Here is a 57671-nt window from a genome sequence, read left to right as displayed (position 1 = left end):
CGGCGGCGTGGACCACGGCGCGCAGCCGCGGCGCGGACGCCAGGACCTCCGCGGTGAGCTCCGGAGCGCCCCAGCAGGTCAGCAGGACGTCGGCCTCGGCGAGCGCGGCCGCCACGTCCGCCGCCGGGGCGGCCAGGTCGTGGGCGACCAGTTGCGGGTCCGTGCGGAAGAGCGCGGCGAGACGCGCGCGGTGGCGGTCGGCGAGGAGCCGGTCGGCGACGCCGGGCCCCATCGCGAGCAGCAGCGAGGGGCGACGGTCAGTGGCCTGGTCCATCGGGACCCCCTCTACTGCGGACCGTACTTACGGCCTGCTCGCGAGCTGACGCCCCCGAGCAGGCCGCGCGGCGCCAGCTTCACCATCCCCATCAGCGCCTTGTACCGCGGGTCGGGGATGGACAAGGACTTCCCCTTGGCCAGGTCCGCCAGCGCCGACGCCACCAGCTTGTCGGCGTCCAGCCACATCCAGCCCGGAATGTTGTCCGTGCCCATCCCGGCCCGCTGGTGGAACTCGGTCCGAACGAAACCGGGGCACAGCGCCATCAGGCGTACGCCCGAGCCTGCCAGGTCACGGGCAGCGCCCTGGGTGAACTGCACGACCCAGGCCTTCGACGCCCCGTAGGTGCCACGTGGCATGAACGCGGCGACCGATGCCACGTTCACCACGCCGCCCCGGCCGCGCTCGCGCATCGACTCCGCCGCCGCCGACGTCAGCCGCAGCACCGCCTCGCAGTGCACCTTCAGCATCGTCAGCTCGTCGGCCATGGAGACTTCCAGGAAGCGTCCCTTGTTCCCGAAACCAGCGTTGTTGATCAGCAGGTCGACGGGGTGCGTGCGGTCCGCGAGCCGTGTCTCGACCGCAGTGAGCCCGTCCTCCTCGGACAGATCCGCGGTCAGCACCTCCGCCTCGATGCCGTGTCGGTCGTGCAGTTCGGTGGCCTGTTCCTGCAGCCGCTTGGTGTCGCGGGCCACCAGCGCGAGGTTGTGGCCTTCGGCCGCCAGTCGCCGCGCGAAGGCGGCGCCGATGCCCGCGGTCGCTCCCGTGATCAGTGCAGTCGTCATAGGCGCACGTTAATGCCCCGCGGGTGAGGGCGGCATACGCACCGTCCCCGCCTGCAAGCCACGGGTGCCGTCGCCGGACCTGATCGATTGGGCGAGTGGCGGAACGGCAGTTCCCGGGTGAATCCGGCGCCGGCCGTGGACACTTCGGCGTCCGAGTGGGGCGGGAGCGCCCCGGCGACCAGGTGGCTTCCCTCATGCCGTCCCGGCGACCGCCCCCGGCTCGGCAGGCCCGCACTTGGCGACATACTCGCGAGCGTTCTTCAGCAGTTCGGCGTGGAGCGCCTCGCCGGCGGCGAGCACCTGGGGCAGCAGCACGCGCTCGGTGGTCTCGGCCCGGAACGCCATCGCCACCGTCACGTCGTGGTCCGGCCGGTGCACGATCTCCACGGGGTCGCCCGCACGGATCTCGCCCGGTTCGATCACCCGCAGATACGCGCCGCAGGCACCGTTCTGCGTGAAGCGTTTCACCCAGCCCTTCTCGCCGAGCCGGCCCGCGAACACCCGGCACGGAATACGGCCGCAGGTCACCTCGAGCACCAGCGAGTCGCCCACACGCCAGCGCTCACCGACCTTCGCGCCGGTGACGTCGATTCCGCTCGTCGTGAGGTTCTCCCCGAACGTGCCGTTGGTGAGCGGGCGGCCCAACTCCCGCTCCCAGGCGTCGAGATCCTCACGTGCGAAGGCGTACACGGCCTGGTCCGTCCCGCCGTGGTGGCGCAGGTCGCAGACCGCGTCACCGGACAGTCCGCTTCCGCCCTCGCCCTTGGGGCCGGGGTCGGTCACCCGGACGGGCCCGTCGACCGGACGCTTGTCGATCCCGGTCGTGCCGCTCTGCGCATCGGTGTACGCGACGGCTGTGGGCCGCCCCACGTTCACGGTCAGAAGCTTCATGCCCGGAACGCTAACCGAGGCACCTCAAAGAGACCACTCGATAATCGCCGCCGCCCCCAAGAGTCCCTTATGCTGGGCGCTGTGATCGAAGCCCGCCACCTCCGCGTCCTGCGTGCCGTCGCCGCCACCGGCTCGTTCTCCGCGGCCGCCCGCGAACTGGGCTGCACCCAGCCGGCCGTCAGCCAGCAGATGAAGGCGCTCGAGAGCTCCGCGGGCACGCCGCTCCTCATCCGTACCGGCCGGGAAATGCGCCTGACCCAGGCCGGCGAGGCGCTCGTACGGCACGCGTCCGGCATCCTCGCCGGGCTGACGGCGGCCGAGGAGGAGGTCGCGGCCATCGCGGGGCTGAGGGCCGGGCGGGTCCGCCTCGTGTCCTTCCCCAGCGGCAGTTCCACGCTGGTGCCGACCGCCCTCGCGGCGCTGCGTGCCGCACATCCGGGCACCCGCGTCTCCCTGGTCGACGCCGAGCCGCCGCGCTCGGTCGAGATGCTGCGTGAGGGCGACTGCGACGTGGCGCTCGCGTTCCGCTACGGCACACCTGGCGCGGAGGCGGAATGGGACGACCTGGTTGTCAGGCCGCTTCTCACCGACCGGCTCGTGGGTCTGGTGCCGGAGGGGCACCGGCTCGCCGCGTCGGATGCCGTCGCCATCGGCGACCTGGCGGAGGAGTCGTGGATCGCGGGCTGCCCGCGCTGCCGCCGGCAACTGGTGGACGTCTGCGCGGAGGCGGGCTTCAGCCCGCGCATCGACTTCGCGACCGACGACTACCCTGCGGTGGTCGGCCTGGTCGGTGCGGGCCTCGGCGTCGCCGTGCTGCCCGAGCTGGCGCTGGAGTCGGTGCTGCCCAAGGGGGCTCGTGCGGTGGCGGTGGAGCCGGCCGTCCACCGTGAGATCGTCGCGCTCACGCTGCCCGACCTGGCGCAGGTCCCGGCGGTCGCGGCGACGCTGACCGAACTGTCCCGCGCGGCCTCCCGCTGACCGAGCCGGCGCAGATGTCCCGCAGCCTCCCACCGGCGCAGGGCGCGGCCGTGACCGTCAAAGACCCCCGGCCGTATGGGGCCGGGGGCCGAAGCAGGTGCGCATCATGGGGTCCACCGGGCAGAAGGGGGCAAGGGCAGCGAAGCAATGGCGGTGCAGGAACGTTTCTTCCTTAAGTGTTTCGGTGTGCAGGTCAGTTCCCCGCAGCGCCACCCGCGCTGGTGGCCGGGATCAGCCGATGACGTGCCCGTCCCATGAGCTCCTCGCGCTCGTCCTCCGTCAGCCCGCCCCAGACGCCGTAGGGCTCTCGCACGGCCAGTGCATGTGCCGCGCACTCCGCCCGTACCGGGCACCTCATGCAGACCTCCTTCGCCGAGTTCTCACGCGCACTGCGTGCTGCGCCTCGTTCGCCTTCCGGGTGGAAGAAGAGCGAGCTGTCGACCCCACGGCATGCCGCGAGGAGCTGCCAGTCCCACAGATCGGCGTTGGGCCCGGGAAGGCGAGAGAAATCTGCCATGGCGCATATCCCCTTGAAACCGTGGTGGGTGGATAGAGGACCAGGTCGGAACCGGGCGGGGCGCCGACCGGGCGTGCGCCGGATCCGGCACCACGCTCCGTGCCAACGACCGTACATCTGCTGTGTAAGTAGATGTAAATATGACTCATTGCGAATCTAGCCACAGACACCGGAAAAAGGGAAGAAAAGCCGCTGAATGGGGCAGGGCCCGCTTGTGAACGGTCCGAGTGCACTGTCGGCGAACCCTGAAACCTTCACGCCGCCCCCGGATGCCCCTCGTATCCCGCCCGGTGGGTCATCACGCGTATCGATCGAGCCCCTCACGCAGCGTGTGGAAGAGCTCCGTCCGACCCGTAACTCTTTCGAGTGACCGTCGTTGAAAGGTCCGAGGCGGTTGAAATAACAAGCTCTCGGGCACATGTCCGACAGCGTTCAACCGCACAGGTGAAGAAACGTACCCAGCCTGGAGGCTCAAGGTGACGCGCATCAGCTGCGGAGGGCGGCCATGACATCCGTCCTCGTCTGCGACGACTCCCCGCTTGCCCGAGAGGCGCTCCGCCGCGCGGTCGCGACCGTGCCCGGCGTCGAGCGCGTGACGACCGCGGCCAACGGCGAGGAAGTCCTCCGCCGCTGGGGTGCGGATCGTTCGGACCTGATTCTGATGGACGTACGCATGCCCGGACTGGGCGGCGTCGAGACCGTGCGCCGGCTGCTCTCCGCCGACCCCGGCGCGCGGATCATCATGTTGACCGTCGCCGAGGACCTCGACGGCGTCGCCCTCGCGGTCGCCGCCGGCGCCCGCGGCTATCTGCACAAGGACGCCTCGCGCGCCGAGCTGCGCGCGACCGTCACCCAGGCGCTCGCCGACCCCACCTGGCGGCTCGCGCCGCGCAGGCTCCGCTCGGCGGAGATGGGCGCCGCGCCGACGCTCACCGCGCGTGAGATCCAGGTCCTCGAAGGTATGAGCCACGGCCGGTCCAACGCGGAGATCGGCCGGGAGCTCTTCCTCTCCGAGGACACCGTGAAGACGCACGCCAGGCGGCTGTTCAAGAAGCTCGGCGCCTCGGACCGGGCGCATGCGGTGGCGCTCGGATTCCGCTGGGGTCTGGTCCGCTGAACACGGTGAGAATGAAGCGGCACGGGGGTGACGGATGCCCGAGGGCATCCGTTTCCCGCGCGATGCCGCATCCTTGAGGTGTGGAGTTCCTCGGGGACAAGTCGGTCGAGCGGGAGGGGAGGGCGCAGGAGATGAGTTCCGGCGCGCCTGCTCATAACGCTTCGGTGCACAACACGGGGCGCGGTGTCACGGGCGACCGGCGGCCAGGGCACCATGGACCGATGCGCGACGACGAGGCGGTGACCGCCCAGGGTGCCATCGGTGCACTCGTTCACCGTGCCGTCGACGGCGACGAGCAGGCGACGCACGACCTGCTGGCGCACGTCCATCCGCTCGCGCTGCGTTTCTGCCGCTCGCGGCTGAACCGGCTGCCGGGCGACGCGCGTCACTTCGTCGAGGACCTCGCTCAGGAAGTCTGTGTAGCGGTGCTGATGGCGCTGCCGCGCTACAAGGACATGGGACGGCCCTTCGAGGCCTTCGTGTTCGCGATCGCCTCCCACAAGGTCGCCGATCTCCAGCGGGCGGCCATGCGCCATCCCGGATCGACGGCCGTGCCGTCGGACGAGATGCCCGAGCGGCCGGACGACTCGCTCGGCCCGGAGGAGCGCGCGCTGCTCAGCGACGACGCGGAGTGGGCCAAGAAGCTGCTCGCCAATCTGCCGGAGAACCAGCGGGAGCTGCTGGTGCTCAGGGTCGCCGTCGGGCTCACCGCGGAGGAGACCGGGCAGATGCTCGGCATGTCGCCGGGAGCCGTGCGCGTCGCACAGCACCGCGCTCTCAGCAGGCTGCGGGCGCTGGCCGGGCAGTGAACCGGGTCGCGGTCGCATGCGTATGACCATCGTGCGAACGTACAAAGCTGCTCGTCGATCTTGATCGTGGAATGAGACGGCTGCTTGGGCCGTTAGCATGGACATCCGCACGGATCAAGGCCATTTGGGGAAGGTGTCATGACCAACGTCGACGGAGTGCCCGAGAAATTCGCGACACTCGGGCTGACCTACGACGATGTGCTGCTGCTGCCGGGTGCGTCGGAAGTGCTTCCGAACGCGGTCGACACCTCGTCCCGTGTTTCCAGGAACGTACGGGTGAACATCCCGCTGCTCTCGGCGGCGATGGACAAGGTCACCGAGTCCCGCATGGCGATCGCGATGGCGCGCCAGGGCGGCGTGGGCGTGCTGCATCGCAATCTGTCCATCGAGGATCAGGTCAATCAGGTCGACCTGGTCAAGCGTTCCGAGTCCGGCATGGTCACGGATCCGATCACGGTGCACCCCGACGCCACGCTTGCCGATGCCGACGCCCTGTGCGCCAAGTTCCGCATCAGCGGTGTGCCGGTGACCGACGCCACGGGCAAGCTGCTCGGTATCGTCACCAACCGTGACATGGCCTTCGAGTCGGTCCGCACGCGCCAGGTGCGCGAAGTCATGACCCCGATGCCGCTGGTCACGGGCAAGGTCGGCATCTCCGGTGTGGACGCCATGGAGCTGCTCCGCCGCCACAAGATCGAGAAGCTTCCGCTGGTCGACGACGCGGGCATCCTCAAGGGCCTCATCACGGTCAAGGACTTCGTCAAGGCCGAGCAGTACCCGAACGCGGCGAAGGACGGCGAGGGCCGTCTGCTCGTCGGTGCCGCCGTCGGCGCGAGCCCGGAGGCGCTGGAGCGTGCCCAGGCTCTGGCCGGTGCGGGCGTCGACTTCCTGATCGTCGACACCTCGCACGGGCACAACAGCAACGCCCTCAACTGGATGGCGAAGATCAAGTCGAGCGTAAGCGTCGATGTCATCGGCGGCAATGTGGCGACGCGGGACGGCGCCCAGGCCCTGATCGACGCGGGTGTGGACGGCGTCAAGGTCGGCGTCGGACCCGGTTCCATCTGCACCACCCGTGTGGTCGCCGGCATCGGAGTCCCGCAGGTCACCGCGATCTACGAGGCAGCGCTGGCATGCCGCGAGGCGGGTGTCCCGGTGATCGGCGACGGGGGCCTGCAGTACTCCGGAGACATCGGCAAGGCGCTGGCCGCCGGTGCCGACACGGTCATGCTCGGCAGCCTCCTCGCGGGTTGCGAGGAGTCCCCGGGCGAGCTGCTCTTCATCAACGGCAAGCAGTTCAAGTCGTACCGCGGCATGGGCTCGCTCGGCGCGATGCAGTCCCGCGGCCAGGGCCGTTCGTACTCCAAGGACCGCTACTTCCAGGCCGAGGTGGCCTCCGACGACAAGCTCGTCCCCGAGGGCATCGAGGGCCAGGTGCCCTACCGCGGTCCGCTCTCGGCCGTGCTGCACCAGCTCGTCGGCGGCCTGCGCCAGACCATGGGCTATGTCGGGGCGGCCTCCGTCGACGAGATGGAGAGCAAGGGCCGGTTCGTGCGCATCACCTCGGCGGGCCTCAAGGAGAGCCACCCGCACGACATCCAGATGACGGTCGAGGCGCCGAACTACAGCAGAAAGTAGGCGCAGGCTCGGCGAGGGGCGGCCCCAGGGGTTCTGGGGCCGCCCCTCCCATGTGTGTCGGGGATACTGGGACCGCAGACGTAGAGGGAAAGGCCACACATCGTGACTGAGATCGAGATCGGGCGCGGCAAGCGCGGCCGCCGGGCGTACGCGTTCGATGACATCGCCGTCGTACCGAGCCGGCGCACGCGGGACCCGAAGGAGGTCTCGATCGCCTGGCAGATCGACGCCTACCGTTTCGAGCTGCCGTTCCTCGCCGCGCCGATGGACTCGGTGGTCTCCCCGCAGACCGCCATCCGCATCGGCGAGATGGGCGGCCTCGGCGTACTGAACCTCGAGGGTCTGTGGACCCGGTACGAGGACCCGCAGCCGCTGCTGGACGAGATCGCCGAGATGGACGAGGCGAACGCCACGCGCCGGCTGCAGGAGATCTACTCCGCTCCCATCAAGGAGGAGCTGATCGGGCAGCGCATCAAGGAGGTGCGCGACTCCGGTGTCATCACCGCCGCCGCGCTCTCCCCGCAGCGCACCGCCCAGTTCTCCAAGGCGGTCGTCGACGCCGGCGTCGACATCTTCGTCATCCGCGGCACGACCGTCTCCGCCGAGCACGTGTCGGGCGCCGCCGAGCCGCTGAACCTCAAGCAGTTCATCTACGAGCTCGACGTGCCGGTCATCGTGGGCGGCTGCGCGACCTACACGGCCGCCCTGCACCTGATGCGCACCGGCGCGGCCGGTGTCCTGGTGGGCTTCGGCGGCGGCGCCGCGCACACCACGCGCAACGTGCTGGGCATCCAGGTCCCGATGGCGACCGCCGTCGCCGATGTGGCCGCGGCCCGTCGCGACTACATGGACGAGTCCGGCGGCCGTTACGTCCACGTCATCGCCGACGGCGGTGTGGGCTGGTCCGGCGACCTGCCGAAGGCGATCGCGTGCGGCGCGGACGCCGTGATGATGGGCTCCCCGCTGGCGCGTGCGACCGACGCGCCGGGCAAGGGCCGCCACTGGGGCATGGAGGCGGTCCACGAGGACGTGCCGCGCGGCAAGCTCGTCGACCTGGGCATCGTGGGCACCACCGAGGAGGTCCTCGCCGGGCCGTCGCACAGCCCCGACGGTTCGATGAACTTCTTCGGCGCGCTGCGCCGGGCGATGGCGACGACGGGCTACAGCGAGCTCAAGGAGTTCCAGCGCGTCGAGGTGACGGTGGCGGATTCGCAACACAGCCGCTGACGACGTCGTGCGCGGCTGGACCGCGCGAACGGGAAAGGCCCGGCACCCTATGCGCCGGGCCTTTCCCTGTCTGCTGCGGGCGTCAGGAGTTGGCCTTCCTGGCGCCGGCGAACGCGGTGACCGCGGCGATGACGAGGAAGACGTACGTCATGCCGTCCGCCGCTTCCTTCCACACGTCCGTCAGGTCGCCGAAGTGCTGGAAGAAGATCTCGCCGAACGAGCTGCCGATGTCACTGAGGATCATCGCGATACCGACCAGCTGGCCGAGGTACACGGCGCCGATGCCGAGGACGGCGCTGACGACGGGCAGGACCGGGTTCGGGCCGCCGACCTTTGCTGCGGCGAAGCCGATGAGGAAACCGACACCGATGGCCGCGTAGCCGATCTCCCGCTCGATGGAACCGGCGATGGCGCCGTACACGCCGGCGCTGACCAGGGCCGCGACGACGGCGGCGACGATGCCGAGGCCGACGTTGTTGCGCACCGGCGCGGGCGGCGGGGCGGGCGCGTACTGCTCGCCACCGGCGAACGGGTTGCCGGACGGAGGCGTGACGGGCTGGCTCATGGTGAATGTCCCCCTGGGAATCGAGCGCCTCGCACGAGCGTGCGGGCGGCGGTCCCGGAGACTAGCAGTCAGGTCCGGCAGAGCGACATTCGGTTGTGCGACCGTTGCGCGGGCGGCAGCGGGCGCCTGAGAGGGGATCAGAGGCGGTGTGCCGCGCCGGCCGGGGTCGCCCCCCTTGTGTCGAGCAGGAGTTGGGCCTTGACCGCCAGGCCCTGGAGGTCGTACGTGCGGTGGTGCTGCACCAGCACCGTCAGGTCCGCGGCGGCGGCGGCCTCGTAGAGCGATTCGGCCCGCGGGACCGGGACTTGGTCCACGCGCCAGTCGGGGATGTAGGGATCGTGGTAGCTGACGGACGCGCCCAGGTCCGTCAGGCGGCGGGCGAGCTCGGTCGCCGGTGAGCCCTGCAGGTCGGCAAGGTCCGGCTTGTAGGTGACGCCCAGGAGCAGCACGCGGGCGCCTCGAGCCGATTTGCCGTGCTCGTTGAGGAGGGTGGCGCAGCGCCGGACCACGTACTGGGGCATGCGGGCGTTGATCTCCTGGGCGAGGCCGACCATGCGCAGGGGGCGGCCGGGGGCGTCTCCGGGGTCCAGAGGAGCGCCGTGGCCGCCGACGCCCGGGCCGGGACGGAAGGCCTGGAAGCCGAAGGGCTTCGTCTCCGCGCAGCGGATGACGTCCCACAGGTCGACGCCCAGGTCGTGGCAGAGCACCGACATCTCGTTGACCAGGGCGATGTTGACGTGCCGGAAGTTCGTCTCCAGGACCTTGACGGTCTCGGCCTCGCGCAGGCCGCGCGCGCGGACGACCTTGTCGGTGAGGCGGGCGTAGAACGCGGCGGCGGATTCCGTGCAGGCGGGGGTGAGGCCGCCGATGACCTTGGGTGTGTTGGCGTACCCGTGCGTGCGGCGGCCCGGATCGGTGCGGCTGGGGGAGTAGGCGAGGTGGAAGTCCCGGCCGGCGCGCAGACCGGAGCCCTCCTCGAGCAGCGGGCGCAGGAAGTCCTCGGTGGTGCCGGGCTCGACGGCCGACTCCAGCAGGACGGTGGTGTGGGGACGCAGGCGGGACGCGAGGGCGCGCGCGGCGCCGGCGAGGGGGGTCAGGTCCGGCGTGCCGTCCGTGCCGAGGGGGGTGGGGGCACAGATGACCGCCGTGCGTACCCGGCCGAGCTCGACCGGATCGGTGACGGTACGGAAGCCGCCGGAGAGCATGCGCCGGATGTCGGCGGGTGTCACTCCCGCGGCGGGCTCTGCGAGCTGGCGTGGGTCGGGGTCGTAGCCGATGGTTTCGATGCCGGAGGCCACGGCGGCCTGGGCGAGCGGCAGACCGAGGTGTCCGAGTCCGATGACGGCGAGATCTGCGGGCATGGCGGTGGCCGTCCTTCCCATAGCCGAAGGGGACAGTGGACGCAAGCCCTGTGGGCGGAACGGGCAGGCGCAATGTCAGACTAGGCGTAAATATGAACGTTATGTCGCATTGTGGGCTTGTGGTCGACCGAGTGTTATCCACAGGCAGTGGCTGAAGTCGGCGAGTGCGGACAGAATCAAAGGTGTGAGTTCGATGTTGTGACCGACCGCAGGGGGCCCACGGGGCGACGGGAGGCAACGGTGAGGACAGCGACACTGGGACCCGGAGAGCGCGCGGAGGCGCTCGCCGGGATGGCCGAGCGTGAATTGGACGTGCTCGTGGTGGGCGCCGGCGTCGTCGGAGCGGGCACCGCGCTCGACGCGGCGACCCGCGGCCTGTCGACCGGCCTGGTCGAGGCGCGCGACTGGGCGTCCGGCACGTCGAGCAGGTCCAGCAAGCTCATCCACGGCGGACTGCGGTATCTGGAGATGCTCGACTTCGGCCTGGTCAGAGAGGCTCTCAAGGAGCGCGGACTGCTGCTGGAGCGGCTGGCACCGCATCTGGTCAAACCGGTGCCGTTCCTCTACCCGCTGCAGCACAAGGGCTGGGAGCGGTTGTACGCGGGCTCGGGCGTCGCGTTGTACGACGCGATGTCGGTGTCCTCCGGCCACGGGCGGGGGCTGCCCATGCACCGGCATCTCTCGCGGCGGCGGGCCTTGCAGGTGGCGCCCGCGCTGAAGAAGGACGCCCTCGTCGGCGCCCTGCAGTACTACGACGCACAAATGGACGACGCCCGCTATGTGACGACCCTGGTGCGCACGGCCGCGAGCTACGGCGCCCAAGTAGCCAGCCGCGCCCGGGTGGTCGGCTTCCTCCGGGAGGGCGAGAGGGTCGCCGGCGCCCGGGTGCTCGACGTCGAAGGCGGCGGTGAGTACGAGATCCGGGCCCGCCAGGTCGTCAACGCCACAGGGGTGTGGACGGACGACACCCAGGCGCTCGTCGGGGAGCGCGGACAGTTCCACGTGCGGGCGTCCAAGGGCATCCACCTCGTGGTGCCCAAGGACCGCATCCACTCCACGACCGGGCTGATCCTGCGGACTGAGAAGTCCGTGCTGTTCGTCATTCCCTGGGGGCGGCACTGGATCGTCGGCACGACGGACACCGGCTGGGACCTCGACAAGGCGCACCCCGCCGCCTCCAGCGCCGACATCGACTACCTGCTGGAGCACGTCAATTCGGTGCTCGCCGTGCCGCTCACCCGGGACGACGTCCAGGGGGTGTACGCGGGGCTGAGGCCGCTGCTCGCGGGCGAGTCGGACGCGACGAGCAAGCTGTCCCGGGAACACACGGTGGCGCACGTCGTGCCGGGGCTCGTGGTCGTGGCCGGCGGGAAGTACACGACGTACCGCGTGATGGCGAAGGACGCCGTGGACGCAGCGGTGCACGGCCTCGACCAGCGGGTGGCCGCATGCGTCACGGAGGACACTCCGCTGCTCGGCGCGGAGGGCTACCGCGCCCTGTGGAACGCCAGAGCAAGGATCGCGGCGCGCACGGGCCTTCATGTGGTGCGCGTCGAGCACCTGCTGAACCGCTACGGCGCGATGACCGAGGAACTGCTCGACCTCATCGCGGGCGACCCGACGCTCGGCGAGCCGATCGGCGGCGCGGACGACTATCTGCGGGCCGAAATCGTCTACGCCGCGTCGCACGAGGGCGCCCGCCACCTCGACGACGTGCTGACGCGGCGCACCCGCATCTCGATCGAGACGTTCGACCGGGGGGCGCGCAGCGCCCGTGAGTGCGCCGAGTTGATGGCTCCGGTGCTCGGCTGGGAGAAGGCCCAGATCGAGAAGGAGGTCGAGCACTACGAGAAGCGGGTGGAGGCGGAGCGTGAGTCGCAGCGGCAGCCCGACGACTTGACGGCGGACGCGGCGAGGCTGGGAGCGCCTGAGATCGTGCCGCTCTGATCGGTCCCGTCGTTCCGTCTTCGGGGGATCCGGTCCAGGTTCCGGTCTTGGGACACGGGACGTGGCCCGGCTGCGTCGAACCCTGATGCGGCGCAAGCCGGGCTGAAGCGTGGGCTGTTGACGGGAGGGGACACGCCCCCGACCAGCGCAGGGGAGGGCCTCACGGCGAGTAGTGGCATGGTGGGTGCCGCATCGGTGTGAGCCCCGATGCTCCACAGGGTGGACCCGGGCGACATACCGGTCCCGGAGTGAGGGACAATGGGCGCTCTGCCAGGGCGGGTTACCGCATCGCGCGGAAAGCGGCAGGCGCGGGCGAAGATCAGGGATCGCAGAGGGGACGCATGTCGGAGGCTGAGCAGTCGCGGGAGCCCCAGCGGGGGGCCGGCTTCGCCGGCGAGAGTGCGGGCTCTGCCGCGGGCGCGGCGGACTCGAAGTCCGCCGATGCCGACGCGGCCCCCGAGGCCGTGGGCGAGGACGCTCACGCCGGCGACGACAAGGACACCGGGACCGTGGCCGACGTGGACGCCGGAGCCGGTGGCACCACGCGCGGCCCCACGAAGGCGCAGGGCAGCGGCACGACGCAGGACGCGGCCGACTCGAAGAGGGCCGAGAACGACGCCGGTGCCGGAAGCAAGCCCGAGGGTGGGTCCGTGACGGGCGCTCAGGGCGACGGGCCTGGTCAGGAGTCCGCCGACGCAGACGCCGACGGGCCTGGTCAGGAGTCCGCCGACGCCGACGGGAGCGCGGATTCCACCGAGGACGCGAAGGCCGAAAGCCAGGCAGCGGCAGGCGCGAAGAGCAGTGACACCGGTGCCCCGGGCGAGGCAGGGGCGGCCGCCTCTGCCGAGAAGCCTGCTGCCGGCGCGGTGGGCGCCGAGGGCGCTGCAGGTGCTGCAGGCATGGGCGTCAAGGCCGCGACGGGTGACGCCGGGCAGGGCGGGAAGCCCGGAGCAACCGGAGCGGACTCCGGCACGGCGGGCCGGGCGGCCGCTGCGAAGCCCGGTGAGGGTACGAAGACGCGGAGCGCCGCGGGGTCCGGGGCCTCGGGGACGACGACGGGCCTCAAGGGCAGCGGCGCCGGACCCGCGGAAGGGCGGCTGCTCGCCGGGCGTTACCGGCTGGGCGGCGTCCTCGGACGTGGCGGCATGGGCACGGTGTGGCGAGCCGTCGACGAGACGCTCGGCCGCACGGTCGCCGTCAAGGAGCTGCGCTTCCCCAACAGCATCGACGAGGACGAGAAGCGCCGGCTCATCACGCGCACCCTCCGCGAGGCCAAGGCCATCGCCCGCATCCGCAACAACAGCGCCGTGACCGTCTACGACGTCGTCGACGAGGACGACCGCCCGTGGATCGTCATGGAGCTCGTCGAGGGCAAGTCCCTTGCCGAGGCCGTACGCGAGGACGGCACACTCACGCCCCGCCGGGCCGCCGAGGTCGGCCTGGCGATCCTGGACGTGCTGCGCTCCGCGCACCGCCAGGGCATCCTGCACCGTGACGTGAAGCCGTCCAACGTGCTCATCGGCCGTGACGGCCGCGTCGTGCTCACCGACTTCGGCATCGCGCAGGTCGAGGGCGACCCCTCGATCACGTCGACCGGCATGCTCGTCGGCGCACCGTCGTACATCTCTCCCGAGCGCGCCCGCGGCAACAAGCCGGGCCCGGCCGCCGACCTCTGGTCCCTCGGCGGCCTGCTCTACGCGAGCGTCGAGGGCTGCCCGCCGTACGACAAGGGGTCGGCGATCGCGACGCTGACCGCCGTGATGACCGAGCCGCTCGACCCGCCCAAGAACGCGGGCCCGCTGGAGGAGGTCATCTACGGCCTGCTCGCCAAGGACCCGGCCCAGCGGCTCGACGACGCCGGTGCGCGCGCCCTGCTCACCCAGGTGGTGAACGCGCCGGAGCCGGCCGCGGAGCCCGAGCCGTCGCCGGAGGCGACCCGCATCATCGGGCTTCCTTCCGTGCCGCCGGTGCCGCCTGCGGCACCGGCGGCACCGGCGGCACGGAAGGACCCGGCCGCTGACCGGGTGCGTGGCGCGCTGCGTTCCGTGCGCAACGCGGCCGCCGCGGCAAAGGCGGAGCCGAAGCCGGCGCCCGCTGCTGACAGCTCCGTCCGGCGGACCGCGCCGGTGCGGGCGCCGCTCACCGATGTGGTGCCCCGCCGCACGCTGATCATCATCGCCGTCGTCGCCGCGCTGGCCGTGCTGTCCACCGTCCTCGTCCTCGCCCTCGGTGACGGCGACGACGCCGGCAACCAGAGCAAGGGCGACAAGGCCGCTTCCGCAGGCGCCACCGCCGGCGGCGGAGAGGACAAGGCCACCGGCGGTGCCGGCAGCGACGCGGGCCCGGACAGCGGTGACGACCCCGGCAAGGACCAGGGCAAGGACGACGGCAAGGACGACCAGGGCGGCGGCAGCACGGGCACGCCGGGTGATCAGCCGTCCGGGAAGCCCAAGGGCGATGACGCCGGCGGGGCCGCCCTTCCGGCCGGCTACGTGATGGTCTCCAACGACCGTTGGCACTTCACCATGGCGATGCCCGAGGACTTCAAGCTCACGGGCGTGGCGGGCCAGAACTCGGGCGGGAAGTTCAGCGTCGACGGTGGGGTCCCGCGCGTGCAGGTCGACTTCAACAGCAGTCCCAAGGACGACGCGGCGGCGGCCTGGTCGGCGGCCGTCGCCGGTGTGAGCGCCACGAGCAACGGCTACAAGCACCTCGGCATCGGAAAGGTCGAGTACAAGGGCTATCCGACCGTCGCCGACTGGCAGTTCGAGCGCAACGAGAGCGGCCAGCGGGTACGTGTCCTCAACAGGGGCTTCAAGGTCGACGCCAGGCGCGGCTACTCGATCATGGTCACGTGCAAGGCGAGCGAGTGGAACGGCGCGGAGTGCGAGACGCTGCGCAAGACGGCGTTCGCCACGTTCAGCCCCAAGGATTGACCGAGGACACGTATCGTGAGAACTCGCGGACGGTACGCAGCCGCAAGGGGCCGTTGAGCGACCGGATTTGACGGCTTCCTGCTCAGTTCGGGGACCGGCCGGGGGACAGCGCGCTTGTGGGGAGGCGTCGTGGACGACTATGCGGGACGGGTGCTCGCCGACCGCTACCGCCTGCCCTTGCCGCCGTCCGACGCGTTCGAACTGGCCGAGACCCGCGCCTTTGACACCTACAGCGGGCACGAAGTGCTGGTGCGCCAGGTGCCGTTGCCGGAGGTCGTGGAAGCCGAGGTGCTCGACGCCGACGACCTCGCCGGCGCCGCGGTGTCCTATCGGACCTCGGGAAGCAGAGGCGGCACGACACGACGGCCCACGGACCCGACGGTGCGCAGAGCCGTTGAGGCGGCTCAGGCGGCCGCGCAGATCCCCGACCATCCGCGGTTGGACCAGGTCTTCGACGTTTTCGCGGAGGACGGTTCGCTCTGGATAGTGAGTGAACGGGTCGCCGCCCGGCCGCTCGCGGCGCTTCTCGCGGAGAAGCCGCTCAGCCCCTACCGGGCGGCCGAGATCGCCTCCGATGTCCTCACCGCCCTGCGCGTCCTGCACGCGCACGGCTGGACGCACCGCAACATCACCGTGCGGACGGTGCTCGTCTGCGAGGACGGGCGTGTGGTGCTCACCGGCCTGGCGTCGGGCGCGGCGGAGGAGGCGCTGTGTGGGTACGCGCCCGTGCCCGGGCTTGAGGCGGAGTTGGAACAGCCCGAGCCCGGCCTCGGCCTGGATGGGGAGCCGGACGACGGGACCACCCGGCCGGAACTGCCCCGGCAGGCAGGCGGCGCGCCTGATGTGCGCGCCGCACGCGCCGGGGCGATCGCGGCGTACCGCGCGGGCGCGCGGGCAGGAGCACGGGTCAACGAGGACCGGTCGCACGAGGACGGCACCGAGCACGACGACCGTCCGGTGCAGAGCGGCCTCGACCCGGACTGGTGGGCCCACCGGCCGGAGGAGAGGCGAGGCGGGCTGCTCGGGCTCGGCGGGGGCCGCGAGGAGGACGACGACCCGAACTTCGACCCACTGGGCCCCGGCGCCCTCACCGACGACACCGGGGACTTCGGCCGCGGTGGCCGTGACGGTGACGCCGGGTTCGGCGGGGACGCGTACGGCGGTGGCCGTGACGGTGACGCCGGGTTCGGCGGGGACGCGTACGCAGGCGGCCGGTATGCCGACGACCAGGACGGCGGGACCCGGTTCGGCGGGGATGCGTACGCCGGCGGCCGGTTCGACGGCGAGCGGGACGTTGACGCCGGGTACCGCGGGAGCGCGCGACGCGGCGAGGGGTACGGGGTGCGCCGGTACCGCGAAGGCCCCGTCGAGGGCGACGAGTACGGCGATGACAACGATCGTGAGGGCTCACAGCGCGGGGACGAGAACGGGACGGACGAGGCGGACGGGCCCAACCGGGTGCGGCTCGCCGGGGCCTGGCAGGACGCACCCTTCGGCGGCCGTGAAGGCCCCGGTTCGCTGCCCGTCGGCGGTGGCGGCGGCGGACCTCGCGGCATCGCCGGGCGCCCGCCGCTCCCCGGTGCCCGCCGCCACGATCCGTATCGCGACGACCCCTACGGCGTGCGCCAGGCGGAGACCGGCCGCGGCCGTGCAGTCCCGCCCGCGCTGCCCGTCGCCCGTGCGGACAGCGGCCAGGGCAGCCGGGGCAGCCAGGCCGGTCACGGCACCGGCATCGGCGGCGGGCCCCCCGGCGGCCCGCGCCCCGCGCTGCCCCCGGCCCGCACGGGCGGTACCGCGGGCAGCAGTTGGGACCGCGGCGGGGACGCCCTGCGCGCCGACGCCCAGCGCCTCCCCGCACAGGCGGCCGGCAGCGCATCGGCCGGCCGTTGGGAAGAGGTCGTCGCGGGCGGCAGCGCCCCCGCCTACCGGGGACCGGCCACGCCGCTGGCCGCCGAGCGCGCACGCCAGGCGCGGATCACCGTCGTCGGGGCCGTGACGGAACGGTGGGCGCCCGAGCAGGCGGGCCCGGTCCACGAGAATTGGCAGCTCGCCGCGCCCGTCGGCCCGGCGACGGACCTGTGGGCTCTGGGCGCGCTGCTCTACCGCGCCGTACAGGGGCACGCTCCCTATCCGGAGGAGAGCGCCGCCGAGCTCGTCCAGCTCGTGTGCGCGGAGCCGCCCGCGTTCGCCGAGGAGTGCGGCCCCCTGCGCCCCGTCGTCGAGTCGCTGCTGCGTCAGGATCCCACCGAGCGCCCGGACTTCGAGGAGCTGCGCGGCTGGCTGCGTTCTCTTGTGCGTTCGGCGCCCGAGCCCGAGGCCGGTATGGATGTTGTGCCGCTGCCGCCCGGCTCGGTGGACGGTTCACGGCTCCCGATCGTGCGCCGCAGGGGTGAGCTCGTGCGCAGGCGCCGCGGGGGCGGGTCGGACGCGGCTCACGGACGTCACCGCCACAAGAAGGCCAAGGGCCGGGACCGGCAGAGGGCCGTGGTCGACCTGCCCGGGGAGGCGGACCGGCGGACCGGGCGGCAGGCACCCCGGCAGTCGTTCGACCACTCGTACGAGGAGTCGTACGAGCCGTCCTACAGGCGGTCGTACGGCGACCAGGGCAGGCGCAAGCCGCGCGCGCTCGGCCGCACCCTCCTGGTGCTGATCCTGCTCGCGCTGGTGGCCGCCATCGCCTACGCGGTGCTGTTCATGCCGAAGGCCGACGATCAACAGGGGCCGCGTGAAGGCCAGAACGCGGGCGCGCAGCAGTCGGAGTCGGGGGCGGAGTCGGAGTCGGAGTCGGCACCGAGTCCGGGCCGTACGGGCGGCGGTCAGCCTCCGGGACCCGCGCCCAGCGGCACCCCGGGATCCCAGCAGCCCCAGACCTCCGCCCCGGCGGGCGATCTGCCGGAGGGTTATGTCCTCCGCAAGGATCCGGAGGGCTTCGAGGTCGTCGTCGACAAGGCCTGGCAGCGCCGCCCGATCAATGACGCAGGTCAAGTCCGCTACACAGGTGACGATTTCACTCTCATCATCGTGCCGGGGCGGGACACGGTGCAGGCGAACGGCGACGATCCGCTCGCCTATCAGCGCGACAAGGAGCCGGAGCTCCAGCCCTTCCGTGACTCGTCATGGGCCACCGCGAGCGGGCTGCGCCGGATCGACGTCGGCCGCCAGTCCATGGCCGAGGGGCAGTTCACCTGGCAGGACAGCAACGGCCGTGATGTGTATGTGCGTAACCTCGCGCTCGCCGTCGACGGCGCGTACCACGTCGTCCAGGTGATCGGCCCGGAAGCACAGCGTGACAATGTGACCGAGATCTTCGAGCAGGCCACGGCCAGTTACCGGGCCACCCGCTGAGTGCGCGGTCGCGCACGGAACGCGCATCACAGTGCGGTCACTTGAGGCGTCCGAGGTTCCGTGTCCGTACATCCCCTCCGTAACCTGGCATTCCAAGAAACGGGACGGGGTACGTGGAACACACTCACAGCACAGGCGCCGGTCTGCTGCTCGCCGGGCGCTACCGGCTGGGCGAGACCATCGGACGCGGAGGCATGGGCAAGGTATGGCGCGCCCATGACGAGGTGTTGCACAGAGTAGTCGCCATCAAGGAGTTGACGGCGGGTCTGTACGTTTCAGAGGCGGACCGGATCGTCCTGCACGCCCGTACCCAGAAGGAGGCGCGGGCGGCCGCGCGGATCAGCCATCCTGGTGTCGTCACCGTCCACGATGTGCTCGAGCACGACGCACGCCCCTGGATCGTCATGCAGTACGTCGACGGGCCGTCACTCGCGGACGCCGCCAAGGAGCCTGGCGGGATCGACGAGACGGAAGCTGCCCGGATCGGGCTGCACATCCTCCGCGCGCTGAGCGCCGCGCACGCCGCCGGCGTGCTGCACCGCGACATCAAGCCCGCCAACGTGCTGCTCGGCAAGGACGGCCGCGCGCTGATCACGGACTTCGGGATCGCGGCCATCGAGGGGGACGCGACGATCACCCGGACCGGGGAGATCGTCGGTTCGATCGACTACCTCGCGCCGGAGCGCGTGCGCGGCCACGACCCCGGGCCCGCGTCCGATCTGTGGTCGCTGGGCGCGACGCTGTACGCCGCGGTGGAGGGGGAGTCGCCGTTCCGGCGCTCGTCGCCGCTGTCGACCATGCAGGCAGTGGTCGACGAGGAACCGCCCGCGCCGAAGCGGGCCGGCCGGCTCGGACCCGTGATCATGGCTCTGCTGCGCAAGGATCCCGCCGCCCGGCCCTCGGCGGTCGAGGCGGAGCGGATGCTGACGGACGCCATGGAGGGGCGCGCACCGGCCGCCACGGAACGGATCCGCGTGCCGGCGCAGCGGATGCCGCGGCCGGTCGCCGGGCCGGGGTCCGGTACGGCACCGGCGCCGGCCGCACCCCGCCGTGCCGGCCGTCTGCGCAGGGCATTGGCCGTCGTGCTGCTCGCGGCTGTGGTCGGCGGCGGTGCGGGCCTGGCCATGCAGTACGCGAACGGTGGCGACCGCGCGGGGACGGAGACCGGTGGGGCGCAGTCGGGCGGCACACAGGCCGGCGAGCCGGGGGGCGCCTCGGGTCTCCCGAAGGGCTGGGAGCGCGTCGTCGACCCGGAGGGCTTCAGTCTCTGGGTCCCGGAGGGCTGGCGGCGCCAGATGGACGGCAATCAGATCGACTACACGCCGGACAACGGCCGTCATCGCATCCGTATCAGCATCGATCCGGCGCCCGACCACGAAAACCCTTACATGCACATGCTCGACATGCAGAAGAGCCTCGAGACGCGGCTGCCCGAGTACCGCCGCGTGCAACTGCATCCCAACACCTTCCGGGGCCAGACGAACTCCGCGCTCTGGGAGTTCACCTGGACGGAGAGCAAGGAGCACCCCGGGCCCCGGCGGGCGATCGACCAGATGTACTACGAGGACGACGGCACGGAGTACGCCCTCTACATGTCGGGCCCCGCGGCGGACTGGACCAAGACCCGCGAGCAGTTCGACATCATGCTGCGCGGATGGCGGCCCGTGCAGCAGTGACCCGTGCCTCCGGGGATCCGCCCAGGATTCAGCCATCGCGCGACCACGAATCCGTTCATCCGGCCCTGAAAGCCGGTGGGACCCAGGCATAGCCCCTGATCAGGGCTTATGTGCCAGCAATCACTGGCACGGTCGTGTGCGGATGGTGAAAAGCTGTTACCGACGGGTATCCAAACGGCCGATCGGGGCCTACTCTCCACCCCATGACGGACTCGCAGGCCACCACGGCCGCCCTCGGCACCAACCCGACCGCCGCCGCCCCGGCGGGCGCGCGCACCGCCGCCGACGTGGTGACCCCTGAAGTGGTCGCCCAGCTGACCAAGGGTGTCGTCGGCTCCGGCCGTACGGCCAACCACACGCCGTTCACCGGTGAGCAGCTGGCCGAGCTCCCCGAGTCCACCCCGCAGGACGTCGCCACCGCCTTCGAACGCGCCCGCGCAGCCCAGGCGGTGTGGGCCGCCACACCCGTCCGTGCCCGTGCGGCCGTCCTGCTGCGCTTCCACGACCTGATCCTGGAGCGCCAGGCCGAGGTCCTCGACCTGATACAGCTGGAGACCGGCAAGGCCCGGCTGCACGCGCACGAGGAGGTGCAGGCGGTCGCCGTCGCCGCGCGCCACTACGGGCGCAAGGCGCCCGCGTATCTGAAGCCGAAGCGGCACACCGGTGTGGTGCCCGTGCTCACCAAGACGACCGAGCTGCGCCACCCGCGTGGCGTCGTCGGCCAGATCGCACCCTGGAACTACCCGCTGGAGCTGTCCGTCGGCGACGCGCTGCCCGCCTTCGTCACCGGCAACGCCGTCGTGATGAAGCCCGACACCGAGACCGCGCTCACCGCGCTGTGGGCACGTGACCTGCTCATCGAGGCCGGCCTGCCCGCCGAGGTCTTCCAGGTCGTCATCGGCGACGGCCCCGTCGTGGGCCCCGAGGTCGTCAAGCACGCCGACTACGTCTCCTTCACCGGATCCACCCGCACCGGCCGCGAGGTCGCCAAGGGCGCCGCGGCCCGCCTGGTCGGCGTCTCCCTCGAACTCGGCGGAAAGAACGCCATGCTGGTGCTGCACGACGCGGACGTGGAGAAGGCCGCCGCGGGGGCCGTCCGGGCGTGCTTCTCCTCCGCGGGTCAGCTGTGCATCTCCATCGAGCGGCTGTACGTGCACGAGTCGATCGCCGACGACTTCGTCGCCCGCTTCGCCGCCCGTACCAAGGCGATGCGTCTCGGCAACTCCCTCGCGTACGGGGCGGACATGGGCTCCCTCGTCGGAGAGCGCCAGCTCGAGACCGTCACCCGCCACGTCGAGGAGGCCGTCGCCAAGGGCGCCAAGCTGGTCGCGGGCGGAGTCGCCCGGCCCGACATCGGCCCGCTCTTCTACGAGCCCACCATCCTCGACGGTGTCGAGGCGCCGATGGCGGTGTGCACGGAGGAGACCTTCGGCCCCGTCGTCTCCATCTACCGCTTCACGGACGAGGACGACGTCGTCGCACAGGCCAACGCCACGCCCTACGGCCTCAACTCCAGCGTCTGGACCAAGGACGCGAAGCGCGGCCACGCCGTCGCCGCCGCGCTGCGCACCGGGACGGTCAACATCAACGAGGGTTATGCACCCGCGTACGGCAGCGTCCAGTCGCCGATGGGCGGCATGAAGGACTCCGGACTCAGCCGGCGCCACGGCTCCGAGGGCATACTCAAGTACACGGAGGCGCAGACCGTGGCGCAGCAGCGACTGCTGCCGCTGGCCCCGTCGTTCGGCATGGACGACGAGAGGTACGCGGCCCTCATGAGCGTCAGCCTCAAGGCGATGAAGGCCCTCCGCCTGCGCTGACCCGCCCGCCCGCGACCGCACCCGCACGCCCGAACAGTTCACGAGGAGAGCCATGTCCGAGGTACCCCCTGCCCGAAATCAGGAAGAGGCCGGCGACGACTCGTACGACTACGACGTGATCGTCGTCGGCTCGGGCTTCGGCGGCTCCGTCTCCGCTCTCCGGCTGACCGAGAAGGGCTACCGGGTCGGCGTGCTCGAGGCCGGCCGGCGCTTCACCCGCGAGTCCCTGCCGAAGAATTCCTGGGACCTGCGCAACTACCTCTGGGCACCCGCCCTCGGCCTGTTCGGCATCCAGCGCATCCATCTGCTCGGCAATGTGATGGTGCTGGCCGGAGCGGGCGTCGGCGGCGGGTCGCTCAACTACGCCAACACCCTCTATGTGCCGCCCGCGCCGTTCTTCAACGACCCGCAGTGGAAGGGCATCACGGACTGGCAGGACGAGCTGAAGCCCTACTACGACCAGGCCCGGCGCATGCTCGGGGTGCGGCTCAACCCGACGATGACACCGTCCGACGTGCATCTGAAGGCGACCGCGGAGGCGATGGGCGTCGGCGACAGCTTCCACATGGCGCCGGTCGGAGTGTTCTTCGGCGACGGTGAGGACGCCGGCGGAACGGTGACGGCGAGGCCCGGCGAGGAGGTCGCCGACCCCTACTTCGGCGGAGCCGGCCCTTCCCGCAAGGCGTGCAGCGAGTGCGGGGAGTGCATGACGGGCTGCCGGCACGGTGCGAAGAACACCCTCAACGAGAACTACCTCTACCTGGCCGAGAAGGCTGGCGCGGTCGTCCACCCCATGACGTCCGTCGTCGCCGTCACCGAGGACTCCCGGGGCGGCTTCGAGATCCTTACCCTGCCCAGCGACAACAGGCGGAAGGGCAAGGGCCGCACGTTCACCGCCCGCCGGGTCGTCGTCGCCGCGGGAACGTACGGCACCCAGACGCTGTTGCACCGGATGAAGGACGGCGGCCTGCTGCCGCGCCTCTCGTCGCGGCTCGGCGAGCTGACCCGGACCAACTCCGAAGCCCTCGTCGGCGCCCAGACCGACAACCGGCGGTACCGCAAGCGGCACGGCGCGGAGCGGGTCGACTTCACACGCGGCGTCGCGATCACCTCGTCGATCCACCCGGACGCGAACACCCACATCGAACCGGTCCGCTACGGCAGGGGATCGAACGCGATGGGCGGCATGACCGTCCTCCAGGTGCCCTACCGGGTGAAGGGCCGGGTCGTCGGCTGGCTCGGCAACATGGCACGGCACCCGTGGCGCGCGGTGCGCGCACTGTCGAACCGGCGCTGGTCCGAGCGGACCATCATCGGTCTGGTCATGCAGTCCCTGGACAACTCGCTGACCACTTACCGCAAGCCGAAGGGCATCGGCAAGGGCCTGCTCACCGCCCGCCAGGGCCACGGCGCCCCGAACCCCAACCAGATCCCCGAGGCCACCCGTGCCGCGTCGCTGCTCGCCGAGGAGATCAACGGCTTCGCGGGCAGCAACATCGGCGAGCTGATGGGTACTCCGCTCACCGCGCACTTCCTGGGCGGCTGCCCGATCGGCGCCACGGAGGCGGACGGTGTCATCGACCCGTACCACCGGCTCTACGGCCACCCCGGTATCTCGGTGGTGGACGGCTCGGCGGTCTCCGCGAACCTCGGAGTCAATCCGTCGCTGACCATCACCGCCCAGGCGGAACGTGCCATGTCCTTCTGGCCCAACAACGGCGAGCAGGACCCGCGCCCGGCGCAGGGCACGGCCTACGAACGCCTGACCCCGGTGGCGCCCAAGTCACCGGCGGTCCCGGCGGACGCTTTCGGCGCGCTGAAGCTGCCGTTCCTGGGCATGCCGGCGCTCCCGCCGAAGAAGTGACCCTGCTCCGGACGCACGAAGGCCGCTGCACCCCCCTCCGAGTGCAGCGGCCCTTGTGGTTTCAGGAGCCTGGCCTGAGCGTGAACGTCAGGCGTCAGGCATCAGCCGTTACGCGGTGGCGTCACCACGGCGGCGCTTCATGGCGAAGACCACACCGGCGCCGGCGAGGACGGCGATACCGCCGACCGCGCCGATGACGGGCAGGCTCGAGTCGGAACCGGTCTCGGCGAGGTTGCCGGTGACCGGGAGCTCCTTGACGCCGCCCTGCGGCTTCGGGCCGGGGCCCTTGTCGCCCGGCTTGCCCTCGCCCGGCTTGGCCTCGCCCGGGTTCTCGTTCGGGGATCCCGGCTTCAGGACGGTGAAATCGGCCCAGGCGCCCGCGCTCTCGGCGATGCACTCCTGACCCTCGACGTCACCCAGGTAGCCGCCGGTACCGAAGGAGTAGCTGGCAGCAGCCGGCGCGTCCTTGGCGATGTTGATGCGGAGGTCGATCTTCACGAAGTCCTTGGACTTCATCGTCTCGACGCCCCAGAAATAGTCCCCGGCCCAGTTCTCGTCGCCGATCCGCTCCCACTGGTTGGTGCCGGGAAGGCGGAACTGCAGCTCGACATACTTGCTGAGCCACTTGTCCTCGTCGAGTTCGTCGTTCTCGACCTCGGCGTAGAAGGCGACGTCCTTGAGGTCTGCCTTCGAGTTGTTGGTGATGGTGAGGTTGAAGTCCTCCCAGCCGCTGCCGGCGACGATCTTGCCCGGCAGGCCGGAGAGCTCGAGGCCGAGTGCCTTCTCTTCGAAGTTCTCGTCCAGCTCCTCGCAGTACGGCGGGAACTCCTCGTCGGGGGTCTCGGTGTCGGGGGTCTCGGTGTCGGGGGTCTCCGTGTCCGGGATCTCGGTGTCGGGCGTCTCCGTGTCCGGGGTCTCCTCGTCCGGGGTCTCCTCGTCGGGGGTCTCCTCGTCGGGGGTCTCCGTGTCCGGGATCTCGGTGTCGGGCGTCTCGGTGTCCGGGGTCTCGCTGTCCGGGGTCTCGGTGTCGGGGGTCTCCGTGTCCGGAGTCTCACCCTTCGGGTCTTCGGTGCCCGGCGTGTCGGGGCCCGTCTCGGTCGTGAGCGGGGTGGTGCTGGTCGTCGCGTAGGCAGCCGGCGCCGCCAGGAACGTGGCGGGTGCGATGACGGCCGTCGCAGCAGCGAGGGCCATGGCGCGGCGAAGCTTCATTGAGACCTCAGTGAAGTCTGGGCACCGCGGGAAGCGGCACGAAGGCTGATTCGGACCCCCCCGGGCACCACCTGGGCGCGAACACGTGAGGTCGTTGTTACGCATGCATGACCTGCGACCACGGTGATTGGTTGCACGCGAACTCACAGGATGTTTATGTGACCTGCACCACGCCCCACGCCCATGGCCGGAACAAGGCCTGCGACTTCGACAGGATCAAGGTGACCGGCCAGGGCAACGGTCTCGTCTTCGACGGGCACACCGTCGACGTGCTCGTCGGCGGCTCGGGGTGCTCGTCGTGGTGGCCCGTCTCCGCCGCCCCGTCCGACCCCGCTTCCGTGTCGCGAAGGGCCCCGTGGACATCGCGTCCGCGGGGCCCTTCCGGTCGGCACCGGCGTCAGGGCAGCGCCGGTGCCGGGGCGCGGTGCCGGGGGCTTGCGCCGCGTCGGGGAGGTGTCGACGGCTCCGGGGTACGGGTGGCGCCCGATGGGCATTCGGCCTTCGGCGATGTGGGTGTGCAGAGGGGACCTGCTCGTGCTGCATCTGTGCCGGCCGGGCTGTCTCTCACCGGATGCGGTCGGCTCCGGGCGTCCCCGGAGCCGACCGCCTTTGGGTGACCGGGCTGCTGTCCCCTGCCGACCGGTCACGCGCGCTGGGGCGAGGTCCCACGACGCACCTGCAGTACGTCACACGCTCCAGCGGAGCCACGCGTGGTTTCCTTCAAGGCCCGCCCCTGGCTGGCACGGACAACCGGACCAACGAAGACCGATCGGGTGCGTCACGCGCCGTACGGGTGAGGATGGGCCCGAACGCAGATACGCAGGGGTACGCCGCCCGCGCGGTCCGAGCCCGGCCGTGGTCCGGTCCCGGTCCCGGCCCGGGCCCCGGCTCTGTTCAGATCCGGCCCCGGCACAGCTCCAGCATCGTCATCGCGAGCGCCGTCCCCGGTTTGCCGAGCGCGTTCCTGTAGTGGCCCAGCACCTCCATCTCGCGTGCCAGGTTCACCCGGCGGCCACCGGAGGAGATCCGGGCCTCCTGGATGACGGCGGAAACGGCCATCCGTTCCTGGATCAGGCCGATGATGCGGTCGTCGAGCGCGTCGATGCGCTCGCGAGCGCCGGTGATCACGTTCGCGGCCTCGTCGGTGCGGGCCCCGGTCTTCTCGGTGGTGGTGCGTGCGGTCTCGGTGATGCTCATCTCTTGGGCTCCTCGGTCGGTGGGGCCCCGGATCGGCACGGCCCGGAGAACGACAGAGCGCCCCGGGCCTTTTCGGCCCGGGGCGCCTGGGAAGTCGCTGTTCAGCAGATCAAGCAGCGCGACCATGGCAGCCGGACGGGCCGGTGCCATAGGTAAAGACGAAGGTCAGCTGCTTGTGCATGCGAGCAGTATGGACCGGATGCGGTCGAGGGAGCCAATCCCGGTTCGGATGGTGAGATGAAAAGGGCCTACCGGCGCGCCGGTAGAATCGACACAGCAGACCCCTTTCTCCCCGCCGGAAGGCCGCCCCAGTGCCAGCAGCACCCTCTGCCGCCCCCGACGTCGTACTCGTTGTCGACTTCGGTGCGCAGTACGCCCAGCTCATCGCCCGCCGCGTCCGTGAGGCCCGGGTCTACAGCGAGATCGTCCCGTCCACCATGCCGGTGGCGGAGATGCTGGCCAAGAACCCGAAGGCGATCATCCTCTCCGGCGGCCCCTCGTCGGTGTACGCGGAGGGCGCGCCGCGCCTGGACCGCGCGATCTTCGAGGCCGGCGTCCCGGTCTTCGGCATGTGCTACGGCTTCCAGCTGATGGCGACGACGCTCGGCGGCACGGTCGACAACACCGGCGCCCGGGAGTACGGCCGCACGCCGCTCCATGTCTCCAAGAGCAGCTCGACGCTTTTCGAGGGCACCCCGGCCGAGCAGCCGGTGTGGATGTCGCACGGCGACGCCTGCTCCGCCGCTCCCGAGGGCTTCACGGTCACCGCGTCCACCGATGTCGTGCCGGTCGCCGCCTTCGAGAACGACGAGAAGAAGCTGTACGGCGTGCAGCACCACCCCGAGGTGATGCACTCCACCTACGGCCAGCAGGTCCTCGAGCACTTCCTCTACCGCGGCGCCGGCATCGAGCCGAACTGGACCACGGGCAACGTCATCGACGAGCAGGTCGAGGCCATCCGTGCGCAGGTCGGCACCAAGCGCGCCGTCTGCGGTCTGTCCGGTGGCGTGGACTCCGCGGTCGCCGCGGCCCTCGTGCAGAAGGCCATCGGCTCCCAGCTCACCTGTGTGTACGTTGACCACGGTCTGATGCGCAAGGGCGAGACGGAGCAGGTCGAGAAGGACTTCGTGGCCGCCACGGGCGTCCAGCTCAAGGTCGTCGACGCGCAGGAGCGGTTCCTCGACGCGCTCGCCGGGGTCAGTGACCCCGAGGAGAAGCGGAAGATCATCGGACGCGAGTTCATCCGCGTCTTCGAGCAGGCGCAGGCCGAGATCGTGGCCGAGGCCGAGCACGGCGAGGACGTCGCGTTCCTCGTCCAGGGCACGCTCTACCCGGACGTCGTCGAGTCCGGCGGCGGCACCGGCACCGCCAACATCAAGTCGCACCACAATGTGGGCGGCCTGCCCGAGGACCTCGAGTTCGAGCTCGTCGAGCCGCTGCGCAAGCTGTTCAAGGACGAGGTCCGCATGGTCGGCCAGGAGCTCGGCCTGCCGGACGAGATCGTCCAGCGCCAGCCGTTCCCGGGCCCGGGCCTCGGCATCCGCATCGTCGGCGAGGTCACGCGCGAGCGCCTCGACCTGCTGCGCGAGGCGGACGCGATCGCCCGCGAGGAGCTCACGGCGGCCGGTCTCGACCGCGACATCTGGCAGTGCCCGGTGGTGCTGCTCGCCGACGTCCGCAGCGTCGGCGTCCAGGGCGACGGCCGCACCTACGGCCACCCGATCGTGCTGCGCCCCGTCTCGTCGGAGGACGCCATGACGGCGGACTGGACACGGATGCCGTACGACGTGCTGGCGAAGATCTCGACCCGGATCACCAACGAGGTCGCGGACGTGAACCGCGTGGTCCTCGATGTGACGAGCAAGCCCCCGGGCACCATCGAGTGGGAGTAGCAGTCCCGCTCCCTCGACTGCCGAGGCCGCCGCTCACCGTTGTGGGCGGCGGCCTCGGCATGTGTCTGGTCAGTTGAAGGGGCCGGCGTTACCTTCCGGCCATGACCGAGACGCCACCGCCGCAGACGCCCCGGACACCCGAGCCCGTCCCCGTCGAGCAGTTGCGGTTCGCGATGCCGCCCCAGCATGAAACCGTGGTCGAAGAGCGGGCGTACCGCAAGGAGCGACTGGCCGGGGCGCTGCGGCTGTTCGGGCGGTTCGGACACGAGGACGGGGTGTCCGGGCACATCACCGTGCGGGCCCCCGAGTTCGTCGACTGCTTGTGGGTCAATCCGTTCGGGGTTCCGTTCTCGCAGGTGTCCGCCGGTGATCTGGTCCTCGCCAACGCAAAGGGGCAGGTCGTCGTCGGGCGCCACCACGTCAACCAGGCGGCGTTCACGGTCCATGCCCGGGTGCATCTCGCCCGGCCCGATGTGGTCGCCGTCGCGCACACCCACTCCGTGCACGGGCGGGCGCTCGCGGCGCTCGGCGAGCTGATCGAGCCCATCACCCAGGAGGCGTGCGCCTTCTACGAGGACCACACGCTGGTCGACGCGTACACGGGTGTGGCCGTGGACGAGGACGAGGGGCGGCGGATCGCCGAGGCGCTCGGCGCGTACAAGGCCGTCGTACTGCTGGGCCACGGGCTGCTGACGGTCGGCGACTCGGTCGATGCCGCCGCATGGTGGTTCCTCTCCATGGAGCGCTGCGCCCAGGTGCAGCTCGCGGCGCGGGCCGCCGGAAAGCCCGTGGTCATCGGCCATCGGGCGGCGCTGGCCACGCGCGCACAGATCGGCGGCGATCTCGCCGCGTGGATCAACTACCAGCCCCTGTGGCGGCAGATCAGCCGGGAGGAGCCGGAGCTGCTGCGGTGAGCGAGGGCAGGGGAGCGTCAATACGGTGACATCGTGAATCACCCTCCCTGGCCTCGGCCATCGGGGTGGCGGCGGTTTGCGTACGGCACAATTCCCATGCATCACACGGCGATTGGTCCGGTGCGATGCAGGGAGAGGTGGCGTTCGGTCGTGGCGGTGCAGGAAGCGGGACGGTGCGACGAGTGCGCGCACGGCGCGCGCGACAGCCATCGGCGAGCGGTGGCCGAATTCATCTCCCTGCGGGACGAGTTGGCCGCCGGCCACGGCCTGCCCGCGCAGGTCGCCCACTCGCCGGGCGCCTCACGCCAATGGGTGTCCGACGAACTGACACAGTCCGCCCGTGCCGTCTCCGACCGGGGCCGTGCGGCGGTCACGGTCCGGCTGCGCAGCCTGCGGCTCCGTTCCGTGGTCGTCATCTGGGCCTGCTTCGGTGTGCTCGCCCTCGGCCAGATCGTGACCGCCATGGGGGCGGGCTGGACCGGCGCCCGGACGGCCGGTCTCCTGGCGGTACTGGTCGCCGCCTGGCTGCTGACCGGCGCGGCCCACGCCCATCGGGCGAAGGGCGGCCTGCTCGCTCCGCTGACCGGCGAGGACAACCGGCTCTCCACCTCCCGCGCCGTGGCCGCCGGCTGGATGCTGTTCGTGTGCTGCGCGGTCCTGGTTCTGACGCTGCAGCAGGCGTGGGACTCCGCGTCCGCAGACCGTGACCGGCTCTTGGAGGGGATGGCCATCGGCCGGGGCTGCGGTCTGCTGTTCGTCGTCGCGCTCGTCTGCGCGGTCGCCGTGACGGCGCGCCGGGTCGTCGCGGTACGCGTACAGGGCCGGCGGCTGCAGAAGGTGCGGGCGGACCGGCCCCGCCCTCGCGACCTGGTCTGCGACGACGACGGCCGCGCCGCCTTCGCCGATGTGCAGTACCTGCTGGTGAGCGCGGCGGCCGTGACGTTCGGGCTGGTACGACTCGCCCGCAGCCCGGGGCAGTTGCCCGATCTGCCCTGGGGCGTCGCGCTGCTGGTGGCGGTGTCCGCGGCGACCTACCTGGCGGCGAAGTACGCGGAGGGCGGCCGGCCCGTCGTGATGTCCGTGGTGCGGGCCCGTGAAGCCGGCGACCTGGACGGCCCGATCCGCACCGGCGACGACATCGAGATCCGCGGCACCGGCTTCGTCCCGCCCGGCGCCGGTACGCCGGACCGGCTGACCCGCGTGGTCGTACGCATCGGGGCGGTACATGTGCACGTGCCGCTGATCCCCGTACCGGGCGGCTTCGCCAACCCGACCGACACGGTGCTCACGGTGCCGGTCCCCGTGGAGGTGGAGCCCGGGCCGGTCGATGTGCAGGTGGTGACGGCCGCGGGCGTGGAGAGCAACCGCTGCCTCATCGAGGTGACCGACTGACCCTCCGCCGACGCCACGCGCACCTCCCGTGCTTCTTGTGCCCCGCGTGTCACAGTGTGTGTCGCCAACCTGGTGAGCGGCACGGCTACGTCGTACGTATGGTCGTCTGACGGGTCAACCTGAAAGCGGGACCAGCGATGACACACACGCATCGGGCGACAGCGGCATACGGGACGTTCGACGACGGGCCGCGCGGATGGAAGGAGCAGGCCCGGCGATACGCGCTGCTGCCGCTGCGCCTCTTCCTCGGCGTCACCTTCATCTACGCGGGCATCGACAAACTCACGGACAGCGCCTTCATGTCGGCCGGCGGCACCGGCTCCGTCGGTGAGCTGATGAACGCCGTGCGCGACTCGTCCGCCGTGCCCGCCCTCGTCGACCTGGCGCTGAACAACCCGGAGGGCTTCGGCTACGCCATCGCCTTCGGCGAACTGGCGGTCGGCATCGGCATCCTCGTCGGGCTGCTCGCGCGGCTCGCCGCCCTCGGCGGGGCGTTGATCTCGCTGAGTCTGTGGCTGACCGTGAGCTGGCAGACCGATCCGTACTACTACGGAAACGACCTCGCCTATCTGATGGCCTGGCTGCCGCTGGTGCTGGCCGGTGCCTCCGTGTTCTCCCTCGACGCACTGATCGCGGCACGGCGACGGACCGCGTAGTGCAGAGCGGCCACCACACCGGCCACGAACAGGCCGCCGAAGACGACCGGGAACGCCAGCCACCACGGGGTGCGCCAGGCGTTCGCGGCGTCGCCGCCGTAGAGCAGGGCCGCGGTCAGCACGCACAGCCCGGCGATCAGCCGCGCGGGGCGGAACTCGTGCCGGCACTCGCGGCCCGTCCCACCGCCCGGGCGGGCCCCCGGCTCATGACGCTGCACGGGTGACCTCCACCTGTCCGATGCCGACTTCCAGAACCAGCTCCACCGTGCCCCCCGGCTGCACGCCCGCGGGCGGGGCCAGCGTGCTCCTGCGGTCCTGGCTCGGGCCGACGTCGATGTCCTCCGCCGTGTCCGAGGGGAGGCGGATGTCACCGATGCCCACCTCGGCGCTGACCTCCACCCGCGCGTCCTCGGGCACCACAACCTTGAGCTGACCCGCACCGAGCTCGGCCCGTGTCGTCACCGTCGTACCCACGGGGACGGCGACGGCCGACAGGTCCAGCGTGCCGGCGCCGGTGCCCAGTTCGTAGAGCGGCTCGACGGCCGTGACCGCGGCAGGCCGCCACGTCGTCTCGCCCCAGCTCGTGCCGATGTCCTTCGGCAGCGCGGAGGCAGCCGCCAGCATCCCGGCGGTGACGAGCGTGAGCAGGATCGTGCCGAAGCCCGTGCGCCCCAGCAGGGCGCTGACCAGCAGACCGAGGCCGAACACCGCCAGCGCGGCGACCAGCCCGATCTGCAGGGCCGTGCCCAGCGGCTGACCCTCCCAGCTGAGCCCGGTGCCCAGTCCGCCCGCGAGCAGCGCGAGCAGGAAGACCGGGCCGCCGATGCCCCGCGGGCCCCGGCTCTGCCGCGGCACCGGTCCCCTGGCCGGGGCGGTCGGCGCAGCGGCTTCCGCCACCGCAGAGGCCGGACCCCACAGATACCCGGTCGGCACGGGGCCCGTGGTGCCGTCCTTGACGATCGGGTCGCGCCACCAGGACGGGCTCTCCGGAACGGGCGGCGCCTTCGTTTCCGGCGGGGCCTCCGCCACCGCGTGCGCCGTGGCGGTGTCCATCGGGGCGCCCTCCGTCGACGCCACCAGGCGGCGCTGGGACCATACGGCGGCACCGGCGACCGTCAGCGACAGCAGCGCCGCGAAGAACAGCGTCCCGCCGTTGCCCAGCATGGAGAGGAAGATGCCGCAGCCGATCAGCGCGAGGAGGACCGCGGTCAGCGACGCGCCGTCGACCCGTCCGGAGAGCAGACGGCGGAACTCGGTCTCCCCGTCGTCCTCCGACGGGATCAGCAGCCAGGCGAACCCGTAGAAGATCAGGCCGATGCCGCCGGTCACGGAGAGGACGCCGATGGCGATCCGGAAGATCACCGGGTCCACGTCGCAGTAGCGGCCCAGACCGCCGCACACACCGGCGACCACCTTGTGCCGGGGCGAGCGGCGCAGCGGCGGCACCTCGGACGGCGTGCCGCCGCCCGGCACGGCGCCCGCCGCGTCCGCCTGCGGGCGCGCGTGGGTCCGCGCGTCGGCGTGCGGCTCCCCGGGTGGGGTGGTCGGCTCAGTCATGTCTCCATGGTGACGGGCGGCGCGGCGTGAGGGCACCCGCCCCGACCCTGGCCGTTCCCTGATATCCGGTGTCAGGGTCGGTTTGAGGGACGACCCTGATACCGCGCCGGCCCCCCGCGTGTGACGATCGGGGCATGCCAGTCGCCACGCCCGGAACCACCGGCACCTCCCGCGCCCCGCTGCCGGAGGAGCCGGCTCTGCGCAGGCTGTATCGCAGCGCCGACGGCCGGATGCTCGGCGGTGTGGCGCGCGGCCTGGCCGGGCATCTGGGCCTGCCCGTCGTCTGGGTGCGCCTCGTCTTCCTCGGACTGCTCCTGGTCGACGGCCTGGGCGCAGTGCTCTACGCGGTCTTCTGGATCGTCGTGCCGCTCGGCGTCGGCGGCCGGGCCGCCGAACCGCGCTCCGTGTTCGCGACCACGTCCGACGGCCGCCGACGGCTGCGCAAGCCCGACAAGGGCCAGCTCTTCGCGCTCGTCGCGCTGCTCTTCGGCGCCGCGGTCTTCGTCGGCAACGTCGACATGCACGGCAGCAACCGCTACGTGTGGCCGACGCTGCTCATCGGCGCCGGTGTGGTCCTGGTCTGGCGGCAGGCGGACAACGCCCGGCGCGCCCGTTGGACCGACGTCGGCCGTCGGCGCCGGCTGCTCCAGCTGGCGCGCGCCCTGGCGGGCGTCGCGCTCGTCGGGATGGGCCTGACCGTCTTCATGGTGGTCCGCGGCTCGGCGGCCCAGCTGGGGAACATCCTGACCGCCGCGGTCGCCGTCATCGCCGGTGTCGCCCTCCTCGCCGGCCCGTGGCTGGTGCGGATGACGCAGGACCTCTCCGAGGAGCGGACCATGCGCATCCGGGCCCAGGAGCGTGCGGAGGTCGCCGCCCATGTCCACGACTCCGTACTGCACACCCTCACCCTGATCCAGCGGAACGCCGACGACGCCGGCGAAGTGCGCAGGCTCGCCCGCGCGCAGGAGCGCGAACTGCGAAACTGGCTCTACAAGCCGGAGGGCACCGGCAAGGACGAGGAAGAGGAACCCGACACCCTCGCCGAGGCGGTCAAGAAGGCGGCCGCCGAGGTCGAGGACAAGCACGGCGTCCCGCTCGAGGTCGTCGTCGTCGGCGACTGCCCGCTCGACGAGAAGCTGAGCGCACAGATGCAGGCCGCGCGCGAGGCGATGGTCAACGCCGCCAAGTACGGTGGCGCGGGCGGGGCGGTGCAGGTGTACGCGGAGGTCGAGGGCCGTACGGTCTTCGTCTCCGTGCGGGACCGGGGGCCGGGTTTCGACCCGGACGCGGTACCGGAGGACCGGATGGGCGTCAGAGAATCGATCATCGGCCGTATGCAGCGCAACGGCGGGACGGCGCGGCTGCGCTCGGTGCCCGGGGAGGGTACGGAAGTGGAGCTGGAGATGGAGAGGGCGGACGGATGACCGAGACTGCCGGAGTGAGCCCGGAACGGCGGGTGCGGGTCGTGCTCGTCGACGACCACCGGATGTTCCGCACGGGCGTGCAGGCCGAGATCGGCCAGACGGAGCGCACGGGTGTCGAGGTCGTCGGCGAGGCCGCCGATGTCGACCAGGCCGTCACCGTGATCACCGCGACCCGGCCGGAGGTCGTCCTGCTCGACGTGCATCTGCCCGGCGGGGGCGGAGTCGAGGTGCTGCGCCGCTGCGCCTCGCTGATGGCGGCGGCGGAGAACCCGGTGCGGTTCCTGGCGCTGTCGGTCTCCGACGCCGCGGAGGACGTGATCGGCGTGATCCGGGGCGGCGCCCGCGGCTATGTCACCAAGACCATCACGGGCACCGACCTTGTCGACTCGATCTTCCGCGTGCAGGACGGCGACGCGGTGTTCTCGCCGCGGCTGGCCGGCTTCGTGCTGGACGCGTTCGCCTCGACGGACGCACCGCCGGTCGACGAGGACCTGGACCGGCTCACCCAGCGCGAGCGCGAGGTGCTGCGGCTCATCGCGCGCGGATACGCCTACAAGGAGATCGCCAAGCAGCTGTTCATCTCGGTGAAGACCGTCGAGTCGCATGTCTCCGCGGTGCTGCGGAAGCTGCAGCTGTCCAACCGGCACGAGCTGACCCGGTGGGCGACGGCCCGCCGTCTGGTGTGACGGGCCGCGGTCGGATGTGACGGGGCGTCAGTCGCCCTACGGCAACGGCACGGGCATGTCGGTCTTGTCGCCGACGCGCGTGTGGCCGACGCCGGCGCAGATGCGCTCGGTGTCCGGGTCTCCGGGCCCCGGCCAGACGGTACGGCACCGGGTTTCGGACCGCGTCCTGGGCCGCTACGCGGGGCGGGTCGCCCCCGCGAACGGCATCTGGTCGATCGGTGCGACGCGGACCGGGGCGCCGGGGCGCGGAGCGTGGATCATCTGGCCGCCGCCGATGTAGAGGCCGACATGCGAGACGCCCGAGTAGAAGAACACCAGGTCACCCGGCGCGAGTTGGGCGCGCGAGACGCGTCGGCCCGCGTTGATCTGCGTGTAGGTCGTGCGGGGCAGGGAGACGCCCGCGGAGCGCCAGGCGGCCTGGGTCAGGCCCGAGCAGTCGAAGGCGCCGGGGCCCGTCGCCCCCCATACGTACGGCTTGCCGAGCGCTTGGTAGGCGTAGGCGACGGCCTGGGCGGCCCGGCTGCCCGGCGCCTGCAGCGGGCCGCGAGGTGTGCTCGAGCGGCCGGCGCGCGCGGGGGCGTCCGCCCCGCCGCCGTGGTGGGCGGCGCGCTGCTCGGCCGTCAGCCCGGACAGCAGGCGCTCGGCGGCCGAGAGCTTCTCCCGGACGGTGGCCTTGTGGCGGGCCAGTTCGGCCCGGCGTGCTTCCAGCGCGGTCATCCGTTCGCCGGCCTGTGTCTTCAGCCGTGCGAGCTCCATCAGCTGCCGGTGCACGCCGGCGATCGCCGACGCGTGGCGTGCGCCGACGCGTTCGGTGCGGGCCGCGCGGTCCAGGTACTCGTCCGGGTCCGAGGTGAGTGCCAGCTGCAGGCCGGGGTCCAGGCCGCCGCCCCGGTACTGGGCGGTGGCGATGGAACCGAGGGCGTTGCGGGAGGTGTTCAGCCGCTCGGTCCTGCGGGCGGACTCGTCGCGCAGCGAGTCCAGCGACCGGCGGGCGCTCTCCACCTGCTCCTTGGTGCCGTTGTACTTCTCGGTCGCGGCCTCCGCCTCCTGGTACAGCCTGTCGACCCGGGCCTTGATCTGTGCGGCGGTGGGACGGGGCTCGGCATGCCCTGTGCCGCCGAACGCGGTCGTGGTCGCCGCTCCGGCGAGCGCGAATGTGGCCGCAGTACGGACGGCCGGCCCGGTGAGCGGATGCTGCCTGGATTTGCGGTGCGCTGCCACGAGGGCTTCCACGTCCTTCCGTCGGCCGGCCGCCATCCCCTGAGGGTTCGTCCCTTCGGTCCCTGCGGGGCGGTCCCGGTCGCTGCGGATCGGGTCCCTTCGGGTCCGGCGGCGGGCCGCACAGGGGAGCGGTCCGCCGCCGGATCCTCGGCGGTGGCGGCCGAGTGCCGTCCGGCTGCACGACGGCTGGTGGGGAGTCGGCCACCTGGAGCAGGACGCTAAACCCGGCGGTCACGGGGGCGGGAGGGAAGGTCTGCAAACTTCCGAAGATGGACGTTCGGGATCGGTTCCTGAGCGCCGTGCCGGCGACGCGGGCCCGCATTCCGGTACTCCGCCGACCGATACGACCGAACCCGCCCACCTGCCCGACAGCCAGTGGTATCGCGGCGGTTAGAGTCCCGCCATGGACGTACTCATCAATGTCTTCGTGGCACTGCACATCATCGGCATCGCCTCCCTCCTGGGCGGGTTCCTGACCCAGACGAAGGCGATGCGCGACGGCACGGCCCGCTTCAACGCGCCGATGCTGCACGGCGCGCTGACCATGCTGATCACGGGTGTGGCGCTGGTGGGTCTGAACCAGGCGGACGACCAGAGCGTGAACAACCTCAAGATCGGCATCAAGCTGGCGGTGCTGGTGGTGATCCTCGGCCTGGTGTACGTGAAGCGGGACGAGGAGAGGGTCGACAAGGCGCTGTTCGGCGCGGTCGGTGGTCTGACGGTGGTCGACATCTTCATCGCCACGCTCTGGACCTGAGCGGAACCGCTGCTCCGACCTGAGCGGCGGGTCCGGTCCGGACCCGCATGACGAGGTCCGGGCCGACGCGGCTGACGCACGGATGCCCGGGCGGCTCGGCCGCCCGGGCATCCGTGCGTCAGGTCGTCCCCTGTCCGCGCCCCGTCAGGCGGGACGGACGCTGCCGTAGATCGGCATGTAGTAGATCGACTCCTCGCGGACGTTCGCGCCCGGCTTGGGGGCGTGGATCATCTTGCCGTCGCCGATGTAGATGCCGACGTGGCTGATGTCGTCGTAGAAGAAGACCAGATCGCCGGGGAGCAGACCGGCCGTCTCCACGCGGGAGCCCACCTTCACCTGGTCCCAGGTGGTGCGCGGCAGGTCCACCCCGGCGGCCTTCCACGCGGCCTGGGTGAGGCCGGAGCAGTCGTACGAGCTGGGTCCCGTCGCGCCCCAGACGTACGGCTTGCCGATCTGGTTGCGGGCGAACGCGAGGACCTTGTCGGCCTTGGCCGCATACGTGCCGTCGTCCGTGCCGGTACCGGTACCGGTGTCACGGTCGGGGGTGGTCTCGCTCTCCTGTCGCTGTCGCTCTGCCTCCGCCTCCGCTTCGGCGCGGGCGGCCGCCTCCGCCTTGGCCTTCGCCTCGGCCTTGCGGCGCGCCTCCTCTTCCTTCTTCCGCTCGATCGCGGCGAGCCGTGCCTTCTCCTCGGCCGTCAGCTTCGACAACAGCGTGCGCGCCTCGGCGAGCTTGGTCTGCACGGTCTTCTTGCTGGTGCGCAGGGACTCCTGGGAGTCCGTGAGGGACTCGAGGCGCTTCGTCGCCTCCGCGCGCTGCTCGGCAGCCGCCGCCCGCTCGGTCTCGTATTCGGTGACGGCCCTGCGCTGCTGGTCCGTCATCCGGTCCATCAGCTGCGTCTGGTCGAAGTACGCCTGCGGGCTGTCCGCGAACATCAGCGCGGCGGTGGGCGTGACTGCGCCGGTCCGGTACTGGGCGGCCGCGTAGTTGCCGAGGGCGCGGCGGGACTCGTTCAGCTTCTCGGTGCGCTTGGCCGCGTCGTCGAGCAACTGGTCCACCTCGGCGCGTTTCTCCGCCGTGGCTTCCTTGGCCTTGTTGAACTCCTGGGTGGCGCTGCCCGCCTGCCGGTACAGGTCGTCGACCTTCTTCTGCACCTCTTCGATGCTGGGCTTCGGATCGGAGGGTGCGGCGGTCGCGCTCTGCGTGGAGAGCAGAGTCACACCGGCGAGTGCTGCCGTCGTGAAGCCGACGGCGGGGGAGGTCTTTGCGGTTCGGCTGCGGGGCTTGCGATGCGACGCCAAGGCCGGCATCTCCTTCTTCCGTGGACCGCCTACCGGGTTAGCTGTCGGGTTCGGGCGGAGCGGAAGACGCCCTACGGACCGAGTGGTGCGCGGTCCGATTCACCCCGGTTGTGCATGGTGGGTCCCCGGTTCCGAACTCCTTTGGCAGGAGCCCGGATTCGGCGCAGGCTGCCCGTTCGGCGTGGTTCGCCAGGAGGGGTACGGGCCGCCTGGTCGAGCACGCTAGCCAACTCGTGTGTGTGCTGTGAAGGTTGATGTTCGATATGTCCGATACATTTTCGTGACCTTTTTCGGCGGGTGGCCGCCGGCCGGGGTGCCGATGGCAGGGCGGATGCGTCCCGTCACGTACCGTGTCCCGCTCGTGCCCCTGCTCGTGTCCTGCTCGTGTCCCGATGCGGCCACGTGCTGTCGGTCCGGCCGCCTAGACTCGTTAAGCGATGAGCAGCCTCTTTGACGACAGCTTCCTGGCGGACCTCCAGCCCGACGGGGACGAGCAACCGCCGCCGCCCGAGGAATCGGCTCCGGAGCAGCTTCCGGACGACCTCTTCCAGGGCGCGTTCGACGTGCCTCCGGCCCGCGACGGGTACTACCGCGACGGCGCCCCGCGCCCTGTCGTGGACCCCGCCGCCCTGCTCGAGGGGCTGAACGAACAGCAGCGTGCGGCCGTCGTGCACACAGGGTCACCGCTGCTCATCGTGGCCGGTGCCGGCTCCGGCAAGACCCGGGTCCTCACCCATCGCATCGCGCATCTGCTGGGCACGCGGCATGTCCACCCCGGCCAGATACTGGCGATCACCTTCACCAACAAGGCCGCCGGCGAGATGAAGGAGCGCGTCGAGCAGCTGGTCGGCCCGCGTGCCAATGCGATGTGGGTCCTGACCTTCCACAGCGCCTGCGTCCGGATCCTGCGCCGCGAGTCGAAGAAGCTGGGCTTCACGTCGTCGTTCTCGATCTACGACGCGGCGGACTCCAAGCGGTTGATGTCGCTGGTCTGCCGCGATCTGGACCTCGACCCGAAGAAGTTCCCGCCGAAGTCCTTCAGTGCCAAGATCTCGAACCTGAAGAACGAGCTGATCGACGAGGAGACCTTCGCCGACCAGGTGGTTGGTGGTACCTCCCAGGCCGAAGGCTCTGGGGGAGGATTCGAGAAGACGCTCGCAGAGGCGTACCGGATGTACCAGGCGCGGCTGCGCGAAGCCAATGCCCTGGACTTCGACGACATCATCATGACCACGGTCCACCTGCTTCAGGCGTTCCCGGATGTCGCCGAGCACTACCAGCGGCGCTTCCGGCACGTCCTCGTCGACGAGTACCAGGACACCAACCACGCTCAGTACACGCTCGTGCGCGAGCTGGTGGGCAAGGGGTGCGAGGACCTGGACCCGGCCGAGCTGTGCGTCGTCGGCGACGCCGACCAGTCGATCTACGCCTTCCGCGGCGCGACCATCCGCAACATCCTCCAGTTCGAGGAGGACTACCCGGACGCGACGACGATCCTGCTGGAGCGGAATTACCGCTCCACCCAGACGATCCTCTCCGCCGCCAACGCCGTCATCGAGCGCAATGAGTCCCGCCGCCCCAAGAACCTGTGGACCGACGCGGGCGCCGGCGCCCAGATCACCGGCTACGTCGCGGACACCGAGCACGACGAGGCGCAGTTCGTCGCCGACGAGATCGACCGGCTCACGGACGCGGGCGAGGCGAAGGCCGGCGACGTCGCGGTCTTCTACCGTACGAACGCCCAGTCGCGTGTCTTCGAAGAGATCTTCATCCGCGTCGGCCTGCCCTACAAGGTCGTCGGCGGAGTGCGCTTCTATGAGCGCAAGGAGGTCCGCGACGTGCTGGCGTATCTGCGTGTCCTCGCCAACCCCGAGGACAACGTTCCGCTGCGCCGCATCCTCAATGTGCCCAAGCGCGGCATCGGCGAGCGCGCGGAGGCGATGATCGACGCCCTTGCGCTGCGGGAGAAGATCACCTTCCCGCAGGCGCTGCGCCGCGTCGACGAGGCGTACGGGATGGCGGCCCGCTCGGCGAACGCGGTCAAGCGGTTCAACGTGCTGATGGAGGAGCTGCGCACGATCGCCGATTCGGGCGCGGGCCCGGCCGTCGTACTGGAAGCCGTGCTGGAGCGGACCGGCTACCTCGCCGAGCTGCAGGCGTCCACGGACCCGCAGGACGAGACCCGCATCGAGAACCTCCAGGAACTGGCGGCGGTGGCGCTCGAGTTCGAGCAGGAGCGCGACGAGGAGGAAGGTGCGGGGACGCTCGCCGAGTTCCTCGAGAAGGTGGCGCTCGTCGCCGACTCCGACCAGATCCCCGACGAGGACGACGAGGGCACCGGCGTCATCACGCTGATGACCCTGCACACCGCAAAGGGCCTTGAGTTCCCCGTCGTGTTCCTGACCGGCATGGAGGACGGCGTCTTCCCGCACATGCGGGCGCTGGGGCAGACGAAGGAGCTGGAGGAGGAACGGCGCCTGGCGTACGTCGGCATCACCCGTGCCCGCGAGCGGCTCTATCTGACCCGGTCGACGATGCGCAGCGCATGGGGCCAGCCCTCGTACAACCCGCCGTCGCGCTTCCTGGAGGAGATTCCCGGCCAGCATTTGACCTGGAAGCGGACGGGCCCGATGGCCGCCCCCGCGGGACCGACATCGGGTATCGCGTCGTCCCTGTCGTCGTCCCGCTCGCGCGGTGGCGCATCGGGCTTTGCCACGCGGCGCACGGGCGACAAGCCGGTGATCTCGCTGGCGGTCGGCGACCGGGTCACCCACGACCAGTTCGGGCTGGGGACCGTGGTGGCGGTGACCGGCTCCGGCTCCGAGGCGCAGGCGACGATCGACTTCGGGGACGAGAAGCCCAAGCGGCTGCTGCTGAGGTACGCGCCGGTCGAGAAGCTCTGACGACGTCGAGGAGCTGGAGCACTGTCAGGACCGGGTTCCCGCGGGGGCCCGGCTCTGTCGGTCACGTGGTGCTGGGGACGGCGCCTACGTCGGTTCTATGCCGTGGCTGCGGAGCCACGGCAGCGGGTCGATGGCCGCGCCGCCGCCGGGCCGGACCTCGAAGTGCAGGTGCGGGCCGGTGGAGTTGCCGGAGTTGCCCGAGTATGCGATGACGTCGCCGGCCTTCACCGAGCCGCTGCGGATCTTGGTGCTGCTGAGGTGGCAGTACCAGGTCTCGGTGCCGTCGGCAGCGGTGACGATGGCCATGTTGCCGTAGGCGCTGTTCCACTGTGTGCGGACGGTGCCGTCCGTCGCGGCCATGACCTCGGTGCCGTACTGGACGGGGAAGTCGATACCGGTGTGCAGGGACATCCAGTTGACACCGGACTGGCCGTAGTACGCGCTGAGCCCGTCCTGCTTCACCGGCATCACGAACTTGGGGCGCAGCGCCTCACGGCGAGCGGCCTCCTCCTCGCGCTTCTTCTTCTCCGCCGCCTGGCGCGCCTTGAGGTCGAGGCGCTCCTGCGTGCGGGAGGCGCGGTCGCCGAAGTCACGTGCGTCGGCGCTGAGCGCGGCAAGCTGGGTGTCCATGGCGTTGTTCGCGGCGGCCGGCTCGACGGAACCCGGGTCGGCCGCCGTGACGGTGCTCTTCTCGTCCTTCGTCTCGCCGCCGCCGAGACCACCGACGGACGCGGCGGCGACGCCGGCGACGCCCATCACGCAGGCCGAGGGCACGACGACGGTCAGGAGCGCCGAGCGCTTGGCCGGCGTACGGCGGCGGCCGCGGCTTCCGCCGCTGCGGCGGACCGGGCGGGGGGTGACGGGGGCGACCGGCACGGCGGTCATGGTCTGTGTCAGCGCGTCGTGTTCCGGCTCGTCGCCGCTCTCGACGGTGAGGAGATCGGCCGCGGACTGCGCCTCGTGGTCGGCCTCGCGCCCGGGCTCGATGTCCGTCGGGGCGGCGGTGTCCGGCTCGGCCCCGAAGGGGTAGGCCGTCTCGTACGCGTCGTTCATCTCGTACGCGTCGTTCGTCTCGTACGCGTCGCTCGTCGGGTGCGTATCGCCCGTTTCGTACGAATCGTTCGGCTCGTACGCGTCGTTCGTCTCGTAGGAGCTGCCCGTCTCGTACGCAGCGTTCGTCTCGTACGTGCCGTATGCGTCGTACGTGTGCTGCTCGGCGGGCTGGACGAACTCCTGCTGCGGAGTGAACTGTTGGGGTACGAGTCCCTCAGGCGTGGCCGACGCGGAGTTCCACGCGGTGGCGTCGTAGGCGCCGGTCTCGAAGGTGCCGGGTGTCCACTGGCCGGTCGTGCCGTAGGCGAACGTGGCGGCGGCCGTCTCGTACTGGCCGGTTCCACCCGCCTCGTTCCAGGCGCTCGCGTCCCACTGCCCGGTCGTGTCGTACTGGGCGTACTGCTGGTCGTACTGCGGCTGTTGGGCCTGCTCGGCCGTCGCGTAGGCGTCGTAGCCGGTGGCCTGGTGAGAGCCGGAGTCCCACTGGGACGAGTCGTACTGGCCGCTGTGGCCCGCTTCGTAACTGTCCGGAAGGGCACCGAAGAGCGGGTCGGAGTCGAAGCTGCCGGTGGCGTAGCCGACGTAGCCGGCGTGGGCGTGCTGGTCGTTCACCAACTTCTCTCTCGCCTCGGCAGCAGGACCTGTCTCTGGGGCCACCGGTTTGCGTGGGGGGTCCCAGGGGGAAGCAGTGGCGCGACTGTACCCGGCGGTACGCGACGGCGACAATCTTCGGCGGGATCTACGCAATCAGGAAACGGGCATTCAGTCGCGTTTCGGCGGTCCGCGGGCGGAGCTTTGGCCCTACGTTCGAGAAGTGTTCGATGAATCGGTGCCGTTTGGTCACGTCAGGCGACGGAGGCGGTGCCGGTGGAGCCGGCCTCCGACACGCCCGACTCGAGGACCTCCCGGACGCCGTCGGCGACCGCGGGATGAACGGGCAGCGCCAGATGGCCAATTCCGCTCACTTGCACATTCTGTGCAAGAAGGTCGGGATGGTCGATGCGGGCCGTCTCGACCGGCATCATGATCCGGTCCAGATCGCTCCAGAAACTGACGAACCGGGTACGGCAGTCGGGAGCGGGCAGACGCAGCTCCTCGATCACCGACGAGCCCGGGCGCATCTGGCGGACGATCGGGTGCGCGCTCGCGAGCGGGGCGACGGTGGTGCCCGAGTGCGGGGTGCCGAGAGTGACCAGGGTCCGCACCCGCCGGTCGCCCCCGAGGCGCTGCACGTAGTAGCGGGCGATGAGGCCGCCGAGGCTGTGGCCGACGATGTCGACCTCGGGGCTGCCGGTCCGCTCGCAGATCTCCTCCAAATGGCGGCCCAGCAAGTCCGCGGCCGCGCGGATGTCGCAGGTGAGGGGCGAGTAGTTGAGGCACTCGACATGGTGCGGGCCCTGCCGGGAGAGTGCACGGCGGAGCAGGACGAACACGGAGCGGTTGTCGACGAAGCCGTGCAGCAGGACGGTGGGCACGTCGGCCCGGGTCCTCGGCAGGCTGGGTACGGCAGGGACAGGGCGGCGGCGCTCGGGAGTGAGGCCGGTCGGATACAGCAGCAGATGCCCGGCGAGGATCGCCAGCTCCAGGGCGGTCGCCCGCAGAAGCGCGGCCGGAAGCCGCGGGCATCGCACGCGCGGAAGAGGCGGAAGCGTTCGCAGAGGAAGAGGAAGTGGAATTCGCAGAGGAAGTGGAAAAGGAAGAGTCAGGGCCTTCACGACGACCTCCCGAACGGCACGGCGGGGGCGGCTCTGCCCCGCGTGCCCTCATGGGAAGCGCGCGTGATGAGTCCGGCGCGGCGGTCTCCGCGCCGTCGGTGCCGCACCACCGTGCCGTGCGGCTGTCGGCACGGTGGTACGACGACCTGTAGTGGACCTGCGGCGGCTCCCCGTGCGACCGTGCCTGCGGGGCGCGCGCGGGGGGCGTGCGCGATGCCTGAAGCCGGTACGACGCTCAGCGAAAATGTCCCACGTGTGATTTCCCCCTCCCGGTGCACCGCGAAACGGCGGCTTGCGGGATGCTGGAGATAACGTTCGTTCACTCTCCGCGCCCCGATACGGGCCGCGGGGACGTAGGAGGCAGTGATGGGTGTGACTGGTCCGATCCGCGTGGTGGTGGCCAAGCCGGGTCTCGACGGCCACGACCGTGGCGCCAAGGTGATCGCGCGGGCGCTGCGCGACGCGGGTATGGAGGTCATCTACACCGGGCTCCACCAGACGCCCGAGCAGATCGTCGACACGGCGATCCAGGAGGACGCCGACGCGATCGGCCTCTCGATCCTCTCCGGCGCGCACAACACTCTCTTCGCGAAGGTCATCGAGCTCCTGAAGGAGCGCGAGGCGGAGGACATCAAGGTCTTCGGCGGCGGGATCATCCCTGAGGGGGACATCGCGCCGCTGAAGGAGAAGGGCGTGGCGGAGATCTTCACGCCGGGCGCGACGACGGCGTCGATCGTGGACTGGGTGAACGCGAACGTCCGCGCGCCGGCGGAGGCGTAGGCCTCGTTTCCCGGCCTGCCCGGCCCCCTTCCCGTGACCGGGGTGCCGCTCTTGGACGCCCTGCTGCGGTGCGACGCGAGCGTAGCTGCCGCCCCCGCACCCGGAGCGGCAGCTACGCACCGCGCCCGGGAAGCCTCGTCCTCCGGGCGACCACCGGCCGGGCCCGGAGTGCTCGTCCTCCGGTCGGGCGCCCTGAATGCGGCACCCACGCCGAGCGCGGGGGGCGTCGCGCGCCGCTGATTGCGGCAGCTACGCGTCCGCGCCCGGGAAGCCTCGTCCTCCGGGCGACCGCCGCCGGGGCGGCGGGCAGCTGCACCTCGGGGCTACGTCCCAGGTCAGGCGGGGGCGGGGGGTGGGGTGAGTTCCGTGTGGATGGTGGCGCGGAGGCGCAGCGTGGAGACCAGGCGCTGGAACGCCTCCGACCAGTAGCCGCCCGCGCCCGGTGATGCGTCCTCCTGTTCGTCGGGCGTCGCCGTGAGGACCTCCAGCCGGCCGGCCTCGTCAGGGGCCAGGCAGCGTTCCGCGAGGCCCATCACGCCGCTGAAGCTCCACGGATAACTGCCCGCGTCCCGGGCGATGTCGAGCGCGTCCACCACGGCCCGGCCCAGCGGCTCGGCCCAGGGAACCGCGCACACGCCGAGCAGCTGGAACGCCTCCGACAGGCCGTGCGCGGCTATGAAGTCGGCCACCCACACCGCCCGTTCGCCATCCGGCAGTGTCGCGAGGAGCTTCGACCGCTCGGCCAGCGATGTCGTGCCCGGCCCTGTCGACGGCGGAGCGGCAGGCGCGCCGAGCAGGGCACGGGACCAGTCGGCGTCACCTTGGCGCACGGCCGCCCGGCACCACGCGGCGTGCAGTTCGTCCGCCCAGTCGTCGGACACCGGCAACGCGACGATCTCGTCGGCCGTTCGCCCGCCGAGCCGGCCGGACCAGACGGACAGTGGTGCGGCCTCCACCAGCTGGCCCAGCCACCAGGACCGCTCGCCCCGCCCCGACGGCGGGTTGGGGACGACGCCGTCCCGCTGCATGTCCGCGTCGCATTCGTGGGGCGCCTCCACGGTGATCACCGCTCCCGCGTCGCCGCTGCGGCCGAGGGCGACGCAGGACGCGGCGCGTGCGGCCATGCGCCCGGCGAGCGCGGACTGCGGCAGCGCGGAGAGCAGTTCAGCTGCCGTGGCCCGGACGTTGCGGCTGCGGTCGGCCAGAGCCTGTTCGAGAAACGGCTCGTCCGCCGGGGACAGACCGGCCCGCAGCGAGTCGAGGAACATCAGCCGGTCCTCCGCCCGCTCAGTGGCCCATGTCGTGCCGAGCAGCGTCAGCGCGGCGGCCGCGTCATCCGCCCGTACGCCGGCGAGAAGAGCGACCCGCTCCGCGAACAGGCCCTCGTCCCACAGCCTCCTCACTGCTTCCGGGTCGCCCGTGTCGGGCAGTGCGGACCCCGCCGATCCGCCGCGCAGGGCGAACTTCCACTCGGGGTTGAGCCGTGCGAGCCACAGGCCGCGCGGCCCGGCGAACGCCAGTGCGTGAGGCCGCAGGTCGGTTCGTGCCCGTGCCGCGTCCAGCAGCGCGGGAAGCAGGGAGGCCGGTGCCTGGTAGCCGTGCTCGTTGGCGGCGGCGAGCCATTGGGGGAGCAGCTCGGTGAGGTCCGGGGCCGTGCCGCGCCTGCCTCCGGTGCCCGACGGGCCGGACCGGTCGGCCAGCAGCTGGGCGAGCCGTCGCCGGGCGGATGCGGGCAGTGTACGGCGCGGGTCGGGCGGCGCCGGCTCCGTGCCCCCGACCGGCGCGGAGCCCGGCCGCAACCCTGCCCTGCGCCGCACTGTGTGCAGCGCGGCAGCGTCGAGCAGCGCGATCGGAGCGTCCTTGCCGACGGGCGTGAGGCCGGCCGGCGGTGTGCGGCGGTCGGTGCCGAGCAGAGCCGACGTGACGAGCTCTTCCCACGGTGACGAGTCGGCGGTGCCTGCGGCGCCGGCTGTGGTTGTTGCGGCGGTGCTGGTCATTGGGGTCTCCCGACGTTCAGATCAGCGGGACCGTCTCGGACATGTCCTCGGGCCAGGCCGTCAACGGCGTGAAGCCCTGGTGGCCGAACTCGCCGAAGACGGTGACGGGCCGGCCGCCGGCGAGGGACACGAGCTTCCACAGTCCTGCGCGGGCGAGCGCCGCGGCGGCGACGGGCAGCGCGCCGCCGCCGTCCGCGTCGGCGAGCCGCCATCCGTCGGCGTCCGGTACGGGTATGACGCGGGTGAGCGTGACGGGCCAGGACTCCAGCCAGGGGTCGTCACGCAGTGCCTGCCCGTACGCCTCGACGGCCGAGTCGCACGGTCCGCCCGCCGGCGGGGCGTCGATGGCGACGGGCGGGGTGAACTGCGCGCCCAGCTCCGCCCTCGGCCGGCCGCCTGCGTGCGCGGTGACTTCGGCATCCATCATCATCCCTGCGGGCAGGGCCAGTTGCGGAGAGCGGCCCGCAGCGCCGAAGGACAGCAGAAGCGCGGCCTGCTGCGACTCCCGTCCGTGCAGCCAGACGCGGCGCGTCGTGAGCTTGCCGTCGGAGGTGTCGTACTGGGCGAGGACCATCCATCGGTCCCGGACGGCCGGGCCGCCCGCCGGCGGGGTGAGCCCGATCCTTGTTCGGACGGTGGCGGCCAGCGGCTCCGGAAGCCGCTCGCGCCCCAGCCACGCGACGTCGAGCAGATGGATCAGGGCACATTCCTCCAGCAGCCGGACCGGCCAGCCGGCGCCGGATCCGGGGACCGCCCCCAACTCGCGGATACGCGCGGCAAGTCCGGGAGCCTGTGCGTCGATCATGCGGGCCGCGGTCTCCTCCCACAGTCCGTAACCGGTCTGCTCCGCCGCCGCGAGGCCGCCGCGCAGCAGGTCGGCCAGTCGCTGCTCCAGTTCCGTCGCGCCGGCGGTGATCCGCTCGGCCCGGCGCTCGGCGCGCCGCTTCGCCGCCTCCGGGTCGGCGCTTCTCGAGGCGGCCCCCGAACCGGTACGGCCCTGCTCCTCCGTGCGCCTTCGGCGCGCGGCCAGCCACTCCTCCGCCCAGTCGGGGACGGCGGATTCCCGCACGGTCTGCTCGTCCGCTGCCCAGAGCGACAGCAGTCCCAGGGCGTGCTTGCACGGGAACTTCCGGCTCGGGCAACTGCACTTGTATGCAGGACCCGCGGTGTCGACGACGGTCTGGTAGGGCTTGCTGCCGCTGCCCTTGCACAGCCCCCACACGGCTCCCGAGCCGTCGCAGCCCGCGCCCGACCACGGGCCCGCGACGGCCAGTTTGCCGCCCGCTCTGCGTGATGCCTCGTCAGGAGCCAGTGCGTACACCTGCTCCGGCGCCCAGCGCACCCCCGTCTCCGGGGTGTGCGGGTGCCCTCCCCCGTTTGTTCGCAGCATGGGGACGACGCTACGGCCCCCCACTGACAATCCCCCTGACCTGCGGTCATGTCGCCGCCACGACCGGTTGTCAGTGGCATGGTGCACGGTGGATCCCACATCGGGTCGAACGATCTGGAGGGGGATCCATGACCGTGTCCGAAACCGGCGCGACCACACAAACCGAGGCCCTGCGGCCGCACGCGGAGGACGCGTTCGCGGACGAACTCACGGCGCTGGCCGCGGTCGACGACCGGCCGCGGCCCGTCAACTGGCGGATGTCTCCGTGGGCCGTCGCCACCTACCTGCTCGGCGGCACTCTCTCCGACGGGACGGTCATCTCGCCGAAGTACGTAGGCCCACGCCGCATCGTCGAGGTCGCCGTCACCACGCTGGCCACCGACCGTGCGCTGCTGCTCCTGGGCGTCCCGGGCACCGCGAAGACCTGGGTCTCCGAGCATCTGGCCGCGGCCGTCAGCGGCGACTCCACCCTGCTCGTGCAAGGCACCGCCGGCACGCCTGAGGAGGCCGTCCGCTACGGCTGGAACTACGCCCAGCTGCTGGCACACGGCCCCAGCAGGGACGCTTTGGTGCCGAGCCCCGTCATGCGCGCCATGTCCGAGGGCATGACGGCACGAGTCGAGGAGCTGACCCGCATCCCGGCCGACGTGCAGGACACGCTCATCACGATCCTGTCCGAGAAGACCCTGCCGATACCGGAGTTGGGGCAGGAGGTGCAGGCGGTCCGCGGCTTCAACCTCATCGCCACCGCCAACGACCGCGACCGCGGGGTCAATGACCTCTCCAGCGCGCTGCGCCGACGCTTCAACACCGTGGTGCTGCCGCTGCCCGCGACGCCGGAGGCAGAGGTCGACATCGTGTCGCGGCGCGTCGACCAGCTCGGGCGCTCGCTCGACCTGCCTGCCGTGCCGGAGGGCCTGCAGGAGATCCGCCGGGTCGTCACCGTCTTCCGCGAGCTGCGCGACGGGGTGTCCACCGACGGCAGGACAAAGATCAAGTCGCCGTCCGGGACGCTGTCGACGGCCGAGGCGATCTCCGTCGTGACCAACGGGCTGGCGCTCGCCGCGCACTTCGGCGACGGCGTACTGCGGCCGGGAGACGTGGCGGCGGGCATCCTCGGCGCGGTCGTGCGCGATCCGGCGGCGGACCGTGTCGTCTGGCAGGAGTACCTGGAGACGGTCGTGCGTGAGCGGGAGGGCTGGAAGGACTTCTACCGCGCGTGCCGTGAGGTGAGCGCATGAGGAGCCCGCTCCTGCTCGGTGTCCGCCACCACGGGCCGGGCTCGGCACGGGCTGTGCGGGCAGCGCTGGAGGCGGCCCGGCCCGCGGCCGTACTGATCGAGGGGCCGCCGGAGGGCGACGCCCTGCTGGCGCTGGCCGCCGACGAGCAGATGCGCCCGCCGGTCGCGCTCCTCGCTCACGCGGTGGACGACCCGGGCAGGGCGGCGTTCTGGCCGCTGGCCGAGTTCTCCCCCGAGTGGGTCGCCATCCGCTGGGCGCTGGGCCATGGCGCCGCGGTGCGCTTCATCGACCTGCCCGCGGCTCATTCCCTGGCGCTCACCGAGGAGACGGAGCCCGAGCCGGAGGGCGCCGACGACGGGGCGCGCGACGTGCGGATCGATCCGCTCGCCGTGCTCGCGCAGACCGCCGGACACGACGACCCCGAGCGGTGGTGGGAGGACGTCGTCGAACTGCGCGGCAGCTGTGCGGCACCGATCCCCGCGGCCCTGCCGCAGCCCCTGCGCGTGGCGACTTCCGACGGCACGCCGGCGGGGGTCCCGGGCGGCCCGACGGCCGCCGTGGGCGGTCGGCCCCAGCCGGGCGGCGCCGGCGCCTTGGGGAGCCCCACCCCTGCCGGGCGGGCTGTCGAGCCCGATCCGTTCGCGCCGTTCCTCGCACTGAGGGAGGCCATGGCGGCGCTCCGGGAGACGTACGGGCACGGCGGGCACGACCGGGATCTCGTCCGTGAGGCACACATGCGGCTCCGACTGCGCGCCGCCGTGAAGGAGTTCGGCGACGGCGTCGCCGTCGTCTGCGGTGCGTGGCACGTGCCGGCGCTCGAGGCGCGGACGACCGTCGCCGCCGACAAGGCGCTCCTGAAGGGACTGCCCAAGGTCAAGACCGAGATGACCTGGGTGCCCTGGACCCACCGACGGCTGGCCCGCCGCTCCGGATACGGCGCCGGCATCGACTCGCCCGGCTGGTACGCGCATCTCTTCGGTGCGCCCGACCGGCCCGTCGAGCGCTGGATGACCAAGGTCGCGGGCCTGTTCCGGGACGAGGACCGGATGGTGTCGTCCGCCCATGTCATCGAAGCCGTCCGGCTCGCCGGGACCCTGGCGGTCATGCGCGGACGGCCGCTGGCCGGGCTGACCGAGACCGTCGACGCCATTCGGGCCGTGATGTGCGACGGCTCCGACGTGCCGCTCGGCCTGGTGCGGGACCGTCTCGTCATCGGGGACGTCCTCGGCGAGGTGCCCGACGCGGCGCCCGCGGTGCCGCTGCAGCGGGACCTGACCCGGCAGCAGCGCAGCCTGCGGCTCAAGCCGGAGGCGCTCGAGCGCGATCTTGAGCTCGACCTGCGCAAGGAGACCGACGCCGCCAAGAGCAGACTGCTGCACCGGCTGCGGCTGCTCGCCGTCGGCTGGGGCGAGCCCGTCGACGGGCGGGGGAGCACCGGCACGTTCCGGGAGAGCTGGCGGCTGCGCTGGGAGCCCGAGCTGTCCGTGAAGGTCGCGGAGGCGGGCGTCTGGGGCACCACGGTGCTCTCGGCCGCCACCGCGAAGGCGCAGTCACAGGCCGTCTCCGCCACCGCCCTGGGGCAGGTGACGGCGCTCGCCGAGCAGTGCCTCCTGGCCGAACTGCCCGAGGCGCTCCCGGTCGTCATGAGGTCCCTGGCCGACCGTGCGGCCCTCGACGCCGATGTGAGCCACCTGGCCCAGGCCCTCCCGGCGCTGGCCCGTTCGCTGCGGTACGGCGATGTGCGGGGCACGGACATGGCCGCGCTCGCAGAGGTCGCCGGCGGGCTCGCCGAGCGGATCTGCGTCGGCCTGCCGCCCGCCTGCATCGGACTCGACGCGGACGGCGCGGCGGAGATGCGCGGTCATCTCGACAACGTGCACAGCGCCATCGGGCTGCTGCCGGACGCCGAAGGCGTGCCCGAGCGCTGGAGATCCGTGTTGCGCAAGCTCGCCGGCCGCGACACCGTCCCGGGAGCGATTCGCGGCCGGGCGGCACGGCTGCTGCTGGACGAGGGCCTGCTCGGGGAGGAGGAGGCCGCGCGGCTGATGGCGCTCGCCCTCTCCCGGGGCACGGAGCCGTCGGACGCGGCTGCCTGGATCGAGGGCTTCGTCGGCGGCGCGTCCGGCGGTGGACTGCTGCTGGTTCACGACGAGCGCCTGCTTGAGCTGGTCGACTCCTGGCTGACATCGGTTCCGGCGGAGGCGTTCACCGATGTGCTGCCGCTGCTGCGCCGCACCTTCTCGGCCTACGAGCCGGGGGTCCGCCGCACGCTGGGCGAGCTCGTCCGCCGCGGCCCCGGCGCGGGCGGCGGGGCGGCCCCGACCGACACCGCGGTCCCCGGCTTCGGGCCCGGTCTCGACACCGCGCGCGCCGACGCGGTCCTTCCGGTGCTGCAGCTGCTGCTCGGCATCGACGACAACGACCTGACGGGGGTGCCCCGATGACGCAGAGCTCCAGTGACGAAAGGCTGCGGAGATGGCGGCTGGTACTGGGCGGCGAACCGGATGCCGATGGCACCGACTGCGCGCTCTCCGGCGCCGATGAGGCGATGGACGGCGCGCTCACGTCGCTCTACGGCTCCCGCTCCGGCGCGGGAAACCGCGGTGGAGGCAGATCGGCGGGGCTCGGGGCGTCCGCCCCGTCCGTCGCCCGCTGGCTGGGTGACATCCGCACGTATTTCCCCAGTTCCGTCGTGCAGGTCATGCAGCGCGACGCGATGGAGCGGCTCGGGCTCTCCGCGCTGCTGCTGGAGCCCGAGATGCTGGAGGCCGTGGAGGCGGACGTCCACCTCGTCGGCACCCTGCTCTCGCTCAACAAGGCGATGCCGGAGACGACGAAGGAGACGGCACGGGCGGTCGTGCGCAAGGTCGTCGACGACCTGGAGAAGAGGCTCGCCACCCGCACCCGCTCTACGCTGACCGGGGCACTCGACCGCTCGGCGAAGATCAGCAGGCCCCGCCACCGGGACATCGACTGGGATCGCACGATCCGGGCGAACCTCAAGAACTACCTGCCCGTTCCCGGAAAGGACGGCGTCTTCACCGTCGTCCCCGAGCGGCTCGTCGGATACGGACGGGCGTCGCAGGCGGTGAAGAAGGAGGTCGTGCTCTGCATCGACCAGTCGGGCTCGATGGCCGCCTCTGTCGTATACGCGTCGGTGTTCGGCGCCGTCCTGGCGTCGATGCGTTCCATCGCCACTCGGCTCGTGGTCTTCGACACCGCGGTCGTCGACCTGACCGACCAGCTCGACGACCCCGTCGACGTCCTCTTCGGCACCCAGCTCGGGGGCGGAACCGACATCAACAGGGCGCTGGCGTACTGCCAGTCGCAGATCAGCCGGCCCGCGGACACGGTCGTCGTGCTGATCAGCGATCTGTACGAGGGCGGCATCCGCGACGAGATGCTCAAGCGGGTCGCGGCGATGAAGGCGTCCGGCGTGCAGTTCGTCACTCTGCTCGCTCTCTCCGACGAGGGCGCCCCGGCGTACGACCGTGAGCACGCGGCCGCCCTCGCGACGCTGGGAGCACCGGCGTTCGCCTGTACGCCCGACCTCTTCCCCGACGTCATGGCGGCGGCCCTCGAGAAGCGGCCTCTGCCGATACCGGATGTGGCCATATCGGACTTGGCGGTCCATCAGTAACAGGCCGTGACATGGTGACCCATCGGTAACCCGAAACTTGCGCCGCCCCGGGAGACTCGTGCGAGCATCGTCCCGCATCGACCGAAAGAGAGCTTCTCCACTGTGGCTGCCGCAGCGCTTCGTCCCGCTGCCGTCCTGAGCGCGCTGCGCCGGACGGCGCCCGGGCCACGGGTGCTGCACGTGCTGCTCTTCCTCGGCGGATTGCTGACGCTGGGTCTTCTCCTCGGCGCCCCGGCGCACGCGGCCGAATCGCCGTCCGAGTCGACGGCCGGCGCGACCGCGAAGGTCAGTGCCGAAGTCCCGTCGCGGGGCGTCGCCGACGCCTCGTCGACGCCCCGGCGTGACGCCGCCGCCGGTGCCACGACGGGTGCGACGGACACGGCAGCGGATTCGTCCGCGGATCCTGCTGTGTCCACCGCCCCTGAGTCTCCCGCCGACCGGCAGCATGCGGCCCCGCAGTTCGCCGAGCGGCCGGTCGCCCGTGAACTGCGGCGCGCTGCCGCCGAGTCCGAACGGTTCGTCGAGACGACCGGTGCCGTACAGGCCAGGGACTCGCTCCGCGAGATGACCCTTCCGGTCACCGACAAGGCGCGGCAGCTCGCCGGTTTCCTGCTGGGCGTCTTCACCGCCCCGCTTCCCGGCGGGGAGCTGCCGGGACCCGGCGGAGTCGGCGCCGTTCCGGACGAGCCGACGGTGACGCGGCCCGCGGCGGAAGACGCCGCGTACAGTGCCGCACCAGCCGTCCCTGAATCCGCCGCCGGCGGTACGAGCCAGGCGGCAACGGGCCACTTCGGTGCCGCAGCCGGTTGGCCCGGCGCTCACCCGGGCAGCGAGCAGGACGGCCGTGTCGGTGGTTCGCGGCTCGAGTCGGTACAGGCACCGGCGCGCGCTCCCGCTCCGGAGCCGTTCGCCCCGTGCCGCTCCCTGCAGGGCGTCGTCCCGCACTCGGGCGAGACCCACTCGCCCCGTACGGGCGACCAGCAGGCGGCGACACTCGCACACGGATCGCCCGACGCTTTCGCGTCCGGTCCCGTGTGCCCGGCGGCGGAGCCGCCGACGCGCGACAGGCCGCGCGACGTTCTCGAATTCCCCGGCTAGGGCAGGCCTTCCCCCCGCCTCAGGACCTGCCACGCGGGGGTGGGCAGGTCTGCCCGCCAATCCGGAGCCCTTCTTCCCCTCCGGACCGCCGAACGAATTCGAAGGAACCGCCAAGCATGCACAAGAACATCCGTCGTTCCATTGCCGTCGCTGCCACGGCCACCGGTGTGTGGGCCCTCGGCACCGCCGCGGCCTCCGCCGACGAGTCGCCCGTCTCCCTGCCGCTGTCCATGCCGGACCAGGCGGCAGAGGCGGCCGACGCCGTCGAGGTGCCCGCCGTCGCCGACGCCGCGTCCGCCGGGGACAAGGTCGTCGGCAGGGTCGCCGACAAGCTCGTCGCCGGCGATGAACTGGAGAACCGGCTGCCCTCCGGCGGCGCTCCGGACGTCGTGTCCGACGTGACGTCCGAGGTCGACGTGACGTCCGAGGTCGACGTGACGTCCGAGGTCACGGACCGGGCCCGTCAGTACGTCGAGGGCGAGCTCCCCTCGTACGAGGCCCCGCGCGTCCGGGCCCCGTCCGTCGAGGCCCCGTCCGTCGACGCCGACATCGACTACCTCTTCGGTCCGCTGTCCGCGTTCGCCCACGAGCTGCACCAGGCCCCGGCGCAGGTCGAGGCCGGCGCACACTCCGCGGTCGCCGCTTCCGGCCCGATCGTGGACGAGACCTCCGCGGCCGTCCTGCCGCCCGTCGTCGCCACCGCCGTCGCCGGTGTTCAGCCGGTTGCGACTCAGGCCGTCGGTGACGCCGGTGCCCTCGCGCACGGTGTCGTCTCCGAGGCGCAGCCGTTCGCCGGCGGTGTCGTCGGTCAGGTGCAGCCGTTCGCGGGCGGTGTGGTGTCCGAGGTGCAGCCGTTCGCGGGCGGTGTCGTGGACCAGGTGCAGCCGTTCGCCCGTGGTGTGGTCTCCGAGGTGCAGCCGTTCGCAGGTGGCGTCGTCGGCGAGGTCCAGCCGTTCGCGGCCGGTGTCGTCGCCGAGGTGCAGCCCGTGGTCGACGCCGTGGTCGCGCACGTCCAGCCGGTCGGCCATGGCGTCGGTACGGCCGCAACCGGCCTGGCCTACGGGGTGACGGGCCAGGTCGACCCTTTCGCCGCCGGAGTGGTGTCCGAGGTGGGCCCGCTCGCGGCCGGTGTCGCGGGGCAGGTGGACCCGTTCGCCGCCGGAGTGGTGTCCGAGGTCCGGCCTTTCGCGGAGGGTATTGCGACGAACGTCACCAGTGACACCGCTCCGCTCGCCGGCAACGCCGTCGCCGGTGCGCAGGGCGTCGTCTCCGATGTGACCCCGAGCTACCTCCCGTACGGCATCTGAGCAGCGGCCCGGTCAGGCGCCGCCAAGGTGGCTGATCAGGCGTCGAGCGCAAGGGCGGGGCGTCCGGTCGGTCCCTGTGGGCGCCTCGCCCACCGGGCCCGGGGCGTTCCGCCCCGGCCGTACGCCCTACCATCCGCAGGCGCTCTGTGACCGTAATCACCGCTCAGGTGTGATCTGCGATTTAGGGGCGCACGTCCGGCGGGGATAACCTGCCAGGCGGACATGCCGCGCCCACGGACACCGTGTGTGCCTTCCTTGTGACAGAGCTCGTCACGTTGCCCTTCGCGGCACTGCCCACGCAGACAACGAACCGCGATCATCAGAAAAGGGACGGACGCGCGTGGACCTGTTCGAGTACCAGGCGAGGGATCTCTTCGCCAAGCACGGTGTACCGGTGCTGGCCGGTGAAGTCATCGACACGCCTGAGGCGGCGCGCGAGGCGACCGAGCGACTGGGCGGCAAGTCCGTCGTCAAGGCGCAGGTGAAGGTCGGCGGCCGCGGCAAGGCCGGCGGCGTGAAGCTGGCCGCCACCCCGGACGAGGCCGTCGCCCGCGCGACGGACATCCTCGGGATGGACATCAAGGGCCACACGGTCCACAAGGTGATGATCGCGGAGACCGCTCCGGAGATCGCCGAGGAGTACTACGTCTCGTACCTCCTCGACCGCACCAACCGCACCTTCCTGGCCATGGCCTCCGTCGAGGGCGGCATGGACATCGAGGAGGTCGCGGCCACCAAGCCCGAGGCCCTCGCGAAGGTCCCGGTCGACGCCAACGAGGGTGTCACCAAGGAGAAGGCCGCCGAGATCGTCGCCCAGGCGAAGTTCCCGGCCGAGGTCGCCGACCAGGTCGCCGACATCCTGGTGACCCTGTGGAAGACCTTCATCGCCGAGGACGCGCTCCTCGTCGAGGTCAACCCGCTGGCCAAGGTCGCCGACGGCCGCGTCATCGCGCTCGACGGCAAGGTGTCCCTCGACGAGAACGCCGACTTCCGCCAGCCGGAGCACGAGGCCCTCGAGGACAAGGCCGCAGCCAACCCGCTCGAGGCTGCCGCCAAGGCCAAGAACCTCAACTACGTCAAGCTCGACGGCGAGGTCGGCATCATCGGCAACGGCGCGGGTCTGGTCATGTCGACCCTCGACGTCGTCGCCTACGCCGGTGAGGCGCACGGCGGCGTGAAGCCCGCCAACTTCCTCGACATCGGTGGCGGCGCGTCCGCCCAGGTGATGGCGAACGGCCTCGAGATCATCCTCGGTGACGAGGACGTCAAGTCGGTCTTCGTCAACGTCTTCGGCGGCATCACCGCCTGCGACGAGGTCGCCAACGGCATCGTCCATGCCCTGGCCCTGCTCGCCGAGAGGGGCGAAGAGGTCACCAAGCCGCTGGTCGTCCGCCTCGACGGCAACAACGCGGAGCTGGGTCGCAAGATCCTCTCCGACGCCAACCACCCGCTGGTGCAGCGTGTGGACACCATGGACGGAGCGGCCGACAAGGCCGCCGAGCTCGCCGCTGTTGCGAAGTAAGGGAAGAGGGATCGTAGAACCATGGCTATCTTCCTGAACAAGGACAGCAAGGTCATCGTCCAGGGCATGACCGGCGCCACGGGCATGAAGCACACCAAGCTCATGCTGGGTGACGGCACCAACATCGTCGGCGGCGTGAACCCGCGCAAGGCCGGCACGTCCGTCGACTTCGACGGCACCGAGGTCCCGGTCTTCGGCACCGTCGCCGAGGCGATGGAGAAGACGGGCGCCAACGTCTCCGTCCTCTTCGTCCCGCCGGCCTTCGCCAAGGCCGCCGTGGTCGAGGCCATCGACGCCGAGATCCCGCTGGCCGTCGTGATCACCGAGGGCATCGCCGTCCACGACTCCGCCGCCTTCTGGGCGTACGCCAAGTCCAAGGGCAACAAGACCCGCATCATCGGCCCGAACTGCCCCGGCCTCATCACGCCGGGCCAGTCCAACGCCGGCATCATCCCGGGCGACATCACCAAGCCCGGCCGCATCGGTCTCGTGTCCAAGTCCGGCACGCTGACCTACCAGATGATGTACGAGCTCCGTGACATCGGCTTCTCCTCCGCCGTCGGCATCGGTGGCGACCCGGTCATCGGTACGACGCACATCGACGCCCTCGCGGCGTTCGAGGCGGACCCCGACACCGACCTGATCGTCATGATCGGTGAGATCGGCGGCGACGCCGAGGAGCGTGCGGCCGACTTCATCAAGGCCAACGTCACCAAGCCGGTCGTCGGTTACGTCGCGGGCTTCACCGCGCCCGAGGGCAAGACCATGGGCCACGCCGGCGCCATCGTCTCCGGCTCCTCGGGCACCGCCCAGGCGAAGAAGGAGGCCCTCGAGGCCGCGGGCGTCAAGGTCGGCAAGACGCCGACCGAGACGGCCAAGCTGGCGCGAGCGATTCTCGCCGGCTGATCCTCGCCGACCGCTTCTTACGCAGGACGCGTAGTGGGGGGGGGGGGGGGGGGGGGGGGGGGGGGGAGGGGGGGGGAGGGGGGGGAGGGGGGGGGGGGAGGGGGAGGGGGGGGGGGGGTGGGGGGGTTGTAGAGCTAGGCGCGGGCGTTGTTGCCGTCGTTCAGC

43 protein-coding genes and 1 riboswitch (1 of these 44 running past the window's edge) are annotated in these 57671 nt (G+C 71.5%); of the genes, 27 read left to right on the top strand and 16 right to left on the bottom strand.

Going from position 1 to position 57671, the window contains the following annotated elements:
• From ACZ4SA_RS16725 to ACZ4SA_RS16715, 3 genes are all read right to left on the bottom strand, one after another.
• Window positions 1-274, bottom strand: the start of a protein-coding gene (locus ACZ4SA_RS16725) for a hydroxyacid dehydrogenase (RefSeq protein WP_468274815.1). The gene continues 755 nt to the left of window position 1, outside the view; only the first 274 of its 1029 coding nucleotides appear in the window; it begins with the start codon at window positions 272-274; its stop codon lies beyond the left edge, outside the window.
• Window positions 275-285: 11 nt separating this feature from the next.
• Window positions 286-1059 carry an SDR family NAD(P)-dependent oxidoreductase gene (locus ACZ4SA_RS16720; RefSeq protein ID WP_468274812.1) on the bottom strand — a complete coding sequence of 258 codons (774 nt, stop codon included), beginning with the start codon at window positions 1057-1059 and terminating at the stop codon, window positions 286-288.
• Between the two features lie 192 nt (window positions 1060-1251).
• On the bottom strand, window positions 1252-1950 hold the full coding sequence (locus ACZ4SA_RS16715) for an MOSC domain-containing protein (RefSeq protein WP_468274809.1): 699 nt from the start codon (window positions 1948-1950) through the stop codon (window positions 1252-1254).
• 81 nt (window positions 1951-2031) lie between these two features.
• Here ACZ4SA_RS16715 and ACZ4SA_RS16710 point away from each other — a divergent pair, with 81 nt between their 5' ends.
• The gene (locus ACZ4SA_RS16710; RefSeq protein ID WP_468274806.1) at window positions 2032-2928 is read left to right on the top strand and encodes a LysR family transcriptional regulator; all 897 of its coding nucleotides are present in this window, start codon (window positions 2032-2034) and stop codon (window positions 2926-2928) included.
• A gap of 193 nt (window positions 2929-3121) precedes the next feature.
• On the opposite strand, the gene ACZ4SA_RS16705 is transcribed toward ACZ4SA_RS16710, so the two are convergent.
• The gene (locus tag ACZ4SA_RS16705; protein WP_468274803.1) at window positions 3122-3445 is read right to left on the bottom strand and encodes a WhiB family transcriptional regulator; all 324 of its coding nucleotides are present in this window, start codon (window positions 3443-3445) and stop codon (window positions 3122-3124) included.
• 505 nt (window positions 3446-3950) lie between these two features.
• Here ACZ4SA_RS16705 and ACZ4SA_RS16700 point away from each other — a divergent pair.
• The 4 genes from ACZ4SA_RS16700 (at window position 3951) to ACZ4SA_RS16685 (ending at window position 8236) form a co-directional block, all read left to right on the top strand.
• Window positions 3951-4562 (top strand): response regulator transcription factor, encoded by a 612-nt coding sequence (locus ACZ4SA_RS16700; RefSeq protein WP_003948568.1) that lies wholly within the window; start codon window positions 3951-3953, stop codon window positions 4560-4562.
• A gap of 221 nt (window positions 4563-4783) precedes the next feature.
• Window positions 4784-5371, top strand: coding sequence for a sigma-70 family RNA polymerase sigma factor (locus ACZ4SA_RS16695; protein ID WP_468274800.1), 588 nt, complete (start codon window positions 4784-4786; stop codon window positions 5369-5371).
• 138 nt (window positions 5372-5509) lie between these two features.
• Entirely contained in the window at window positions 5510-7009 is a 1500-nt protein-coding gene (gene guaB, locus ACZ4SA_RS16690) for an IMP dehydrogenase (protein ID WP_468274796.1), read from the top strand.
• Window positions 7010-7111: 102 nt separating this feature from the next.
• A complete protein-coding gene (locus ACZ4SA_RS16685; RefSeq protein ID WP_468274793.1) occupies window positions 7112-8236 on the top strand; it encodes a GuaB3 family IMP dehydrogenase-related protein in 1125 nt (374 codons plus the stop codon).
• An 82-nt stretch (window positions 8237-8318) separates the two neighbouring features.
• Here ACZ4SA_RS16685 and ACZ4SA_RS16680 read toward each other — a convergent pair whose 3' ends face one another.
• Window positions 8319-8801, bottom strand: a complete 483-nt coding sequence (locus tag ACZ4SA_RS16680) for a hypothetical protein (RefSeq protein ID WP_468274790.1) — start codon at window positions 8799-8801, stop codon at window positions 8319-8321.
• A 137-nt stretch (window positions 8802-8938) separates the two neighbouring features.
• A complete protein-coding gene (locus ACZ4SA_RS16675; protein WP_468274788.1) occupies window positions 8939-10162 on the bottom strand; it encodes a nucleotide sugar dehydrogenase in 1224 nt (407 codons plus the stop codon).
• A gap of 240 nt (window positions 10163-10402) precedes the next feature.
• On the opposite strand from ACZ4SA_RS16675, the gene ACZ4SA_RS16670 reads away from it, so the two are divergent.
• From ACZ4SA_RS16670 to ACZ4SA_RS16645, 6 genes are all read left to right on the top strand, one after another.
• Complete coding sequence (locus ACZ4SA_RS16670; protein ID WP_468274785.1) at window positions 10403-12109, top strand: glycerol-3-phosphate dehydrogenase/oxidase; 1707 nt, start codon at window positions 10403-10405, stop codon at window positions 12107-12109.
• A 341-nt stretch (window positions 12110-12450) separates the two neighbouring features.
• Window positions 12451-15045 (top strand): serine/threonine-protein kinase, encoded by a 2595-nt coding sequence (locus tag ACZ4SA_RS16665; protein WP_468274782.1) that lies wholly within the window; start codon window positions 12451-12453, stop codon window positions 15043-15045.
• Window positions 15046-15174: 129 nt separating this feature from the next.
• Complete coding sequence (locus tag ACZ4SA_RS16660) at window positions 15175-18390, top strand: protein kinase (protein WP_468274779.1); 3216 nt, start codon at window positions 15175-15177, stop codon at window positions 18388-18390.
• 113 nt (window positions 18391-18503) lie between these two features.
• Entirely contained in the window at window positions 18504-20066 is a 1563-nt protein-coding gene (locus ACZ4SA_RS16655) for a serine/threonine-protein kinase (RefSeq protein ID WP_468274776.1), read from the top strand.
• Window positions 20067-20269: 203 nt separating this feature from the next.
• Complete coding sequence (locus ACZ4SA_RS16650) at window positions 20270-21886, top strand: succinic semialdehyde dehydrogenase (RefSeq protein ID WP_468274774.1); 1617 nt, start codon at window positions 20270-20272, stop codon at window positions 21884-21886.
• 52 nt (window positions 21887-21938) lie between these two features.
• Window positions 21939-23750, top strand: a complete 1812-nt coding sequence (locus ACZ4SA_RS16645) for a GMC oxidoreductase (protein ID WP_468274771.1) — start codon at window positions 21939-21941, stop codon at window positions 23748-23750.
• 108 nt (window positions 23751-23858) lie between these two features.
• On the opposite strand, the gene ACZ4SA_RS16640 is transcribed toward ACZ4SA_RS16645, so the two are convergent.
• Both ACZ4SA_RS16640 and ACZ4SA_RS16635 read right to left on the bottom strand, forming a co-directional pair.
• Entirely contained in the window at window positions 23859-24959 is a 1101-nt protein-coding gene (locus ACZ4SA_RS16640) for an LAETG motif-containing sortase-dependent surface protein (RefSeq protein WP_468274769.1), read from the bottom strand.
• A gap of 894 nt (window positions 24960-25853) precedes the next feature.
• Entirely contained in the window at window positions 25854-26156 is a 303-nt protein-coding gene (locus tag ACZ4SA_RS16635; RefSeq protein ID WP_468274768.1) for a chorismate mutase, read from the bottom strand.
• A 311-nt stretch (window positions 26157-26467) separates the two neighbouring features.
• On the opposite strand from ACZ4SA_RS16635, the gene guaA reads away from it, so the two are divergent.
• The 4 genes from guaA to ACZ4SA_RS16615 all read left to right on the top strand — a co-directional run bounded on the left by guaA (window position 26468) and on the right by ACZ4SA_RS16615 (window position 31010).
• The gene (guaA, locus tag ACZ4SA_RS16630) at window positions 26468-28048 is read left to right on the top strand and encodes a glutamine-hydrolyzing GMP synthase (RefSeq protein ID WP_468274767.1); all 1581 of its coding nucleotides are present in this window, start codon (window positions 26468-26470) and stop codon (window positions 28046-28048) included.
• Window positions 28049-28149: 101 nt separating this feature from the next.
• Window positions 28150-28962, top strand: a complete 813-nt coding sequence (locus ACZ4SA_RS16625; RefSeq protein WP_468274765.1) for a class II aldolase/adducin family protein — start codon at window positions 28150-28152, stop codon at window positions 28960-28962.
• A 96-nt stretch (window positions 28963-29058) separates the two neighbouring features.
• The gene (locus ACZ4SA_RS16620; protein ID WP_468274762.1) at window positions 29059-30354 is read left to right on the top strand and encodes a hypothetical protein; all 1296 of its coding nucleotides are present in this window, start codon (window positions 29059-29061) and stop codon (window positions 30352-30354) included.
• A gap of 137 nt (window positions 30355-30491) precedes the next feature.
• Window positions 30492-31010 carry a DoxX family protein gene (locus ACZ4SA_RS16615; protein ID WP_468274759.1) on the top strand — a complete coding sequence of 173 codons (519 nt, stop codon included), beginning with the start codon at window positions 30492-30494 and terminating at the stop codon, window positions 31008-31010.
• Here ACZ4SA_RS16615 and ACZ4SA_RS16610 read toward each other — a convergent pair.
• Complete coding sequence (locus ACZ4SA_RS16610; RefSeq protein ID WP_468274756.1) at window positions 30920-31228, bottom strand: hypothetical protein; 309 nt, start codon at window positions 31226-31228, stop codon at window positions 30920-30922. The two genes, ACZ4SA_RS16615 and ACZ4SA_RS16610, sit on opposite strands and share 91 nt — an antisense overlap.
• Entirely contained in the window at window positions 31215-32567 is a 1353-nt protein-coding gene (locus tag ACZ4SA_RS16605) for a PspC domain-containing protein (RefSeq protein WP_468274754.1), read from the bottom strand. Before ACZ4SA_RS16605 ends, ACZ4SA_RS16610 begins: the two co-directional genes overlap by 14 nt.
• A gap of 134 nt (window positions 32568-32701) precedes the next feature.
• Between ACZ4SA_RS16605 and ACZ4SA_RS16600 the strand changes: the two genes are divergently transcribed.
• Both ACZ4SA_RS16600 and ACZ4SA_RS16595 read left to right on the top strand, forming a co-directional pair.
• Complete coding sequence (locus ACZ4SA_RS16600) at window positions 32702-33991, top strand: PspC domain-containing protein (protein WP_468274751.1); 1290 nt, start codon at window positions 32702-32704, stop codon at window positions 33989-33991.
• The gene (locus ACZ4SA_RS16595) at window positions 33988-34677 is read left to right on the top strand and encodes a LuxR C-terminal-related transcriptional regulator (RefSeq protein ID WP_468274749.1); all 690 of its coding nucleotides are present in this window, start codon (window positions 33988-33990) and stop codon (window positions 34675-34677) included. The genes ACZ4SA_RS16600 and ACZ4SA_RS16595 overlap by 4 nt, the downstream gene beginning before the upstream one ends.
• A gap of 174 nt (window positions 34678-34851) precedes the next feature.
• On the opposite strand, the gene ACZ4SA_RS16590 is transcribed toward ACZ4SA_RS16595, so the two are convergent.
• The gene (locus ACZ4SA_RS16590) at window positions 34852-35934 is read right to left on the bottom strand and encodes a C40 family peptidase (protein ID WP_468274746.1); all 1083 of its coding nucleotides are present in this window, start codon (window positions 35932-35934) and stop codon (window positions 34852-34854) included.
• A 367-nt stretch (window positions 35935-36301) separates the two neighbouring features.
• On the opposite strand from ACZ4SA_RS16590, the gene ACZ4SA_RS16585 reads away from it, so the two are divergent.
• Entirely contained in the window at window positions 36302-36655 is a 354-nt protein-coding gene (locus ACZ4SA_RS16585) for a hypothetical protein (protein ID WP_468274744.1), read from the top strand.
• A 144-nt stretch (window positions 36656-36799) separates the two neighbouring features.
• On the opposite strand, the gene ACZ4SA_RS16580 is transcribed toward ACZ4SA_RS16585, so the two are convergent.
• On the bottom strand, window positions 36800-37963 hold the full coding sequence (locus ACZ4SA_RS16580; RefSeq protein WP_468274742.1) for a C40 family peptidase: 1164 nt from the start codon (window positions 37961-37963) through the stop codon (window positions 36800-36802).
• Between the two features lie 2 nt (window positions 37964-37965).
• A riboswitch (cyclic di-AMP (ydaO/yuaA leader) is annotated at window positions 37966-38128 on the bottom strand.
• A 263-nt stretch (window positions 38129-38391) separates the two neighbouring features.
• On the opposite strand from ACZ4SA_RS16580, the gene pcrA reads away from it, so the two are divergent.
• A complete protein-coding gene (pcrA, locus tag ACZ4SA_RS16575) occupies window positions 38392-40857 on the top strand; it encodes a DNA helicase PcrA (RefSeq protein WP_468274740.1) in 2466 nt (821 codons plus the stop codon).
• An 84-nt stretch (window positions 40858-40941) separates the two neighbouring features.
• On the opposite strand, the gene ACZ4SA_RS16570 is transcribed toward pcrA, so the two are convergent.
• Both ACZ4SA_RS16570 and ACZ4SA_RS16565 read right to left on the bottom strand, forming a co-directional pair.
• Complete coding sequence (locus ACZ4SA_RS16570; RefSeq protein WP_468274737.1) at window positions 40942-42522, bottom strand: M23 family metallopeptidase; 1581 nt, start codon at window positions 42520-42522, stop codon at window positions 40942-40944.
• 233 nt (window positions 42523-42755) lie between these two features.
• Entirely contained in the window at window positions 42756-43616 is an 861-nt protein-coding gene (locus ACZ4SA_RS16565) for an esterase/lipase family protein (protein ID WP_468274886.1), read from the bottom strand.
• 375 nt (window positions 43617-43991) lie between these two features.
• On the opposite strand from ACZ4SA_RS16565, the gene ACZ4SA_RS16560 reads away from it, so the two are divergent.
• The gene (locus ACZ4SA_RS16560) at window positions 43992-44405 is read left to right on the top strand and encodes a cobalamin B12-binding domain-containing protein (protein ID WP_468274735.1); all 414 of its coding nucleotides are present in this window, start codon (window positions 43992-43994) and stop codon (window positions 44403-44405) included.
• A gap of 335 nt (window positions 44406-44740) precedes the next feature.
• On the opposite strand, the gene ACZ4SA_RS16555 is transcribed toward ACZ4SA_RS16560, so the two are convergent.
• Window positions 44741-46402, bottom strand: coding sequence for a DUF5691 domain-containing protein (locus ACZ4SA_RS16555; RefSeq protein ID WP_468274732.1), 1662 nt, complete (start codon window positions 46400-46402; stop codon window positions 44741-44743).
• 16 nt (window positions 46403-46418) lie between these two features.
• Window positions 46419-47792, bottom strand: coding sequence for an SWIM zinc finger family protein (locus tag ACZ4SA_RS16550; RefSeq protein WP_468274730.1), 1374 nt, complete (start codon window positions 47790-47792; stop codon window positions 46419-46421).
• Window positions 47793-47920: 128 nt separating this feature from the next.
• Between ACZ4SA_RS16550 and ACZ4SA_RS16545 the strand changes: the two genes are divergently transcribed.
• The 7 genes from ACZ4SA_RS16545 (at window position 47921) to sucD (ending at window position 57506) form a co-directional block, all read left to right on the top strand.
• Window positions 47921-49033 carry an ATP-binding protein gene (locus tag ACZ4SA_RS16545; protein WP_468274727.1) on the top strand — a complete coding sequence of 371 codons (1113 nt, stop codon included), beginning with the start codon at window positions 47921-47923 and terminating at the stop codon, window positions 49031-49033.
• Window positions 49030-51477: a DUF5682 family protein gene (locus tag ACZ4SA_RS16540; protein ID WP_468274724.1), complete on the top strand. Its 2448-nt coding sequence runs from the start codon at window positions 49030-49032 to the stop codon at window positions 51475-51477. Before ACZ4SA_RS16545 ends, ACZ4SA_RS16540 begins: the two co-directional genes overlap by 4 nt.
• On the top strand, window positions 51474-52673 hold the full coding sequence (locus ACZ4SA_RS16535; RefSeq protein WP_468274721.1) for a vWA domain-containing protein: 1200 nt from the start codon (window positions 51474-51476) through the stop codon (window positions 52671-52673). Before ACZ4SA_RS16540 ends, ACZ4SA_RS16535 begins: the two co-directional genes overlap by 4 nt.
• Before the next feature lie 102 nt (window positions 52674-52775).
• On the top strand, window positions 52776-53771 hold the full coding sequence (locus ACZ4SA_RS16530) for a hypothetical protein (protein ID WP_468274719.1): 996 nt from the start codon (window positions 52776-52778) through the stop codon (window positions 53769-53771).
• 116 nt (window positions 53772-53887) lie between these two features.
• Complete coding sequence (locus ACZ4SA_RS16525) at window positions 53888-55078, top strand: hypothetical protein (protein ID WP_468274717.1); 1191 nt, start codon at window positions 53888-53890, stop codon at window positions 55076-55078.
• A gap of 340 nt (window positions 55079-55418) precedes the next feature.
• A complete protein-coding gene (gene sucC / locus ACZ4SA_RS16520; protein ID WP_468274714.1) occupies window positions 55419-56600 on the top strand; it encodes an ADP-forming succinate--CoA ligase subunit beta in 1182 nt (393 codons plus the stop codon).
• Between the two features lie 21 nt (window positions 56601-56621).
• Window positions 56622-57506, top strand: a complete 885-nt coding sequence (gene sucD / locus ACZ4SA_RS16515; protein ID WP_356634793.1) for a succinate--CoA ligase subunit alpha — start codon at window positions 56622-56624, stop codon at window positions 57504-57506.
• Window positions 57507-57671: the final 165 nt, after the last annotated feature.

Source organism: Streptomyces sp. NPDC027962 (genome assembly GCF_055566095.1).
The sequence above is the reverse complement of the archived record's forward strand: the minus strand, read 5'-3'. Positions and strand labels throughout refer to the sequence as shown.

Coding starts and splice junctions, on each gene's coding strand:
- ACZ4SA_RS16615 (WP_468274759.1), top strand. CDS start 30,492: ATGACACACACGCATCGGGCGACAGCGGCATACGGGACGTTCGACGAC.
- ACZ4SA_RS16675 (WP_468274788.1), bottom strand. CDS start 10,162: ATGCCCGCAGATCTCGCCGTCATCGGACTCGGACACCTCGGTCTGCCG.
- ACZ4SA_RS16560 (WP_468274735.1), top strand. CDS start 43,992: ATGGGTGTGACTGGTCCGATCCGCGTGGTGGTGGCCAAGCCGGGTCTC.
- ACZ4SA_RS16700 (WP_003948568.1), top strand. CDS start 3,951: ATGACATCCGTCCTCGTCTGCGACGACTCCCCGCTTGCCCGAGAGGCG.
- ACZ4SA_RS16640 (WP_468274769.1), bottom strand. CDS start 24,959: ATGAAGCTTCGCCGCGCCATGGCCCTCGCTGCTGCGACGGCCGTCATC.
- ACZ4SA_RS16720 (WP_468274812.1), bottom strand. CDS start 1,059: ATGACGACTGCACTGATCACGGGAGCGACCGCGGGCATCGGCGCCGCC.
- ACZ4SA_RS16600 (WP_468274751.1), top strand. CDS start 32,702: ATGCCAGTCGCCACGCCCGGAACCACCGGCACCTCCCGCGCCCCGCTG.
- ACZ4SA_RS16525 (WP_468274717.1), top strand. CDS start 53,888: ATGCACAAGAACATCCGTCGTTCCATTGCCGTCGCTGCCACGGCCACC.
- ACZ4SA_RS16625 (WP_468274765.1), top strand. CDS start 28,150: ATGACCGAGACGCCACCGCCGCAGACGCCCCGGACACCCGAGCCCGTC.
- ACZ4SA_RS16550 (WP_468274730.1), bottom strand. CDS start 47,792: ATGCTGCGAACAAACGGGGGAGGGCACCCGCACACCCCGGAGACGGGG.
- ACZ4SA_RS16535 (WP_468274721.1), top strand. CDS start 51,474: ATGACGCAGAGCTCCAGTGACGAAAGGCTGCGGAGATGGCGGCTGGTA.
- ACZ4SA_RS16595 (WP_468274749.1), top strand. CDS start 33,988: ATGACCGAGACTGCCGGAGTGAGCCCGGAACGGCGGGTGCGGGTCGTG.
- pcrA (WP_468274740.1), top strand. CDS start 38,392: ATGAGCAGCCTCTTTGACGACAGCTTCCTGGCGGACCTCCAGCCCGAC.
- ACZ4SA_RS16695 (WP_468274800.1), top strand. CDS start 4,784: ATGCGCGACGACGAGGCGGTGACCGCCCAGGGTGCCATCGGTGCACTC.
- ACZ4SA_RS16680 (WP_468274790.1), bottom strand. CDS start 8,801: ATGAGCCAGCCCGTCACGCCTCCGTCCGGCAACCCGTTCGCCGGTGGC.
- ACZ4SA_RS16545 (WP_468274727.1), top strand. CDS start 47,921: ATGACCGTGTCCGAAACCGGCGCGACCACACAAACCGAGGCCCTGCGG.
- guaB (WP_468274796.1), top strand. CDS start 5,510: ATGACCAACGTCGACGGAGTGCCCGAGAAATTCGCGACACTCGGGCTG.
- sucD (WP_356634793.1), top strand. CDS start 56,622: ATGGCTATCTTCCTGAACAAGGACAGCAAGGTCATCGTCCAGGGCATG.
- ACZ4SA_RS16540 (WP_468274724.1), top strand. CDS start 49,030: ATGAGGAGCCCGCTCCTGCTCGGTGTCCGCCACCACGGGCCGGGCTCG.
- ACZ4SA_RS16715 (WP_468274809.1), bottom strand. CDS start 1,950: ATGAAGCTTCTGACCGTGAACGTGGGGCGGCCCACAGCCGTCGCGTAC.
- ACZ4SA_RS16665 (WP_468274782.1), top strand. CDS start 12,451: ATGTCGGAGGCTGAGCAGTCGCGGGAGCCCCAGCGGGGGGCCGGCTTC.
- ACZ4SA_RS16650 (WP_468274774.1), top strand. CDS start 20,270: ATGACGGACTCGCAGGCCACCACGGCCGCCCTCGGCACCAACCCGACC.
- ACZ4SA_RS16635 (WP_468274768.1), bottom strand. CDS start 26,156: ATGAGCATCACCGAGACCGCACGCACCACCACCGAGAAGACCGGGGCC.
- ACZ4SA_RS16645 (WP_468274771.1), top strand. CDS start 21,939: ATGTCCGAGGTACCCCCTGCCCGAAATCAGGAAGAGGCCGGCGACGAC.
- ACZ4SA_RS16580 (WP_468274742.1), bottom strand. CDS start 37,963: ATGCCGGCCTTGGCGTCGCATCGCAAGCCCCGCAGCCGAACCGCAAAG.
- ACZ4SA_RS16585 (WP_468274744.1), top strand. CDS start 36,302: ATGGACGTACTCATCAATGTCTTCGTGGCACTGCACATCATCGGCATC.
- ACZ4SA_RS16555 (WP_468274732.1), bottom strand. CDS start 46,402: ATGACCAGCACCGCCGCAACAACCACAGCCGGCGCCGCAGGCACCGCC.
- ACZ4SA_RS16620 (WP_468274762.1), top strand. CDS start 29,059: ATGCATCACACGGCGATTGGTCCGGTGCGATGCAGGGAGAGGTGGCGT.
- ACZ4SA_RS16590 (WP_468274746.1), bottom strand. CDS start 35,934: ATGGCGGCCGGCCGACGGAAGGACGTGGAAGCCCTCGTGGCAGCGCAC.
- ACZ4SA_RS16705 (WP_468274803.1), bottom strand. CDS start 3,445: ATGGCAGATTTCTCTCGCCTTCCCGGGCCCAACGCCGATCTGTGGGAC.
- ACZ4SA_RS16605 (WP_468274754.1), bottom strand. CDS start 32,567: ATGACTGAGCCGACCACCCCACCCGGGGAGCCGCACGCCGACGCGCGG.